Origin of the sequence: Massilia sp. IC2-477 (assembly GCF_020707265.1) — a bacterium.
Classification (GTDB): domain Bacteria; phylum Pseudomonadota; class Gammaproteobacteria; order Burkholderiales; family Burkholderiaceae_D; genus Telluria.
In genome coordinates, this window is the sequence record NZ_JAJFEQ010000006.1 from 338,387 (window position 1) to 395,036 (window position 56,650).

Below are 56,650 nucleotides of genomic sequence, written 5' to 3' on the forward strand. Positions count from 1 at the left end.
ATCGTGGTCGAGCCGGTCAAGAACCTGGTGGCCACCGTCGACTTCTGGAAGATCGACATGACCGGCACCATTGCCCAGGTCTCGGAAGACACGATCTTCAACAACATCCAGAAGTACGCCGACCTGTTCGTGCGTAATCCGGACGGCAGCCTGCAGTACATCACCAAGACCCGCCTGAACATGGGCGGCCTGCGTACCCAGGGCGTCGACATCGGCCTGAACTACGTGTATCCGACCTCGAACTGGGGCCGCTTCGGCGTCTCGCTGGACGGCACCTACACCGACAAGTACGAAGGCCAGAACGAGTCGGGCGGCGAATGGTTCGACAGCGTCGGCAAGAACGGCGCCCTGTCCACCGGCGCGACCGCATCGAACACCTACGTGTTCAAGTGGAAGCACCAGGCGCGCGTGAACTGGTCGTATGGTCCGTTCTTCGCCCAGCTCACCCAGCAGTACGCGTCGAGCTACGAAGACACCAACGCCCTGCCGACCCAGAAACCGGGCCAGCCCTTCTTCAACCGCATCGCGCCGTACAGCGTGTACAACCTGTCGACCAGCTGGAAGGTCAACCCGCAGCTGAAGATCGGCGCCGGCGTGAACAACCTGTTCGACGAAGATCCGCCGCTGTCGAACCAGCGTCTGAGCTCGCGCGTGGTGTTCGCACGTAACGTCGCCAAGCCGATCGGCCGTACCTTCACGGTGCGTGCGGACTACACGTTCTAAGCGGCGTTGAAGCTCCCTGCCGCCCTGGTCCTGTGTGCCGCGCTGGGTGGCTGCGTTTCCGCAGCCACCCAGCCGGTCCAGCTCCCGGCGCGCCAGGAAGCGCCGCCTGACGGCTGGGCCGCCCTCGAGGGCGGCACCCGCGGCGGCAGCGATGCGCCAGCCGCCAATGTCTTCACCGTCACCGATGCCGCGCAACTGCGCAGCGCCCTCGGCAAGTCCGTCCAGGGCAGCCGCATCGTCATGGTCGATGGCATCATCGACATGAGCGAAGGACATCCGTTTACCAGCAGCGCCGACCAGGCCCGACGCGGCAAGGTGCTACTCCCCGCCAATACCACCCTGATCGGCGCCGGCAATGAATCCGGCTTCGTCAACGCCCACCTGGTGGTGGCAAACGTCTCCCAGGTCATCATCCGCAACCTCAGGCTGCGCAATCCTTGCGACGTCGCCCCGCGCTGGGATCCGGCGGACGGCGAGGACGGCAACTGGAACGCGGAGTTCGACAGCATCGCCATCGCCGGCTCGCAGCATGTGTGGGTCGACCACAACAGCTTTACCGATGCTCCCGTCACCGACGACCTGCTCCCCGTCGAAAACGGCAAGCACAAGCAGTGTCACGACGGTGCGCTCGACATCCGCGACGCCAGCGACTTCGTGACCGTCTCCTATAACCACTTCGCGCTGCACGCGAAGAACACCCTGATTGGCGCCAGCGACAAGGCCGTGACTGACGCCGGCCACCTGCGCGTCACCCTCAGCAACAACCTGTTCGAATACATCGCCGGCCGCGCACCGCGCGTGCGCTTCGGCCAGGTCCACCTGTTCAACAATTACCACGTGGGCGACCGCCGCCATCCGGCCTACCGCCACGGCTACAGCGTCGGCGTAGCCAGGGGTGCGCGCATCGTCTCGCACGCCAACGCCTACGACATCGCCGGCGCGCGCAGCTGCCTGGATGCGGTCCGCCCGTTCGCAAACGGCCTAGACGCTGGTACATTTGCCGACACGGGTTCGCTGCTGAACGGTGCGCCGCTCGCGCCCTGCGGCAGCGACGCCGCGTCCTGGACCGTGCCCTACCCGTTCACGCCGCTGCCGGCGAGCGCCGTACCCGCCCACGTCCGCCTGCATGCGGGCGCCGGCAAGATGTAGAACAACACGCTTAGCACCGCCCGACCCACGACAAGGAAAACGACATGACAACGAGACACATCAATCCTTACCGCCGTTCCCTGCTGCGCGCCGCCTCGGTATCGGCGGCGGCCCTGGGCGTGGGCGGCCCGGCGCTGGCCGCCAAGGCCCCTGGCAAGAACGACCCGTGGGCGCGCGCCCAGGGCATCATCGACCAGTTCAAGAAGCCGCTCAGCTTCCCCAAGCGCGACTTCCTCATCACCGCCTACGGCGCCGAGCCCTGCGAAGCCATCAAGGTGAACGGCTACGTCGGCCACCACCAGGAAGGCAAGGTCAGCACCCCGGCGCCGGGCGCGAAGGACTGCTACGCGGCGATCGCGGCGGCCATCGCCGCCTGCAGCGCCGCCGGCGGCGGGCGCGTCGTGATCCCGGCCGGTAACTGGCTGGTGAAGGGCCCGATCGTGCTCAAGTCGAACGTCAACGTGCACCTGTCTAAGGGCGCCCACGTCTACTTCAGCAACGATCCCGAAGACTTCGCGAAATACGGCGACTACGACTGCGGCGCGAACGGCAAGCTGGTGCTCTCGCGCTGGCAGAGCAACGACTGCCTGAACTACTCGCCGCTGGTGTATGCCTACGGCCAGACCAACATCGCGCTGACCGGCGAAGACTGGACCAGCATCCTTGACGGCCAGGGCGGCGTCCCGCGTGCCGACGGCGAGACCTGGTGGGACTGGAAGGGCAAGGCCAAGGGACGCGACCCCAAGCGTTCGCAAATCGCCGTCAACCCGCTCAACCCAAGCTCGATCCGGGCAGTCGCGCCGACGCTGAGCGACGCCCAGGTCGCGCTCATGGAAGGCAAGGACGACAAGTGGCGCACCGACGAAGCCTACCTGCCGACCCTGTCGGAAGCGGGCGTGCCGGTGGCCAAGCGCATCTTCGGCCGCGGCCACTATCTGCGCCCGTGCATGGTCGAATTCATCGGCTGCACCAACGTGCTGCTGCAGGGTTACCAGCTGAACCAGGCGCCGTTCTGGCAGCACCACCCGGTCAACTGCAGCAAACTGGAGATCCGCGGCGTGCTCATGGACAGCATGGGCCCGAACAGCGACGGCTTCGACCCGGAAGCCTGCAACACCGTGCTGGTGCAGGACTGCACCTTCAAATGCGGCGACGACTGCATCGCGATCAAGGCCGGCAAGAACCTGGACACCCAGTTCGGCCCGACCCAGAACGTGGTGATCCAGAAGTGCGTCATGAACAGCGGCCACGGTGGCGTGACCCTGGGCAGCGAGATGTCGGGCGGGATCCAGCACGTGTACGCGCAGGACATCGAGTTCCGCAACGAGCACTGGGACACCGACCCGCTGAACACCGCGATCCGCCTGAAGACCAACATGAACCGCGGCGGCTTCCTGCGCCATTTCTATGTGCGCAACGTGACCATGCCGAACGGCGTGAACCTGAAGCCGCAGGTCTACAACCCGCTGCCCGGCTCGCCAATCCCGCCGAAGACGGTCGGTTCCTCGGCCGGCGCGGTGGTGACCTTCGATTGCGACTACGCGCCGAATGCCGACAACGTGCGCACCCGTCCGCCGATCGTGGAAGACGTCCACATCTCGGGCGTGAAAGTCGGTCACGTCGCGACAAAGGACGGCCCGCGCTCGTGCTACCAGGCCATCCTGCTGCTGGGTCCAGTCGCTTTCGACTACAACGGCGAGAAGCCGGCCGAGATCCTGCCGATCCGAAACGTCAGCTTCACCGACTGCGACTTCGGCACCCCGGTGAATGCGGCCCAGCCCTGGTTCATCTACAACGTCCGCAACGTCAAGCTGACGAATGTAAAAATCGGAGGCAAGCTGTACAACACCACGCTGCAGGCGTGATCCACGCGGTGGCGGCCGCCCGGCCGCCACCGGGCGCGACGGTGTGCAATCTTGCTATCGCGTCTATATAAAAGCTCAATTGGCAGTGCCATAATCGCGGCCGTATGCTAGCGCTCATGAGTCCACAACGAGGAGACGAAAGCATGAACGACCGTGATATGGATTTGAAGAACGCCGAATCCGAATTGAAGTGCCCTGTTGCGCATGGCGCCAAGCCCAGGCAGACGCGCACCAATGCCCATTGGTGGCCCGACCAGCTGAACCTGGGCGTGCTGCACCAGCACTCCAGGCTAGGCGACCCGATGCTCGAGGACTACGACTACAAGAGCGAGTTCCGCAAGCTCGACCTCGACGCCGTCATCGCCGACCTGAACGCGCTGATGACCGACTCGCAGGCGTGGTGGCCCGCCGACTACGGCCACTACGGCCCCTTCTTCATCCGCATGGCCTGGCACTCCGCCGGCACCTACCGCATCTTCGACGGCCGCGGCGGCGCGCGCTCGGGCGAGCAGCGCTTCGCGCCGCTCAACAGCTGGCCCGACAACGGCAACCTGGACAAGGCGCGCAGGCTGCTCTGGCCCATCAAGCAGAAGTACGGGAAGAGCCTGTCCTGGGCCGACCTGATGATCCTGGCCGGTAACGTGGCGCTCGAATCGATGGGCTTCAAGACCTTCGGCTTCGGCGGCGGCCGCGAAGACATCTGGGAACCGCTGCCGATCGACTGGGGCCCGGAATCGACCTGGCTGGGCGATGAGCGCTACAGCGGCGAACGCGAGCTGTCCAAGCCGCTCGCGGCAGTGCAGATGGGCCTGATCTACGTGAACCCGGAAGGCCCGAACGGCAATCCCGACCCGGTGGGCTCGGCGCGCGATATCCGCGACACCTTCGGCCGCATGGCCATGGACGACTACGAGACCGTGGCCCTGGTGGCCGGCGGCCACACCTTCGGCAAGTGCCACGGCGCCGGTCCGGCCAACCACCTGAGCGCCGATCCCGAAGGCGCCAACATCGAGGAACTGGGCCTGGGCTGGAAGAGCAGCTATGAAAGCGGTATCGGCGCGCACGCCATCACCAGCGGCCTGGAAGGCGCGTGGACGCCGACGCCCACCACATGGGACATGAGCTACCTCGAGACCCTGTTCGGCTTCGAGTGGGAGCAGACCAGGAGCCCGGCCGGCGCGCACCAGTGGAAGCCGAAAGGCGATGCGGGCCGCAACGTGCCCGATGCCCACATCCCTGGCAAGCTGCACCAGCCGATGATGACCACGGCCGACCTGGCGCTGCGCGCCGATCCGGCCTATGAAAAGATCGCGCGCCACTTCCTGGCCAACCCGGAGGAGTTCGCCGACGCCTTCGCGCGCGCCTGGTTCAAGCTGACCCACCGCGACATGGGCCCGAAAGTGCGCTACCTGGGGCCGCTGGTGCCGCAGGAAGACCTGATCTGGCAGGATCCGCTCCCGGCGGTGGACCACCCGCTGGTCGAGGACGCCGACATCGCTGCGCTCAAGAGCCGCATCCTGCAGTCCGGCTTGTCGATCCCGCAGCTGGTGAAGACGGCCTGGGCCTCGGCCTCGACCTTCCGCGGCAGCGACCTGCGCGGCGGCGCCAACGGCGCCCGCATCCGCCTGGCGCCCCAGAAGGACTGGGAAGCGAACGACCCGGCCGAACTGGCGGAGGTCTTGCGGCAGCTGGAAGCGATCCAGCAGGAGTTCAACGGCGCCAGCACCGCCAACGGCAAGCGGGTGTCGCTGGCCGACCTGATCGTGCTGGGCGGCTGCGCCGCGGTGGAAGAAGCAGCGAAACGGGCCGGGCACGACGTCAAGGTACCGTTCCGCCCCGGGCGCGTCGACGCCACCCTGGAGCAGACCGACGTGAATTCCTTCGAGGTGCTGGAACCGGCGGTGGATGGCTTCCGCAACTATATCCACTCGGGGTCCGTCAGCAACGTGGCCAACGGCATGCTCGACAAGGCCAATCTCCTGATGCTGACCGCGCCCGAGATGACGGCGCTGGTGGGCGGCATGCGCGCCCTGGGCGCGACCAGCGGCGGTGTGCAGCACGGCGTGTTCACTGACAGGGCCGGCACGCTCACGCCCGACTTCTTCACCAATCTGCTGGACATGCGCACCGCCTGGAAGCGTGTCGAAGGCAGCCAGCACCTGTTCGAAGGAACCGACCGTGCAAGCGGCGAGCGGCGCTGGACCGCCACCCTGGCCGACCTGATCTTCGGCAGCAATGCCCAGCTGCGCGCGCTGTCGGAAGTCTATGCCGCCCGCGACGGCGAAGCCCACTTCGTGCAGGACTTCGTCAAGGCCTGGAACAAGGTGATGGAGCTCGACCGCTTCGACCTGCGCCACCGCCAGGCGGCGTGAAGGTCCGGGCTGTGGCGGCCCCTCGGCCGCCACAGCTTTCACAGCCGGCCCGCGGCCAGCAGTTCGCGGGTCCGCTTCAAGGTCGACAGCAGGGCTGCGCGGTAGCCCTTGTCGCTGTCCATCATGGCCTGCTCGGCCTGCTCCTCCGGTCCGCCCGGCGCCTTGTCGCGCAGGCCGAGGTAGCAGTAGAAGCGCAGCTGCAGTTGTCCACTCCCGTCCTCGAACAGCTCGTTGATGATCACGCCTTCGCGGGGGCCCGAGGCCTGGAAGAAGCTCACTTTGCGGCCCGGTTCGAAGCTGATGATTTCGCGCAGGTCGACGCCGCCGATGGTGGCGTCGCGCACGATGTGACCCGCACTTTCTTCAACAACCTCGCAGCGGGTGCACAGGCCGGGCGGCAGGAACTCGCGCGCGTCGCGCGCCTTCAGGACCAGGCCGGCCCAGGCCTGCTCGCGGCTCAAGGGGGTGTCGCCGTCCGGGTTCACGGGAACGGTGGCGGTCGAATAGATCATGATGTTCTCCTTTGTGATTGGCGATCAGGCGGTGGCTTGAGCGGCGAAGTCGCGGTAGCTGCGCAGCGGACGTCCCAGCAGGCTGGCCAGGCGTTCGACGTCGCCGGCTTCCGGCACCATGCCCTTGGCGAGAAAGCCTTCGCTCATCAGGCGCATGTCGTAGGCCATCCAGGCCGGCATGGCCTGGCGCAGGTTCTGCTCGAAGGCGTGGGTGTCGTCGCCGCCGTAGCCGATCGGGCGTCCCAGCAGCTCGGACCAGATCGCGGCGACCTCGCTGCCGCGCAGGGTGTCGGGACCGACCAGGTTCAGGCGCGAGGACGGCAGCGGGCCGGCCGCGCGCTCGCGGCGCAGCAGCTCGATGGCCGCGATTTCCGCGATGTCGCGGGTATCGATCATGGCGATGCCGCGGCTCCCCAGCGGCATCGGATAGACGCCGTAGCCCTGCACCACGTCGCGGATGGTCAGGTCGTTCTGCATGAAGTAGGCGGGACGCAGGATGGTGGCGCCGAAGCCCAGGGCCTCGATCGCGCGCTCGACGCCGTACTTGCCGGCGAAGTGAGGCACGTTCACGTACAGGTCGCTGTGGATGACGGACAGGTAGACCAGGCGTTCGACACCGGCTTCCCTCGCCAGGTTCAGGGCGAGCAGCGCCTGGGTGAATTCGTCGGGGACGACGGCGTTCAGCAGGAACAGCGTGGACACGCCGGCATAGGCGCTGCGCAGCGCATCGGGGTCGAGCAGGTCGCCCTGCACCACGTCGACGCCGGCCGGAAAATCGGCCTTGGCGGGATTGCGCACCAGGGCGCGCACGCTGGCGCCCTGCTCCACGAGATGCTGGACGACCTGGCGGCCGATCTGGCCGGTAGCGCCGGTAACGAGGATAGTCATGGTGTTTCTCCTTCAGGTGTGGTTGACAGTGAATCCATGGTAGCCATCCCACAGGTGGTACGATAGCCGTCAAATTTGGACGGACCGTCTTATGGGTGGAACACATGGATTTGCTGGCACTGGTCGATTTCAACCTTGTCGCGCGCCACGGCGGCTTCGGACGCGCGGCGCGCCTGAGCGGACGGCCAAAGGCGACGCTGTCGCGCCGGGTCGCGGAACTGGAACGCAGCCTCGACCTGCGCCTGTTCGAGCGCGGCGCGCGCACGCTCAAGCTCACGCAGGAGGGGCGCATGCTGCACGAGCGCACCGCCGTGCTGCTCACCGAGATCGACGAGACCGCATCGAGCATCGCCTCGGGCGGCGAACGGCCACGCGGCAGGCTGCGCATCAGCGCGCCGCTGCTGTTCTCGCAAACCGCGATGGGCAGGCTGGCGGCCGGCTTCGCGCTGGCCTATCCGGAGGTGCGGCTCGAAGTCACCACCGACGACCGCAACGTGGACATGGTCGAGGAAGGCTACGACCTGGTCATCCGGGTCAATCCGGCGCCGGACGAGAACCTGGTGGGAAGGATCTTCCTGCGCGACCGGCTGGTGGTGGTGGCGAGCCCCGACCTGCCGCGGCCGCAGGAGGGCCAGGCCGTCCCGGTCGTGGTGCGCGATGCGCGTGACGGGGCGACGGCGTGGGAGCTGCAGGGAGCATCCGGCAGCACGCGCATCGCAGTCGATCCGGTGCTGTCGCTATCGTCGCTGGTGATGGTGCGCGACGCGGTGCGCATCGGCGTCGGGGCGGCGCGGCTGCCGGTATCGCTGGTCAGCCACGACCTGGCCGCAGGCACGCTGGTGCACTGGGGCGATGTGGCGGGGCCGGAGATCGCGCTGTGGGCGCTCTACCCTTCGCGGCGGCTCCTGAGCGCGCGCGTCTCGAGCTTCCTCGACTACCTGAAGGCGGCCTTCCCGAAGGGGACACCCGACGAGCTGGCGGCCTATCTGGCCAGCTAGCCGTGCCTAGGCCCTGGTGCGTGCTTCCGCGCGGCGCCAGCGCAGCAGGCCGGAGGCGCCGACCAGGTAGTAGCCGACGACCACGCCCATGATCCCCATCGTCAGCGGGCTGCTGCCGAAGGACGGCGTCTGCTGCGGACCCAGCGTGACCATCTCGAACACGCGGTACAACACCCGTGCGATGAAGATTGTCGCCACCACCATGCCGATCGGCGCGAACGGGGTATAGAAAAACTCGTCGCCGACCCGTTCGAAGCGGGTGCGGCGCAGGGCCGCGAGGCCGAGCGCGCCGCCGCCCGCGGCGCCGCCGAGCAGGCAGGCCAGCACCAGCGGTTTGGCCAACAGCACCAGCGCCATCGCCAGCAGGGCGACGGGCAGGAACAGCACGCCGAACCAGTGGCGCCACAGCCGCGACTTCTGGCGCACGGTCAGGCGCTGGACACGTTTGTACACGCGCCACATGATGAGTGGCGAGGCTGCGAGCAGGATCATGTGCATCTGGGTCATGGCGGTCTTGTCGTTGGCGAAAACGTACTTGTATTCTAAATGGAGTTGACGAAAGTCAACCAAGCGAGGTATCACTAAGGGCTGCCTGTTGCCAATTCACGACTAAGGAAAGACCTGCTCCCCGTGCTCGACCTCATCAACGCCATACCGCGCAACCTGATTCTCCCGCCGGCCAATCTGTTCCTGCTGATCCTGCTCGGCCTGCTCCTGTGGCGCCGCTGGCCGCGCGCCGGACGCATCCTGGCCGGAGGCTCGCTGGCCCTGCTTGCGCTGCTATCCACGCCCGCGGTGGCCGACCTGTTCGTGCGCCCCCTGGAAGAGCTGACCACGCCGCTGCTGTCGCCCGAACGCGCCGGCGGGCAGGCCATCGTGGTGCTGTCGGCCGGACGGATGCGCAAGGCGCCGGAATACGGCGACCGCGACATTCCGGACTATACGGCGCTGGCGCGCCTGCGCTATGCGGCCCATCTGCAGCGGCGCACCGGCTTGCCGGTGCTGGTCAGCGGCGGCAGCGCCGGCAAGCCGACCGCGCACGAACGCAGCTACTCGCTGGCCGACGGCATGGCGGCCGCGCTGCGCGAGGATTTCGGGGTCCCGGTCCGCTGGGTCGAAGGCAAATCGCGCGACACCGCCGATAATGCGGCCTTCAGCGCGGCCCTGCTGCGCAGGGATGGGATCAAGCGCGTGCTGCTGGTCACCGACGCCATGCACATGGCGCGCGCCCGCAGCGCCTTCCAGCGCGCGGGACTCGAGGTCGTCGAGGCGCCGACCATGTTCTTCGGCGGATGGACCCGCAGCATCTATGCCTGGATACCGAGCGCCGAGGGACTGCGGCGCTCCTGGTACGCCACGTATGAGTTGCTGGGGCTGGTTTGGTACCGGATGCGCTCGGGTGGCGCGCAGGCGACCCAAGGCTGATTGCCGCGCACGGCAGCTCCGGAGCCTCGAGGTAGCGTCCGATGCGCCCGAAGGTAGCGTTGCACGCGCCCTCCTGTTTGCGCACAACGCGGTGCACCGGCGCCACTATCATGCGCTATCACTCTTTGGGGAATAGCCATGAAAATGCGTATCGCCTTGCTGGCGCTGGCATGCGTCTTGATGCAGGCATGCGGCATCGGGGCCAATACGCCCAGGATCGAGCAGAGCATCTATCGTCCGGCGCCACCCTGGATCGGTCTCAAGCAAGGGTTCTATGTGCGCGAGCACGAGCGTCCGCTGCTGCCAAGCATTGCCAGCGCCAGCGATTCCATCGCCACCTTCCTGCTGGACCTCCATCACCCTGACAAAAAAACGCTCGGCAGCATTCGTCAGGTACTGGACGAATCACGCCCACTGCTGCGCCTGCCGCCGCATGCCTCAGGCAGGCGCGAGCGATACATCGCCATGCTGCTCTACTGCTGGCAGAGCGAGGGCGAGAACCAGTTGAGCTTCCTGGTGGAGTGGGCCGATGTCACGATGGCGCACTACACCGACTCGTATGTGTTCGTGCGGCGCGGAACGTCCTGGTATTTCGAACGGCATGGCAACATCGCGCCCTGGCATTGGATACAGGTGCAACGCTATTTCCAGCGAACGTGTCCCGCTTGAGCTAGACCGGCCGGTTCCCGGTCCCCTCGCCGCGCGTCACATGCCGCATGCGGCTCGGCACCCGCACCTTGGCGGTATGCCACACCCCGCGCGGCACCACGACGGCGCCGCTGCCGTTCAGCAGGATCGTTTCCACCTCGTTGCCGCGATCGAGCAGCAGCTCGACCGCGCCCGACAGCAGATAGACGAACTCTTCGCCTTGCGGATGCATTTCCCAGGTCGGCCAGTCTTCCGTGAACAGGAATTCCGACACCAGCCAGCCCTTGCCGAAACTGTCGAACGCTTCAGGGGGCAATTGCCAGAAGCTCTCGCCTGAAACTTGATGTGCCTTGCCGTCATCGGCAAGGTGCACATAGGTGTGCTGCGGATCGATGACCATGGTGGCTCCAGTCGCCGGGAACGAAGGTGCGGCCATACTACCATCGGTGATGGAGATTGCCGCAGGAAGCTCAGGGGCTGATGCGCAGGTAGTCGATATCGGCGTAGGCGCCGGCGGCGCCGGTGGTGAACAGGCCGAGCTGGCCCCCGACCCAGCGTCCCATGGCGGCCTCGAACGGCAACCCCAGCTGGGTATAGCGCACGCCGTCAACGCTGTACGAGAACGACACATAGGCCCCGGCCGTGACATGCATGCGCAGGTGCGCCGCGAAGCCCGGCAGCACCGCGCCCACCTCTTCCGCGCACTTGCCGTCCTGTGCGCAGCTGACCATCACCACGCGCGGCTTGCCCTCGATGCGGCGCAAGCCGAACCACCTGCTGGCCAGGCCCATCGCGCCGAGTCCGACCTGGTCGCCGTCGCGCTGCGCATGCAGTTCCACCCTGGCGGTGACGCCAAAGGCGGGCGCCGGGAATTTCTGGGTCAGCACCGATGGCAGGTCGCGCACCAAACCGTCCGGCTGTGCGAACAGGCGCAGCTGGCCGGGGCGCGCGTCGAGTGCGTACCAGCGCTGCTGCGGATTGGCCGCCCATTGCCATTGCGGCGCCAGGGTCTTGCCGTCGAATTCGTCGCTCGCCGCCGGCACACGCTGCGGGAAGCTGCCCGCCACCGGCTTGGCGTATTCCAGCACCGGCTGGCCGACGCCCGGTTTGCCGGAGGGCTCGCCAATGATGGGCCAGCCGTCTTCCCAGCGCATCGGCTGCAGGTGCACCACGCGGCCGTAGGCGCGGCGGTCCTGGAAGTGGAAGAACCAGTCGGCGCCCTGCGGCGTGCTGACCCAGGCGCCCTGGTGCGGTCCATTGATCGGCGTCGCGCCCTGCTCCATCACGACGCGCGCTTCATAAGGCCCGTCGATGCTGCGCGAGCGGAACACCGATTGCCAGCCATGCTCGACGCCGCCCGCAGGGGCGAACACGTAGTACCAGCCGTTCGCCTTGTACAGCTTCGGTCCTTCCAGCGTGCGGTAGCCGGGTAGCGCGTTGCCGTCGATGACGACCTTGCCTTCGCTGTCGAGCAGGCTGCGGCCGCCTGGGTCCATGCGGCGGAGCGTGAGCACGTTGTTGAAGCCGGCGCGGCTCTTGGCCCAGGCGTGGATCAGGTACGCCTTGCCATCGTCATCCCACAGCGGCGTCGGATCGATGATGCCCTTCCCCGCCAGCAGCAGGTGCGGCGCGCTCCACGGTCCTGCGAAACTGGTGGCGGTGGTGACGTACACGCCCTGGTCCGGGTCCGGATAGAAGATCCAGAATTTGCCGGCGTGGTAGCGCAGGCAGGGCGCCCACACCCCCTTGCCGTGCTGCGGCGCCTGGAACTGCGCGCCCGGCACCAGCTGGGGCAGCGCGTGGCCCTTCAGCTCCCAGTTGACCATGTCTTTTGAAACGAGCAGCGGCAGGCCGGGCGCATTCGCGAAGCTCGAGGACACCATGTAGTAGGTGTCGCCGACGCGGATCGCGTCCGGGTCGGAGTAATCGGCATGCAGGATCGGGTTGCGGTAGCGGCCGTCGCCGAGGTCGGCCGACCAGGGTGCGCGCGCCGGCACTGACCCGAGCGTGCGTTCCAGGAAGGCCGTCATCGCATCGACGGTCGGCGCTACCCAGGGATCAAACAGCCAGAACGAATGCGGGGTGCCCGGCAGCGCCACGGTGTCGCTATGGATGCCGTGCGAGGCGAGCTTGGACGCCATCGCTTCGCGTCCCACCGAGAAGCGCGGCACGCCGCTGACGATGAACAGCACCGGCGGGCTGCCCTTGCCGGCATGGGTGATCGGAGAAGCATCGCGCCACAGCGCCTCTTTCTCGGCATAGCGGCCGCCGAACCAGGCGCCCGCGGCGGACGGGTTCTTGGCCGGGTCGTCCTCGTGCTTGCGCGCTTCCTCGGAGGTGAAGTCGGACAGGCCGTCGATGCTGACCACGGCGCGGACCGCGCGCGGCTCGAGCATGCCGACCAGCGAGGCGATCTGCCCGCCGGCCGAGCCGCCGGCGATGGCGACCCGCGCCGGATCGATGCCGTAGGCGGCCGCGCCCTTGCGCAGCCAGTGCACCGCCTCTTTCACGTCCTCGATCGCGGCCGGATAGCGGGCCTGGCCGGACAGGCGGTAGCTGACGGTGGCCGCTGCATAACCGCGCGCCGCCAGCCGGGCCGCGAGCGGCGCCATGTTGGCGCGTTCGCCGGTACCCCAGCCGCCGCCGTGCACCAGCACCACCAGCGGCGCCGGCTTGTCGCCCGGCCCCGGAGAATAGAGGTCGAGCCCCAGCGCCAGTTCTCCGCGCTGTGCATAGACCAGGTTCTTGCGCACCTGGACGGGGGCCGGCGCTTCGCTGCTGGCGATGCGGATATAGGGGTAGTCGCGTGCCAGCTTGCGGTAGGTGGTCTCGGCGTTGTAGGGCGCCTGGGCGCTTGCCGCCGTCGCGGCGAGCGCCAGCAGCAGGCCTGCCGCCCGCCGCATCACAACGCCGCTCCGCGGAACACGCAGCGGCGGCGCAGCGTGGCGCCAGGGGCCAGCACCGTCAGGCCCGGATGGCCGGGCAGGTTGTGCGCATTGATCGGGTGGTCGACCGGCTCGAAGCAGAAGAAGTCGCGCCCGGGCGGGGCATAGAGAATGAAGTAGTCCATGTCGGCCTGCACTTCCAGGGCCAGGCCGCGTGCCGGCCAGGCGATACGGGCGGCCCCATGCCAGCCCTCGAATACGTTGTCGACGCCGTCCTGCGGCAGCGATGCGGGATTGTCGAAACGCCACTGGGGAGGAATGTCCTGGCGCATCAGCGGCAGCTTGTCCGGGCCGGACATCCAGACGCTGTTGGCGCCTGCTTCCAGCAGGGCGCCTCCCGGATCCGGCATCCAGGGATGCAGTCCGATCCCGAAGGGCAGCGCGGCGCGGCCGGCATTGCGCACGCTGACCTCCAGCACCAGCGCATCGTCGGCCAGGGTGTAGCGTAGTTCCGCCGTGTAGGCGAAGGGTTCGGCGTCCCAGCGGTCCAGGCTCAGGACCAGGGAGGTGTCGTAGTGCGAAGCGACGCGCCAGGGCTGCTGCCAGGCGTCGCCGTGGATCGGGCAAGGCTCCCCTTCCCGGTTCGGTTTCGGTACGTGGCGCGTGCCCGCGAAGGCGAAGCCGGAGGGCGCCATGCGGTTCGACCATGGCAGCAGGGGGAAGCAGGCCAGCTGCCCCGGCAGCGGCGTGCCGGCGCTGTCCGGCGCCAGCCCACGCAGCAGTTCCTGCGGCTGCGCGCCGTCGCTGCCCAGCCAGTCGAGCCGCGCCAGGCCGCCTCCCACCTGCGGAACGATCTCCGCCAGCAGGCGGTCGTTGCGAAGCAGGAGCCGTTCCAGCACGGGCGTCGGCATCTGCTTAGTACTGTGGTCCGTCGAGCAGGAACTTGCCGCCCTGGTAGGTCGTCGTGACGTCGTCCTTGTCCGGGAACTCGGAGGTGTCCGGGAACAGGTGGGCGAACTTCGAGGAGCTGTCCTTCGGCTTGTAGCCCAGGTGCGAGGCCAGGCGGTTGTCCCACCAGACGCTGTCGTTGTCTGACACGCCGTAGATGATGGTGTGGCCCACGCGCGGCGCGAACAGCGAGCAGCGCAGCATCTCGACCAGGTCGTCATACGAGAACCAGGTGCTCATCATGCGCTTGTTGGCCGGCTCCGGGAAGCTCGAGCCGATGCGGATGCAGACGGTCTCGATGCCGAAGCGGTCGTAGTAGTAGCGCCCCATCTGCTCGCCGAAGACCTTCGACAGGCCATAGTAACTGTCCGGGCGGGTCGGCGAATTCGCGTCCAGCACGGTGTTCACGTGGTGGTAGCCGATCGCGTGGTTCGAGCTGGCGAACACCACGCGGCGGGTGCCGGCCTTGTGCAGGGCTTCGTACAGGTTGGCCACGCCCAGGATGTTGGCCTGCATGATCGGTTCGAAGGGCTTCTCGGTGGAGATGCCGCCGAAGTGCAGCACGGCGTCCACGCCTTCCAGCAGTTTCAGGACCGCTTCCTTGTCGGCCAGGTCGCACTGGACGATTTCCTCGCCCTCGCGCGCTTCGCCCATGTCGGCCACGTCGGACAGGCGCACGACCTCGGCCCAGGGCTTGATACGGTCACGCAGCACCTTGCCGAGGCCACCGGCGGCGCCGGTCAGCAGGATGCGTTTGAAGGGTTTGCCCTTTGCTGCTTGGGTCATTGTTAACTCCTTAATCTTTGTGGCGTTACTGCCGCTACCCTTGTTGTCCGTAGGGTGGGCGGGTCTCCCGCCCACGCGTCCAACTCTCAGCCGCGCTGTGGCAGCGCATGCTCTAGTTGAACGCGTGGGGTAACCTGGTCCAGTGGACCAGGTTACGAGCCGCCCACCCTACGGTTCCCGCAGATCACATGCCGCAGTCGTAACGCAATATTCTGTCAGGTCACCGGCGCCGGATTGAACAGCGCCAGCGCATTATGCAGTTTCCAGTGTTCGGCCCAGGTCTTGCGCCCGCTGGCCACGTCGAGGATCAGGCGGAACAGCTCCCAGCCCACATCCTCAATAGTAGCTTCTCCGCTGGCGATGCGCCCGGCATTCACGTCCATCAGGTCGTGCCAGCGCTGGGCCAGCTCGGTGCGGGTGGCCACCTTGATGACCGGGACCGCCGCCAGGCCGTAGGGGGTGCCGCGGCCGGTGGTGAAGATGTGCACGTTCATGCCGGCGGCCATCTGCAGGGTGCCGCAGATGAAATCGCTGGCCGGGGTGGCGGCGTAGATCAGGCCCTTCTGCTGCAGCTTCTCGCCCGGCGACAGCACGCCGGTGATCGCGGTGGTGCCCGACTTGACGATCGAACCCATGGCCTTTTCCACGATGTTCGATAGGCCGCCCTTCTTGTTGCCGGGCGTGGTGTTGGCGCTGCGGTCGACGCCGCCGCGCACCAGGTAATCGTCGTACCACTGCATCTCGCGCACCATCGCCTCGGCGACTTCCGGCGTCGCGGCGCGTGCGGTCAGCTGGTCGATACCGTCGCGCACTTCAGTAATCTCGGAAAACATCACGGCGCCGCCGGCACGCACGATCAGGTCGGTGGCAAAGCCGACCGCCGGGTTGGCGGTCACGCCCGAGAAGGCGTCGCTGCCGCCGCACTGCACGCCGACCACCAGGTCGGATGCCGGGCAGGTGACGCGCTGGCGCGCGTTCAGTTCCTGCAGGTGCTTTTCGGCGGTCTGCATCAGGTTGTCGATCATCGACATGAAGCCGACGTGCTGCTGGTCCTGCAGGGTAACGACCGAGGGCTCGGCGTTACCGATCGGGATCGCCCCGGCCGGGAACAGACGCGCCGGCGGCAGCTTCTCGCAGCCCAGGCTGACCACCATCACGCTGTCGCCGAAGTTCGGGTTGCGCGACAGGTTGCGGATGGTCTTGATCGGAATGTCCGCGCCCGGCGCGTCGATCGCGACGCCGCAGCCGTACACGTGCTCCAGCGCGACCACGTCTTCGACGTTCGGATAGCGCGGCAGCAGTTCTTCCTTGATGCGCTTGACCGCGTAGTCGATCACGCCCGAGACGCACTGCACGGTGCTGGTGATCGCCATGATGTTGCGGGTGCCGACCGAGCCGTCCTTGTTGCGGTAACCCTCGAAGGTGTAACCTTCCAGCGGTTCGCTGACCGCAAGCGCATGGGTGCCGATCGGCAGGTCGTCGAGCGAGCGCGCTGCGGGCATGCGCAGCACGCGCTCGGACACCCAGCTGCCGCGCGGGATCGGCGCGTTCGCATAGCCGATCGTCACGCCGTAGCGGATGACAGGCTCGCCTTCGGCGAAATCGGTAAGCGCCACCTTGTGTCCCTGCGGGACGCCCTCGACGAGGGTCAGCCCGTCGGGGAAAACGGTGCCCGCGGGCAGTCCGCCGTCGTTGACGACGATTGCGACGTTGTCGCTGGCCTGCATGCGGATGGTGCGCGGAACTTGGGTGCTCATGGTGTGGTGCCTTGTCGGTAGGTTCTTTTTCAGTATGCCATACAAGTTCGAACGGTGGCTAGTCCACCTTGTGGTTTTGGTCGGACCAAATTAGAATGGCCTGACCAAATATAAGTAGTCATACAGTAGTAAACACACAACGCCGACTGGAGACACATGAAGACGACCTTGCTGGCAGCCTCCGTTGCCACCCTTTTGGGCTGCGCCCTCGCCTGTGGTCCCGCCCTCGCCCAGGGTGGCCATTACCGCAATACCGACAACAAGAACCTGAAGGACGCGGCCGAAGGCACCTATCCGGTGCCCTACAAGATGCCGGTGGCGGCGGAAGTCACGGCCCAGCTCAAGTCGATCCGCGCCTACATGGACAGTGCGACGCCCACCCGCATCATCAGCAAGAAGACGGGCGACCAGATCACCGACCTGAAGACCCCGAACGCCGATGCGATCTTCGAACCCAGCGCCGGCGACTACGGCATCCAGGTCTATGAGATGGGCGTGGTGCATTCGGGCCTGCTGAAGGCGGCGGAAGCGACCGGCGACCAGAGCTTCACCGCGATGACCCAGCGCCACTTCCAGTTCTTCTCCCAGACCCTGCCCTATTTCCGCGCCCAGGAACAGAAGTTCCGCCTCGAACGGGCCAACAGCTTCTCGCGCTTCCTCGATCCGCGCTCGCTGGACGATTCCGGCTCGATGTGCGCCGCCCTGATCCGTGCGCGCCTGGCCAAGGTCGGACCGGACCTGAAGCCCATGATCGACGCCTGCAGCGACTGGGTCATCAACAAGCAGTTCCGCTTGGAGGACGGCACGATGGCGCGCAAGCGTCCGCAGGAAGTCTCGCTGTGGGCCGACGACATGTACATGAGCATCCCGGCGCTGGCCGAGATGGGCCGCCTGACGGGCGACCGCAAGCACTTCGACGACGCCGTCAACAATGTGATGGGCATGTCGAGCCGCATGTTCAATCCGCAGCTGGGCATCTACACCCACGGCTGGCATGCCAACCACCCGGACGCGCCGCGCTTCTACTGGGCGCGCGCCAACGGCTGGGCGGTGCTGGCCATGTCCGACCTGCTCGACGTGCTGCCAAAGGACCACCCGGGCTACCCGAAGGTGCTGAACCAGCTGCGCGCCGCGATCAAGGGCATCTCGGAGCTGCAGTCGGGCACCGGCCTGTGGCACCAGATGATCGACCGCAACGACTCCTACCTCGAAACCTCGGCCAGCGCCATATTCACCTACGTGATCGCGCACGCCGTCAACCAGGGCTGGGTCAGCCCGACCACCTACGGCTCGATCGCGCAGGCCGGCTGGACGGGCCTGTCGACCCGCATCACGGCGAAGGGCGAAGTGGAAGGCACCTGCGTCGGCACCACCCTGGCCGGCGACATGGTCTATTACTACAACCGTCCGACCAGCGTGCATGCACTGCACGGCTATGGCCCGATGCTGCTAGCCGGCGCCGAGATCCTCAAGCTGATGAAGAATCCGGCTTTCGAGGTCCAGTACAAGGTTCGCACGTATCATTACATGCCCAAAGGGGGCAAGACCGACTACCGCGAACACCATTGAGAAGAGGCGCCTGAACGATGAAACGACTGATCCTTGCAGCTGTACTGACTTCCGCTCTGAACGCTTACGCCGCCGAGCGCCTGGCCGTCACCGTCCAGCATGACCTGTCCATCGCCCGTCCGTCCGAAACCATCACGATCCCCTGGAGCGACGTGAACGCCGCGCTGCCGGGCGCGTTGATCCAGAAGATCGCGGTCAAGGATGCGAAGGGCAATGTACTGCCCCACCAGGTGACCAATGTCGCGCCCCTGGCCAAGGACCCGAAGGGCGTCGGCGCCGCCTATGGCGAGCTGATTTTCCAGCACAGCTTCGTACCTGGCGAGAAGAGCGCCAGCTTCACGGTCGAGAAGATCGACACGGTCGCCCCGGTGTTCGCACAAAAGGCCTTTGCCCGCTACGTGCCGGAGCGCCTCGACGACTTCGGCTGGGAAAACGACAAGATCGCGCACCGCACCTACGGCCCGGCTCTGGCCGCGCCCGCCCCCGCCGGCGTCACCAAGGAGGTGCTGGTCACCAGTGGCCTGGACCTGTGGTTCAAGCGCGTGCCATATCCGATCGTCGACCGCTGGTACAACAAGGGCCATGACCACTACCACAAGGACGAAGGTGAGGGCATGGACATGTACAACGTCGGCAAGTCGCGCGGCGCCGGCGGCACCGGCATCTGGGACGGCAAGCAGCTGTACACGAGCGTGAACTACGCCAGTTGGCGCGTGCTGGCCAACGGCCCGGTGCGCGCGGTCTTCGAGCTGCACTATGCAAGCTGGGACGCGGCCGGCAAGCAGGTCAGCGAGATCAAGCGCTTCACCGTCGACGCCGGCCAGCAGCTGGACCGCATCGACAGCACCTTCATTTACGAAGGCGCTGATCCGCTCACCGTCGCTGTGGGTCTCAACAAGAATCCGAGCGACAAGAACCAGGATCCGTCGATCACGGTCAAGCGCGAGGGTCCGGTGCTGCTGCAGTGGGTCGAGCAGAAGAGCAACGACGCCTTCGGCACCGCGGTGGTGGTGCCTGGGGCGGAAGGCTTCACCCAGGACCAGCTGAACGAACTGATCCTGGCCAAGGCCAGCTCCGGCAAGCCGCTGCGCTACTACGCCGGCGGCGCCTGGAGCCGCGCCGGCGAGATCACCTCGCTCGCGCAGTGGCAGAAGTACACGCAGGACGTGGCCGCCCGCGCTGGCAACCCGGTGCGCGTGACGCTCTCGCGCCAGCAGTAAGCTTTTCCTCCCCGATGCGGCGCCCTCGCGCAGGGCGCCGCATGTCTTTTCAAGGCCTTACAACAAGGGCCATCTCCACGCAATATCCCCTTTGGCAGAGGTTGGACCAATTCACGTATTTATTTGAATTGGATGGACCAGAATTGGTATTTCTGCATTAGAATCGCGGAACCGGCCTGACCAGATAAATACGCCGATGCGGCGTGCGCCCAGCTGCGCACCGCCAGGATAAAACGCATGGAGACAGCATGAAACAACACCCGCAACGTGCCGCTTTACGTCAACTCACCTTGTGCCTGCTCGGCACCGCCTCGGTGTCCGCCCTCTCGATCGGCGCCGCCTTTGCCCAGGATGCCCCCGCCAATGCATCCCAGCAGATCCAGACGGTGCAGGTGACGGGCTTGCGCGCCTCGCTCGAGAGTGCCCTGAACGCCAAGCGCCAGGACAACGGCATCGTCGACGTCATCAAGGCCGAAGACATGGGCAAGTTCCCGGACACGAACCTGGCCGAGTCGCTGCAGCGCGTGCCGGGCGTGGTGATCGACCGCGACGCCGGCGAAGGCCGCAACATCACGGTGCGCGGCCTGGGCCAGGACTTTACCCGCGTGCGCATCAACGGCATCGAGGGCCTGGCCACCACCGGCGGCACCGACAGCTCGGGCGGCACCAACCGCGGCCGCGGCTTCGACTTCAACGTGTTCGCGTCCGAGCTGTTCAGCTCCCTCACCGTGCGCAAGAGTTCCTCGGCCGACGTCGACGAAGGCTCGCTGGGCGCCACCGTCGACCTGCAGACCCTGCGTCCCTTCGACCTGCGCGGCTTCAACGCCACCATCGCGGCCAAGGGCAAGTACAACGACGGCTCGGAAAAGGTCGACCCGCGTGTCGCCTTCATGGTGTCGAACACCTTCCTGGACCGCACGGTGGGCGTGCTGGTCTCGGGCGCGTTTTCCAAGCGCCGCGTGCTGGAAGAAGGCTTCAGCACCGTCCGCTGGGACAACGGCCCCTCGTCGGGCGGCTGGTGCGCACCGCAGGGCGTGACCGCGAATCCATCGAACTCCACTGCCACCACCTGCGGCCCGGCGGCCCAGGGCGTGCCGCGCCTGCCGGCCTCGCAAGCGGCGACCGAGGCCTATAACGCGGCCAGCAGCGCCACCAACTTCCATCCGCGCCTGCCGCGCTATGGCCGCCTGACCCACGACCAGGACCGCCTGGGCCTGACCGCGTCGGTGCAATGGCGCCCGCAGCGCGGCACGCTGCTCACCTTCGACATGCTGTATTCGAAGCTGGACGCGACGCGCCAGGAAGACTTCCTGCAGGCGATCTCGTTCAGCCGCAGCGCCGCCCAGGGCGGCAAGCCGCAGATGAGCGTCGTGGAAGCCCAGTATGCACCGAACGGCGCCCTCCTGTACGGCAAGTACAACGGCGTCGACATCCGCTCCGAGTCGCGCTTCGACGAACTGAACACCACCTTCTCGCAGCCCACCCTGACGCTGGAGCACCAGTTCAACGACAGCTGGAGCATGAGCGCCAAGGTCGGCCGCGCTAACTCGAAGTTCCGCAACCCGGTCCAGACCACCGTCACGCTCGACGCCCTGAACGTCAATGGCTACACCATCGACTTCCGCGGCAACGACCGCATGCCGGCGATCGGCTATCCGTTCGACCCGACCTCCACCAGCGGGCCGCTGGCCATCATCGGCGTGCCGCAGGTCGCCAGCGGGACCCAGCCGACCACGGTGCCCAACACCACCACCAGCGAGATCCGCATCCGTCCGCAAGGCGCGACCAACATCAACGACGTCGGCCAGTTCGACCTGGCCTGGGAAGCCAGCGACAACCTGAGCTTCAAGGGCGGCATCAACAAGAAGAAGTACGAGTCGGATACCTATGAATTCCGGCGCGTGAACCAGAACGACACGATCTTCGCGCCGCCGGGCGGAGCGAGCGGTCTCACGACCAGCCTCACCGGCTTCGGCAAGGGCCTCGACATGCCGGCCGGGACGGCGACCGGCTGGGTGATCCCGAACCTGAGCGCCATCGCCGCCGCCTACGACATCTACTGCAACTGCATCAAGGCCGGTCCCGCCGGCGGCCCGGGCGACTTCACCCTGTCCTCGATCACCAACGGCAACGCGCGCGGCAACAACCGCACCGTCACCGAACGCGACGACGGCTTCTACCTGATGGGCGAGTTCAAGTACGACCTGTGGGACATCCCGGTGCGCGGCAACTTCGGCGTGCGCCACGTGAAGACCGAGCTGGAAGCGATCGGCTACCAGGCCGCCGGCGGCGGCACCGCGGTCGTGGTGAACCACGACTACAAGGACACCCTGCCCTCGTTTAACATCGCGGCCAACCTGACGCGCGACTTCATCGTCCGCTTCGGCGCAGCCAAGGTGATGACCCGTCCGCAGCTGGGCTTCCTGTCGCCGGGCGGCACCATCTCGACCACCGGCACGCTGACCATCAACACCGGCAACCCGCTGCTCAAGCCTTTCCGTGCCAAGACCTTCGACAGCAGCTTCGAGTACTACTTCGGCAAGAATGCCTTCGTGGGCCTGGGCCTGTTCCAGAAGAACATCGACACCTACATCCAGTCGCTGCGCACCAATGTGCCCTTCCGCGAGACCGGCCTGCCGCTGTCGCTGCTGCCGGCGAACTTCACTGGCGACGAACAGTTCCAGGTGACGGCGCCGATCAACACCGACGGCGGCAAGCTGAAGGGCTTCGAGATCAACTACCAGCAGCCCTTCACCTTCCTGCCGGGCTGGGGCAAGAACTTCGGCACGGTGCTGAACTACACCAAGGTCAGCTCGAAGATCGAATACGCCGTCTCGCCGACCAGCAACGAGCGCATCGTCGACGACCTGCTGAACCTGTCGCCGAAGTCCTGGAACGCGACCTTCTACTATGACGACGGCAAGTTCAGCGCGCGCGTCTCGGGCGCCAAGCGTTCGTCCTTCCTGACCCGGGTGCCGGGCCAGAACAACAACGACGTCGAAGGCAAGAACGAAACCTTCAACGTGGACGTGTCGCTGTCGTACAAGTGGAACGACAAGCTCGAGTTCACGCTCGAAGGCGTGAACCTCACCAACGAGCCGAACGACCAGTTCATCAGCCGCGCACGCAACAGCGTGGTGGTGAACAACGTCACCGGCCGCGAGTTCCTGGCCGGCCTGCGCTACAAATTCTGATTCTCTTCTCCTGCTGTACTTTTCAAGCCCGCCTCGTGCGGGCTTTTTTCATGGCACGCCGAGGTGCCGCGCCAGGAAGGCGCCGACCCGCCGTTCGTACTCGGCAGGCGCGAACGCATACAGGTCCACGTGCGCGGCGCCGGGCACTTCCCACAAGGCCTTGTCCCTGCCTGCCGCTGCGAAGATGCGGCGGGTTTCGGCGATCGTCGTGTGCTGGTCCGCGTCGCCCGCAGCGATGAGGACCGGTGCGTCCAGCGCAGGCATGCGTTCGATCGGCCGCAGCTGTTCCGGCTCGATATCGAGCCGCAGCGGCAGCTGCACCAGCAGCAGCTGCGACAGCGGCGCCGCGAGTGGACCGACACGCATGCGCAGGCGGTCCTGCACGGCCTCCTCGATGGTCGGATACATCGACTCCAGCACCACCGCATCCGCGCGCGGACAGTCCGCGCACAGCACGTACGACGCCGCGCCGAGCGACACGCCGATCACGCCCACGCGCTGGCCCGGGTAAGTGCCGCGCAGGTAGTCCAGCGCCGCCTTCACCGCCGCCCCTTCGTGCAATCCGAAGGTGATTGCCGGCGCCGGACTGGCGCCGTGGCCGGGCAGGTCGATCAGCAGCACCGCATAGCCTGCGGCCTGCAGGAAGCGGGCGCGCGCCAGCATCTGGGTACGGTCGGCGCGGATGCCGTGCAGGAGCAGCAGCGCACCCTTGCCCTCCCCCGGCAGCAGCCAGCCTTCGACCGGCCTGCCCGCAGGCGTTGCCAGCCTCACCGTGCGCAGGCCGGCGTCCGGCGCCGCCATCGCGTACTGCTTGCCGGCGATGAGCGTGGAGCCGGCCACCCAGGTGGACAGCATCGCTGCGGCGACGGCGGTGGCGCAAGCCCATGTCAGTCGTTTCATGCGGCCATCTTGTCACAGCCCGGGTCCTGTGGAAAGATGGCTTGATCGCTTCCCGCAAGGACTCCATGGACCGCTTCGCCGAACTCAAGACCTTCTGCACCGTCGCCGCAGCCGGCGGTTTCTCCGCCGCGGCGCGCCAGCTCGGCGTCGCCACCTCCTCGGTCACGCGGGTGATCGACGCGCTCGAGGAACGCCTTGGCGTGGCGCTGCTGAACCGCTCGACCCGCAGCGTCACCCTCACCGAGGCGGGGCGCGGCTACCAGGAAGACGCGCTGCGCATCCTGGAGCAGCTCGAGGCCGCCGACGACGCGGTGACCGAGCGCGCAGGCGAGGTCAAAGGGGTGCTGCGCGTCGCTGCCCCGCCGACCTTCGCCGCGCTGTACATCGCACCGATGCTGCCCGACCTGCGGGTGCGCCATCCGCAGCTGACGCTGGACCTCTGCCTGAGCAATACGGTGATCAACCTGGCCGACGAATCGATCGATGTCGCGATCCGCATGGGCAGCGTCGATCCGGAAGCGCGGCTGGTGGCGCGCCGCCTGGCCGCGCACCAGCGGGTGCTGTGCGCCAGCCCCGCCTACCTCAAGCGCCATGGCACGCCGCGCACGCCGCAGGAGCTGGCGAATCACGACTGCCTGCAGTTCAGCTTTACCGAGAACCGCCGCAGTTGGCGCCTGCGCCGCAAGGACGATCCGGATGCGGCGGTGGAAGAAGTCCCGATCCGCGGCGTGGTCCAGGCCGACAATGCCGACGTGCTGCGCCAGGCGGCCGTCGCCGGCCTGGGCGTGGCGATGCTGGCGCACTGGCTGGTACACGCCGACCTGCGCGCGGGCCGGCTGCTGCGGGTGATGGAAGACTATGCGGTCAATCCGGGGCCGATGGACGTGGCCATGCATGCGGTGTACCAGGAAAACCGGCGCGGATCGCAGAAGATCCGCGCCTTCGTCGACCTGCTCGCGGAGCACCTGGGACGCGCCGGCATCCCGGAGGCTTGATTCAGACCGCCTTGCCGAAAGGCGCCGGGCGGCCCGAGACTTCGCTGAACCACCAGGCCAGGGCCGCTGCCGGGAAGGCCATGCCGGCCAGCAGGGCGCCGTGCCAGCCATGGTGGGCGTAGACCCAGGCGCCCAGCGCGGAGCCCAGTGCGCCGCCGCTGAAGATCAGCGCGAAGTAGATGCCGTTCAGGCGGCTGCGCACTTCGGCGCCGAGGGCGAAGATGGCGCGCTGGCCGAGCACCAGGTTGGCCGCCACCGCCATGTCCAGCACGATCGACGCCAGCACCAGGATGCCGATGGCGAGTGCACGCGATGCCGGCTGGTACAAGGGCAGCGCGAAACCGATCACGCCGAGCACCAGGGCGCAGGCGGTCGCCACCAGGGTATGGCCCCGGTCCGCCAGGCGTCCCGCCACCGGCGAGGCCACCGCGCCGGCCATGCCGACCAGGGCATAGACCGCGATGCCGGTCTGCGACAGCCCGAACTGCGGGCTGGCCAGCACCAGCGGGGTGACGGTCCAGAACAGGCTGAACGATCCGAACAGGCCGGCCTGGTAGGCGGCGCGGCGCCGCAATACCGGGGTGGTCGCGAACAGCGTCCACAGCGAGCCGATCAGCCGGCCATAGCCCAGCTGGTGCGCCGGCACGCGCTGCGGCAGCTTGCGGCGCAGGACAAAGGCGAGCGCCAGGATCGCCACCGAGGCGCCGCCGAAGACCAGGTGCCAGCCGCCGTGGTCGGCGATCAGGCTGGCCGCGGGACGCGCCACCATGATCCCCAGTAGCAGGCCGCTGACCACCCGGCCCACGTTGTAGCCGCGCGTTTCCTCGCGTGACAGGTGGGCGGCGAAGGGCACCAGCACCTGCGCCGCCACCGAGCCGAGGCCGATGCCGAGCGATGCGGCGAGGAACATCCACGCGCTGTTGCTGAATGCCGCCAGGGCCAGGGCCACGCTGGTGGCCAGCAGGGCGACGAAGACCAGGCGGCGGTTTTCCAGCAGGTCGCCAAGTGGGACGACGAAGATCAGGCCGAGGGCGTAACCGATCTGGGTCAGGGTGACGATCAGGCCGGCGGCTTCGGCGGACAGGCCGGTCGCCGCGCTGATCGGGCCGACCAGGGTCTGGGAATAATAGAGGCTGGCGACGATCAGGCCGGCGGAGAAGGCCAGCAGGCGTACCATGCCGGGCGCGATGTCGGGGGTGTCGGGGTGGTTCATGTCGTGATCCTTGTGGGCTAGGGCTTGGAAGGATTGTAGGTCTGCTCCACCCTCCGATTCACAGCGCGCCACGCAAGACTGTTTTCGAACCCGACAATAAAAAAAGCCCGCACGCGGCGGGCTTTCGGGCAAGCGAAACGCTGCTTAGAACTTGTAGCCGACAGCCAGGATCACGGCGACCGGATCCAGCTTCATGTGCTGGGTCTGGCCGGTCGAGAAGTGCACGTCGGTGCGCAGGCGGGCCTTGTTGACGGTCACGTCGGCGAACCACTTCTCGGTGATGTTCACGGCCACGCCAGCCTGGACGGTGTAGGTGAACTTGTTGTCGATGCTGAAGGTGGTCGGCACGCCGCGGCCCGGGTTGGTGACGGCGGTCATCTTGGCCGAACCGCGTTCCTTCATGAAGTAGGCGTAGGTCGCGCCCACGCCCACGAACGGACGGAAGGTCGCGGTCGGGGCGCCGAAGCGGTATTGCGCGAACAGGGTCGCCGGCAGCGCTTCCACGGTGCCCAGCTGGCCGGTACCGGCAATGGCGCCCGCGCCGTAGATCTTGTGCTTGTACGGAGTGCCGAGGGCGGTTTCGAGCGAGATGTTGTCGGTCAGGCCGTAGGCCAGGACCAGCACTGGCTGGGTGTCGCGGTCGACGTCGGCCTTGGTGCCCGGCAGCGCCGGCGCGCTGATGTCGCCGCTTTCGACCTTCGGGGTCAGCTGGTTGAGGCCGACCTTGGCGGTGAACTGGCCGGCCGACTGGGCCGATGCGGTCGAGGCGCATGCCAGCGCAGCGGCCACACCCAGCACTTTGACGACGCTATTAATTACTTTCATTTTTTCTCCTGTTTTTTTTGAAGGCCTGCCCTATTCAGGACAGGCCCGCGTCAGTCTTACAGCCAGCCCTTGACGGCCATTTCCTTGAGGACGTAGCGCGCCACCAGGTTGTTCTCGAACGGGGTCGGGTGGATCTCGTCGGCGAACATGTAGTGGCTGACGTCACCGGCGACCGTGTTGTTGTTGGTGCAGATCAGCGACGTGGTGCCCAGTGGGTTCGGGCCGCAAGCAGGGGTGCTGGTGTTGGTCAGGCCGTACGGCGCCGGGTTCTTCACCTGGTCGTTGCTGACGGTGTAGAGGTCGACGTACAGGATGCGGTCGTCGCTGCCCAGGCCGTTCTTCAGCTGGGTGTTGAAGGCGTTGACCATGGCGGCGGTCAGCTGCTGGACTTCAGCGGTCTTCGACTTGGCGGCCGGGGTGCTGGCCACGTCCGGCAGGTTGGCGACCACGACGTACTTGGCGCCCTTGCCGACGATCTCGTTCTTCACCAGGGTCGCCATCTGCGCACCGGCCAGGCCCAGGTCCTGGACCAGCTTCGGACCGTTGGCGGTCAGGTAGTCGGCGCCAGCCTTGTTGCCGGCAGCGGTGGCGTCGGCCTGGGCCTTGGCGACCATCGGGCCGTACACGCTTGCCTGGGCAACGGCGGCGTTGCCCGGCTGGCGCGCAGCGGCGCCGACTGCGGCGGCGACGATGGTTTGCGAGGTATTGCCCGGACGTGCGCTCTCGGCCGCGATGGCCGCGCCGATCGCCTGTGCGGCGGTCTGCGGATTGGTGGCGCCGGCGGCCAGCTGCATGGTCAGCGAGGTGCCGAAGGCCTGGGCGCCGGCGGCGCTGCCGGCGGCGGTTGCCGAATTCTGCAGGACAGTCAGCGACATCAGCACGTCGTTACCGCCCGACAGGATGGTGACCAGTTCGGTACCGCTGAACTTGTTACCGGTGCGCGACAGGTGGTTGGCGACCTGGGTCACCAGCGGCACCGTCATTTCGCCGATCGGCGAGCCGGTGGCGGCATTGCCCGGGCCGACCGGATTGGTCACGCGCGAGCCGCCCTGGGCGTAGTTGAAGCAGTTCAGGTTGTTGACGATCGGGACCGAGAAGCCTTGGGCGGCATTGCCCTGCAGGCCGGTCTGCGCAGCGCACGGCGCCGGCAGTTTCAGTTCGGCGGCCAGGAATTCGACCCAGATCTTGCCGTTCAGCTCAGGATTCTTGTTGGTGGCGTCACCGTTGATGGTGAACTTGCCGCCGCCGGCCTGCTTGACCGCGCCAACGGCGTAGGTGCCGACGTCGGAGAGACTGTCGCCAAAGGAGACCTGCTGGGTGAACGTGAGTTTTTGCGTTTGATCGCCGCCGGCCGGGCTGGTGCCGCCGCATGCCGTCAGCACCGCTGCCGTCAGCAGGGCAAGCGCGAGTTTGGTTTGACGCATTGTGTCTCCTAAGATGGTTTTTATGAAACGAACGGGCGTGCTATTCGCTTCACAATAATATGCCAGTGTTCAACTTGCTTGTATAGGGAAATGCTTGCCGATACGTCAGTTTTTAGTGACAACTAGCAAGCAGAACGGGAGGGCGATTATAGCCCTGCCTGTGGGCAAGAATGAAATGCTTTTTGAAACGTGTGGTGTAAAGAACGCCCGTACGTACGGGCGTTCTGGCCGATGGCTTGCGCAAGAGCGCTGACAAAATACGAATTGTCAGGCGCTCGGATTGGCTGGAGTAGTGCTGTTGAGCAGGCCGTGGACGATGCCGGTCGAGCCGTGGGCAGCGCGGCGCAAGCGGTCGTTGACGCCGAGCCAGTCCCCGCCCTGCGGCGGCGCCTCGACCAGGATCACGTCGGCGCCATGGCCGTCCATTGCGCGCAGGGCCGCGTACAGGGCGTGGGCGAAGCCGTCCGGGGTGGCCGGCAGGCGCAGCGCCGCATGAGTGGATGGCATGTCCGAGTAATGGATCAGCGCGACCTTGCGTCCCGCCCCGGCCAGTTCCGCGAGGGTCTGGCGCAGCTGGCCGCTTTCCTGCATGGCCACCGGGGTGTGCGGGGCGTAGTGCGATTCGAGCGTGCCGGAGGCGCGCGGCGCCGCCGCATCCGGTGCGCTCGGGAGCTGATCGATCACGGCGGCGATGGCTTGCGCGCTGATGTGGCCGGGCCGCAGCAGCACCGGGCCGTGGGTGGCCAGGCGCGACAGGTCGACGATGGTCGATTCGATGCCGACCTGGGAGGCCCCGCCGTCGAGCACCATGGCCACGCTGCCATCTGCACCGAATTCGTCGCGCACGTGCTCGGCCAGGGTCGGGCTGACGGCGCCGAACTTGTTGGCCGACGGCGCCGCGACGCCCCCTTTGCCACCCTTGAAGGCGCGCAGCAGCGCGATCGCCACCGGGTGCGAAGGGCAGCGCAGGCCGACCGTGTCCTGGCCGCCGCTAACGGCGTCTGGAATGTTCGGTGCGCGCCTGAGGATCACGGTCAGCGGACCGGGCCAGAAGGCCTCGGACAGCGCATGGGCTTCTGGCGGAATATCGGTGGCCCAGTAGTCGAGCGGCGCATCCGGCGCCAGGTGCACGATCACCGGATGGTCCTGCGGGCGGCCCTTGGCAGCGTAGATCGCGGCCACCGCTTGCGGGTTCTCGGCGTCCGCGCCGAGGCCGTACACGGTCTCGGTCGGGAAGGCGACCAGCGCGCCGGCTTCCAGCGCGCGAGCGGCCGCATCGATGGCGGCCTGGTCGAACTGTTCCATCGTCACACCCCTACGCCCAGAATAAGGCAAGCCTGGATCAGGCTGTCCTGCGCCTCTTTCAGCGTCGGGGCAACGAAGGTGATGTGGCCCATCTTGCGTGCGCGGCGCGGGTCATCCTTGCCGTACAGGTGCAGGTTGGCGCCAGGCAGCGCCAGCACGCGGTCCCAGGCCGGCTCGCGCGGCGTGTCGCTATCGCCCTCGAACCAGACATCGCCCAGGATGTTGAGCATGACGGCAGGCGAATGCTGGCGCACGTCGCCCAGCGGCAGGCGCGCCATCGCGCGCACCTGCTGCGCGAACTGGCTGGTGACGCAGGCGTCGATGGTGTAGTGGCCGCTGTTGTGCGGACGCGGCGCCATCTCGTTGACGACGAGCGTCCCGTCCTGCAGGACAAAGAACTCGATGCACAGCACGCCCACGTAGCCCAGCTGGGCGACGATGGCGCGCGCCGCATCCTGGGCCTGTTTGGCGCAGGCCTCCGACACGTTCGGTCCCGGCACGGTGGTCGTGAACAGGATGCCGTCGCGGTGCACGTTCTCGGCGATCGGGTACACCACCGACGCGCCGTCGTGACCGCGCGCGGTCAGTACCGAGACCTCGTAGGCCAGCGGCAGCATCTTCTCCAGCAGGCAGGTCACGCCGTTCATGGCGTCGAAGGCGGCGCGCACGTCCTCGCGCGTGCGCACGCGTACCTGGCCCTTGCCGTCGTAACCCATGCGCACGGTCTTGAGGATCCCGGGCAGCAGCTCGTCGCCGATAGCGTCGATGTCGGCGTGCGAAGCGATGGTCTTGTGCGGCGCCGGCATCACGCCCGACGTGGGGGCGCATTCCACGAAAAAGCGCTTTTCCGCGATGCGGTCCTGGGCGATCGACACGCAGGACGCGGCAGGCGCAACGAAGGTGCGCTCGCCCAGCCAGGCCATGCTGTCGGCAGGGACGTTCTCGAATTCGGTGGTGACGGCGACGCATTGCTGCGCCAGTTCGGCCAGGCCTTCGGGATCGGTGTAGGCCTTTGAAATCAGGCGTTCGGCCACCTGCCCTGCCGGGCTGACCTGGCTCGGCTCTAATACGGCCACCTGGTAGCCCATGGCCTGGGCGGCATGCGCGAACATGCGGCCAAGCTGGCCGCCGCCCATCACGCCAAGTACGGCAGCAGGAGTGGCGGTCGGGAGAAATACTTTAGTCATGCTTCAGACAGGAAGAGTCATGGCCTGGGCGGCCGCGGTCTGCTCGAGGCGGAAGGCCTGCAGCTTCTCGGCCAAGGCGTCATCCGTAGCAGCCAGCATGGCCACCGCGGTGAGGGCCGCGTTGGCGGCGCCGGCTTCGCCGATGGCGAAGGTCGACACCGGCACGCCCTTTGGCATCTGCACGATCGACAGCAGCGAATCTTCGCCGCGCAGGTATTTCGAGGGCACCGGCACGCCCAGCACCGGCACGATGGTCTTGGCGGCAACCATGCCCGGCAAGTGGGCGGCGCCCCCTGCCCCGGCGATGATGGCGCGCAGGCCGCGGCTACGCGCGGTCTCGGCATAGGTGAACATCTCGTCCGGCATGCGGTGTGCCGAGATCACCTGGGCTTCAAACGGCACGCCGAACTGCTTCAGGACGTCCACTGCATTCTTCATCACGTCCCAGTCCGACGAGGAACCCATGATGACGCCGACCAACGGCTTGTTCTGCTCACTCATCGTTCAGGCCTTCAGCTTTTCGCCGGTGAGGCGTTCGATGGCTTCGAAATACTTGGCCTGGGTCTTCTCGATGACGTCCGGCGGCAGGGCCGGGGCCGGCGCGGTCTTGCCCCAGTCCTTCAGGGTCTCGAGGTAGTCGCGCACGAACTGCTTGTCGAAGGAAGGCGGCGACATGCCAGGCGCGTAGGAATCGGCCGGCCAGAAGCGCGAGGAGTCGGCGGTCAGCACTTCGTCCATCAGGTGCAGGACGCCATTGTCGTCCAGGCCGAACTCGAACTTGGTGTCGGCGATGATGATGCCGCGGGTCGCTGCGTATTCGGCGGCGGTGGTGTACAGCTGGATGCTGATGTCGCGCATCTTGGCGGCGAGTTCCTTGCCGATGCGCTGCTCCATGTCTTCGAACGAGATGTTTTCGTCGTGTTCGCCGATGTCGGCCTTGGCGGCCGGGGTGAACAGCGGCTGCGGCAGCTTGTCGGCCTGGCGCAGGCCTTCCGGCAGCTTGATGCCGCAGATCGCGCCGCTTTCCTGATAATCCTTCCAGCCCGAACCGATGATGTAGCCGCGCACGACGGCTTCCACCAGGATCGGCTTCAGGCGCTTGGCCACGACGGCGCGGCCGCGCACCTGCTCTACTTCATCCGGTGCAACGACCGATTCCGGCGCCACGCCGGTCAGGTGGTTCGGCACGATGTGGCCGAGCTTCTCGAACCAGAAGTCGCTCATCTGGTTCAGCACCATGCCCTTGCCAGGGATCGGCTCGTTCATGACCACGTCGAAGGCCGACAGGCGGTCGGTGGTGACGATCAGGATCTTGTCGTCGCCGACAGCGTAGTTGTCGCGCACCTTGCCGTGACCGAGCAATGGCAGGGACTTGATGGTGGATTTGTAGAGGCTGTTCATAGATGGGATATCAGGGAAACGGGACCGGATTTCGGGGCCGGTCGAGTGGGTCAGGTCTTGGGGTGGCCTGGGCCAGTGCGTAATTTTACGTCAATTTGCTTTTGACCACCGGCCTTCGTTCCGTAAAACCCACCACTGGTGGGTTTTACTTCCCGCGAAGGGTGAACAATGCCACTGGCATTGTTCACTCCAATTTTGTATGAAGACCACATCTGATGCATTCGCCACTACTCGTCGAACCGTCGCACCGGCGAAGGCCGGTGCCCAAGTTTGCTCGCGTTGTGGTGAAATCAAACAGGTCGGTTTGCTGAAAAAATTGGAGTGAACAATGCCAGTGGCATTGTTCACGCCTGCGACGGGATGACGTTGGTAGAAGCTGGAGGTAAGACAGCTGCGCGAATCCTGCTGCGCAGCCTTACTTCATTACTGCACGATCTGCGCCAGCTCACCAGCCTTGTAACGCTCGGCCATCTTCTCCAGCGGCACCGGCTTGATCTTGCCCGCCATGCCTTCGCAGCCGAAGGACAGGAAGCGCGCCTTGCAGACTTCCATCGCGGCTTCGCGGGCCGGCTTCAGGTAGTCGCGCGGGTCGAACTTAGACGGGTTCTGGAACATGTACTTGCGGATCGCAGCGGTCATGGCCAGGCGGATGTCGGTGTCGATGTTGATCTTGCGGACGCCGTGCTTGATGCCTTCCTGGATCTCTTCGACCGGCACGCCGTAGGTCTCTTTCATGTCGCCGCCGAATTCGCGGATGATCGCCAGCAGTTCCTGCGGCACCGACGAGGAGCCGTGCATCACCAGGTGGGTGTTCGGGATGCGGGCGTGGATTTCCTTGATGCGGTCGATCGCCAGGATGTCGCCGGTCGGCTTGCGGGTGAACTTGTAGGCGCCGTGCGAGGTGCCGATCGCGATCGCCAGGGCGTCGCATTGCGTTTTGGCGACGAAGTCGGCGGCCTGGTCGACGTCGGTCAGCAGCTGCTCGCGGGTCATGGTGCCGTCGGCGCCGTGGCCGTCTTCCTTGTCGCCCTTCATGGTTTCGAGCGAACCGAGCACGCCCAGTTCGGCTTCCACCGTCACGCCGATCGAGTGCGCGAATTTCACGACTTCGCGCGAGACTTCGACGTTGTATTCATACGAAGCCACGCTCTTGCCGTCGGCTTCCAGTGAACCGTCCATCATCACCGAGCTGAAGCCCGAACGGATCGCGGCCATGCAGACCGCCGGCGACTGGCCGTGGTCCTGGTGCATGACGACCGGGATGTGCGGGTAGGCTTCGACGGCGGCGTCGATCAGGTGGCGCAGGAAAGCTTCGCCTGCGTACTTGCGGGCGCCGGCCGAGGCTTGCATGATCACTGGCGCGTTGACCGCGTCGGCGGCGGCCATGATGGCCGTCACCTGTTCAAGGTTGTTGACGTTAAATGCCGGCAAGCCGTAGCCGTTTTCGGCGGCATGGTCCAGCAGTTGGCGCAGCGATACGAGTGCCATGGTTGATTACTCCAAACAATTAAGAAACTATTTCGTCCAGCTCGCCCACGCGCACGATCTTGAGCGCATTGGTGCCGCCGGCCTGGCCCATCGGCGAGCCCCAGGTCACGACGATCAGGTCGCCCTTGCGCACCATGCCTTCGTTGATCAGGACTTCTTCGGCCTTGCGCAGCACCGCGTGGCTGCCACCTTCCTGCAGAAGATGGAATGCTCGCACGTTCCGGTACAGCGACGCCTTGCGCTGCGTCGTCTGCAGCGGGGTCAGGGCGAAGATTGGGGTGTCGATCGAGTGGCGGCTCATCCACAGCGCGGTCGAGCCCGATTCGGTCAGCGCCACGATCGCCTTCACCTTCAGGTGGTGCGCTGTGAACAGGGTGCCGTAGGCGATCGACTGGTCGATGCGGGTGAACTGGACATTCAGGAAATCTGCGTCCTGCTTGTTGTATTCGGATTGCTCTGCCTCGAGGCAGATGGCGGCCATCATCTCGACGGTTTCGACCGGGTACTTGCCCGATGCGGTTTCGGCCGAGGTCATCACGGCGTCGGTGCCGTCCAGCACGGCGTTCGCCACGTCCGACACTTCGGCGCGGGTCGGTACGGCGTTGACGATCATCGACTCCATCATCTGGGTCGCGGTAATCGCCAGCTTGTTGGAGGCGCGCGCCATCTTGATCATGCGCTTCTGCAGCGCCGGCACGGCCGCGTTGCCCACTTCCACCGCCAGGTCGCCGCGGGCGACCATGATGCCATCCGACGCATCGAGGATTTCCTGCAGCACCGGGATCGCTTCGGCGCGTTCGATCTTGGCGATCATCATCGGCTTGTGGCCATAGGGCTCGCCGGCGATATTGGCCAGCTGGCGCGCCATTTCCATGTCGGTGGCGTTCTTCGGGAAGGAAATCGCCAGGTAGTCGGCCTGGAAGCTCATCGCGGTCTTGATGTCTTCCATGTCCTTCGAGGTCAGGGCCGGCGCGGTCAGGCCGCCGCCCTGGCGGTTGATGCCCTTGTTGTTCGACAGTTCGCCGCCGACCTTCACGGTGGTGAAGATCTCGTGGCCGAAGACGCGGTCGACGATCAGCACAATCAGGCCGTCATTCAGCAGCAGCCTGTCGCCCGGCTTGACGTCGCGCGGTAGCGCCTTGTAGTCGAGGCCGACGCGTTCCTGGTTGCCCAGCTCGCCGTTCTCGCCCCAGCGCGCGTCCAGGATGAACTTGTCGCCATTGTTCAGGAAGATCTTGCCTTCTTCAAACTTGCCGACGCGGATCTTCGGGCCCTGCATGTCGGCCATGATCGCCACTTCGACGCCGCATTCGGCGGCGGCGCGGCGCACCAAGGCGGCGCGGTCGATGTGGTCCTGTGCCTTACCGTGCGAGAAATTCAGGCGCACGACGTCGACGCCGGCCTTGATCATTTTGACGAGGATGTCGAAATCAGTCGACGCGGGGCCGATGGTGGCAACGATCTTGGTGGCGTTGTACAGGGGGCGCGCAGCTTGCATGTGATGGCTTTCCTTGGTTCTGAAAAGAGAAGCGCAGCCTCGAGGCTGCGCTGGTACTTATTGATCTTTACGCTGGAGCAGGATCTCGACTGCCGGCAGGGTTTTGCCTTCGAGGAACTCGAGGAAGGCGCCGCCGCCGGTCGAGATATAGCCGATCTGCTCGCCGATGTCGTACTTGGCGATCGCGGCCAGGGTGTCGCCGCCGCCGGCGATCGAGAAGCCCTGCGACCTGGCGATGGCCATGGCGAGGGTCTTGGTGCCTTCGGCGAACTGGTCGAACTCGAACACGCCGACCGGGCCATTCCAGACGATGGTGCCGGCCTTGGCCACCTGCTCGGCCAGCATGGCGGCGGTCTTCGGGCCGATGTCGAGGATCATGTCGTCGTCCGCCACGTCCTTCACATCTTTTACCGTGGCGCTTGCCGTCGGGCTGAATTCCTTGGCGCACACCACGTCCACCGGAATCGGCACCTGGGCGCCGCGTGCTGCCATCATGTCGATGATCTGTTTCGCTTCGCCGACCAGGTCGTTCTCGACCAGCGACTTGCCGATGTTCAGGCCGACGGCCTTCATGAAGGTATTGGCGATGCCGCCACCAACGATCAGGTTATCGACCTTGCCCGCCAGGCTCTGCAGGATGGTCAGCTTGCTCGAGACCTTCGAGCCGGCCACGATGGCCAGCAGCGGACGGGTCGGCTGGCCCAGGGCCTTGCCCAGGGCGTCGAGTTCGGCTGCCAGCAGCGGACCGGCCACGGCGACCGGCGCGAATTTCGCGATGCCGTGGGTGGTGGCTTCGGCGCGGTGCGCGGTGCCGAAGGCGTCGTTGACGTAGACATCGCACAGCTTGGCCATCTTCTGGGCCAGCTCGTCGGCATTCTTCTTTTCACCCTTGTTGACGCGGCAGTTTTCCAGCAGCACGACCTGGCCCGGTGCGACATCGACGCCGCCAACCCAATCCTGCTTCAGTTCGACCGCTTGGCCGAGCAGCTCGGACAGGCGCTTGGCGACCGGCGCCAGGCTGTCTTCCGGCTTGAATTCGCCTTCGGTCGGACGGCCCAGGTGCGAGGTGACCATCACGGCGGCGCCTGCCTTCAGGGCTGCCTGGATCGCCGGCACGGAGGCGCGGATACGGGTGTCTTCGGTGATATTGCCAGCGTCATCCTGCGGTACGTTCAGGTCGGCGCGGATGAACACGCGCTTGTTCGCAAGCAGCGAACGATCGATCAGGTCTTGCAGGCGGGTGAAACTGAGAACGTCGTCCATTGGCTAGTCAACAATGAAATAGTGAAAAAACGTCATTGTACATTAGAGCGCTTATGGAAAAACGTGTAACACACGCAACAGTGTGAAGACCAGCATGCCAAAAATGATGGTCATCAGCATGCTGCGACGCCACAGGTAAAAGGCCAGTGCAGCGAGGCCGGCCAGCAGCTTGGGATTGGCCAGCGTCAGCTGCACCTGCCCCTGCGGATCGATCAACAGGTCCGGTCCGATGATGGCTGCCAGCGCGCAGGCCGGCGCATAGCGCAGCATCTCCTGCACCCGCGGCGGGATGCTGACGCGGTGGCCGATCAGCCAGAAGGAGCTGCGGGTGGCGGCAGTGGCGATGCAGAGCACGCCGATGGTGAGCCAGATTTCCCAGTCAGACATTGCTCGCCTTTCGCTTGGCCAGGGACTCTTCGACAAACATGGAAGTCACCATGCCAACGACGACGGCCAGCAGCAGGCCGAGCTTGTACGGCAAGCCGTAGGCCAGCACCGAAATCACGCCCGCGACCACCACCCCGCACAGGGCGGCATTGTTGATGATCAGGGGGACCGTGATGCACAGGATCGCCAGGGTGCCGGCAAAGCCCAGTCCCCATTCGGTCGGAATGGCGCTGCCGAGGAAGATGCCGATGAGCGAGCCAATCTGCCAGGCGAACCAGTTCGGGTACATCAGGCCCTTCAAATAGGACAGTTTGCCGGCGACCCACTCGGCGCTCGGGTAACGCTGCAGGAACATGGCCACCGTCAGGTCGCCAGAAATATAGCCGAGCAGGAAACGCTGTTTCCACGGCAGGTGGGCGAAGTGCGGCCCCAGCAGCGCGGAGAAGATCACGAAGCGCAGGTTGACGACCAGGGCGGTGGCGAAGATGACCCAGACCGGCGCCGCGGCCGCGATCAGGGGCAAGGAAGCGAGTTGGGCGGATCCGGCGAAGACCAGTAGGGTCATGCCGGTTGCCTGCCAGACGGTCAAGCCGGTCTTGACCATCGCGATGCCAACCACCAGACCCCAGGCGCCGATGCCGAACAGGGTCGGCAGGCCAGTCTTGAAGCCTTCGCGCCAGGCAGCAGGGTCGTGGGCTTCGACGGGTTCCATTGCAGTAGCGTATTCCTGGCCCGGCGGCGCTGCCGGGTTCATGTGGTTATCCTGCAACGGCCATGCTGGGCGAGTGCGGCGGCGGGCTTGAAACGGTCGGGCATCAAATGCATCTACAATGCGGCATCTAAAGGTGCGGCGCCGGGCTGGCGGCGCATCTGCTCTGCGGCGTCCCGGGCTCGATTATGGTCAATTTATTACTCAGCATGCATTCTACCGATCATTTCGGTATGCCGGGTGAATCCGGTAGAATCGTGTTTTTGCCCAACTTGTCCTTGACGGAGAAAACCAGATGACTCAAAACACGATGCCCGTGGTGGAACTCGAGGCCAAAGACCTGCCGGCACACTGCCCGAATCCGGCAATGCCGCTGTGGTCCTCGCACCCGCGCGTCTTCCTCGATTTCGATCACCACGGCGATGCCAAGTGCCCCTACTGCGGCACTCAGTACCGCCTGGCTCCGGGCGTCGAGTTCAAGCACCACTGATCGTCCCAGGGTGCGGCGCCCTGCCGCACCTGCACAAGCATGCACTACCGTGCGCCCGCGTGGCTGCCTGGCGGCCACCTCCAGACCATCTACCCGGCGATCTGCATCGCCAAACCGCCTGTCGCCTTCCGGCGCGAACGCTGGCCAAGTCCCGACGGCGATTTCATCGATGTCGATTTCGTCGACGGCCAGCCGGGCAAGCCGCTGGTCGTGCTGTTCCACGGCCTGGAAGGCTCTTCCAACAGTCATTACGCACGCTCGCTGATGGCGGCCCTGCGCGAGCGCGGCTGGTCGGGCGCGGTGCCGCATTTCCGCGGCTGCTCGGGCGAAGCCAACCTGATGCCGCGCTTCTACCACTCGGGCGACGCCGGGGAAGTCGACTGGATCGTGCGCAAGCTGCACGCCCGCGCGCCCGGTCCGCTGCTGGCGGCAGGCGTCTCGCTGGGCGGGAATGCGCTGCTGCGCTGGCTGGGCGAATCCGGTCATGGCGCGGAGATCGTGCAAGCGGCCTGCGCGATTTCCGCTCCGCTCGACCTGGCGCGCGGCGGCGAAGCCCTGTCGTCCGGCCTCAACCTGCTCTACACCCGCATGTTCCTGCAGACCCTGAAGCCCAAGGCGCTCGCCAAGCTGGAGCGCTATCCCGGCCTGTTCGACCGCGCCGCCCTGGCCAGGGCGCGTGACCTGTACGCGTTCGATAACGTGGTGACGGCGCCGCTGCACGGCTACAAGGACACCGACGACTACTGGCACCGCGCCAGCGCCCGCCACGTGCTGCACGAGATCACCGTGCCGACGCTGGTGCTCAACGCCCGCAACGATCCCTTCCTGCCGGGCCGCCATTTGCCCGCGTCCGCATCGCAGGCAGTGACGCTGGAGTATCCTGACGAAGGTGGGCACGTCGGCTTCGCCGTGGGGCCTTTCCCCGGGCGGATCGACTGGCTGCCGCGCCGCATCCTGCACTTCTTCGACAGCACCCTGGGAGCGAGCCGCGCGCCCGAGGCGCACCAACCATGCGAAGCTTGAGACTATGGACGACATCGTAAAACAGGCAATGGCCAAGTGGCCGAACGTACCGCACTGCTACGGCTGGCTGGCCCTGGACGCGCGCGGCAACTGGCGCATGCGCGACGAGGCCGCCCAGCGCGCCAATGCGCCGGGCGACAAGCTGACCAATGCGGCGCTGGTCGGTTTCATCAACCGCAATTACGCCCACGACGACAAGGGCCGCTGGTTCTTCCAGAACGGACCGCAGCGCGTGTACGTGAACCTGGAAGCGACGCCCTATATCGCACGCACCGACCCAAGCCAGGGCTTCGTGCTGCAGACCGGGCAGGCGCTGGGCGCGCCGGAGGCGGTGTTCATGACGGACGCGGGTGCAGTGATCCTGCAGGCGGGCGACGTCGTGGCCCAGCTCGACGACCGCGACGTGGCGCAGGTGCTGGCGCGCATGGAGCTCGCCGGAAGGCCGGCCTCGGTCGAGGCCATCATGGCATGGCTGGAAGACGATACCGAGGAGCTGATGCTGGTAAATGGCGACAGCCGCGTGAAGGTGGAACGCCTGTCGGCGGAGGCGCTGACGCGCCGCTTCGGTTACGTGCAGTCTCCGGGAACGTAGGGTGGTCGGCTTCGCCGACCGCGCGTTCAGATCTAGCGAGAGCCGCCGTAGCAGGTCTACATACGACAGTTGAACGCGCGTTCGGCATAGCCGAACACCCTACCGGTCCCTGTCCTTGTCCTTGTCGTCGCCCTTCTCGCCGCGCTCTTCCCTTTCCGCCTTCTGACGCGCCCTCAGCTCGCGTTCGCGCGCATCGATGACGGCCTGGTCGTAGAAGGACACATCGCCCGCCTTGCGCGCCAGGTCCAGCTGGGCCACCGCGGCCGGCAGCGCACCCGCCACCACGTAGGATTCGGCCAGCGCCATGTGCTGCAGCGCGATCTTGCCCTGCTTCGAATAGGCCCGCGCCAGCATGTCGTGCAGCTTCCCATCCTCGCGGTAGAGCTGCGCCTGGTCGCGCAGGTAGCGCGTCGCCTCGTCATACCTGGCGGCGCCGATCAGCGCCTCGCCATACTGGTGCGCGATCGCACGCGACAGCGGATAGCGCTGGCGCGCCGCATCCGCTTCCTGCACCGCCTCTTGCGCGACCGCCGCTGGCTGGCCGGGGGCCAGCTTGATCTCCAGCGCCAGGCCGGCGAACATCGTCGCGCCGTCGCCGGCACGCGACTCCGCCGACAGCACGCCTTCCTTCGGTTTCACGGTCGCGCGCGCCTTGTCGAGCCAGGCCTGCGCCTCGGTCAGCTGCCCCTGGCGCAACGCCAGCACGGCCAGGCCGTACTGGGCAGCCGCCTGCAGCTGGCGGTGCGGTTCCTTCAGCTGGGTCTCCAGCAGGTTCTTCGTCTCGCGCCGGCCATTGACGCTCTCGTCCTGCAGCACGCGGGCGCGGGCGCGCACCAGCTGGAAGTCGAGAGGATCGATACGCGCCTTCTTCGGGATCTCGCGGATGCGCGCCTGCATGTCGACCAGGCGCTCGGCCGTCAGCGGGTGGCTGCTCAGGTGCGCCAGCTGGGCCGGGATCTCGCCGGACAGCTTGCTCGCGCTCTGCAGGCGCTTGAAGAAGCCGGCCATGCCGGTCACGTCATACCCGCCGGCGGCCATGATCTGGAAACCGACGCGGTCGGCCTCGCGCTCGGCGTCGCGGCTGAAATCGAGCTGGCGCTGCGCGGCCAGGCCCTGGCCTCCCATCAGCACGCCCATCGCGGCGTCCGAGCTCGCCTTGGACGCGAGCGCCGCCAGGATCATCGCCGCCAGCGGCAGCAGCACGTCCTGCTTCTGCTGCCCGATCGCGCGGGCGATGTGGCGCTGCGACACGTGGCCGATCTCGTGCGCCATCACGCCGGCCAGTTCGGATTCGTTCTGCGCCGCCACGATCAGGCCCGTGTGCGCCGCGATGAAGCCGCCCGGCAGCGCGAACGCGTTCAGGTTCACGTCGCGCATCGCAAAGAAGGTGAAGTCGGCATTGGTCTCGCCGCGCAGGCCGGGCACCGAAGTCACCAGGGCGTTGCCGAGGTTGTTCAGGTACTCGAGGATCGGCTCGTCGTCGAGGTAGGCCGGATCGCGCCGGACGTCGCGCATGATCTCTTCGCCGAGCTTGCGCTCGACGACGGGCGACAGGTCCTGGCGCGCCGTGTCGCCGAGGGTCGGCAGGCGCGTGCTGTCGACCTTTTGCGAGACGGGCTTCTGGAATGGATCGGCGGGAGCGGCAATGGCGAAAGCGGCCGCCGTGCACAGGGCAATGGCGGTCAACGCAGGGCGCCAGCGGCGCGCCGGTGCTGGGCGGTGAGCATGTTTCACAATGCTATGATAACCCTATCCGCAGCCGCGTTGCTGCACAGCGAAACACTTTGTTCCCCAACCTTGTTGACCTTGCAATGAGCACTCCTATCCCGACCGCAGACCAGCTGACCCACTTCGACGCCACCGGCCAGGCCCACATGGTCGACGTCGGCGCCAAGCAGGACACCCACCGCATCGCCGTCGCGGCCGGCACCATTCGCATGAAGCCGGAAACGCTGGCGCTGATCCAGTCGGGCACGGCGAAAAAGGGGGACGTGATCGGGATTGCCCGGATTGCAGCCATCATGGCGTCGAAGCGCACCAGCGACCTGGTGCCGCTGTGCCACCCGCTGCCGATCACGCGTGTGGCGGTGGATTTCGAGGTGGATGAGAAGGCCAGCAGCGTGCATTGCCGGGCCCAGGTCGAGACCATCGGCAAGACCGGGGTGGAGATGGAAGCGCTTACTTCGGTGCAGGTCGGCCTGCTGACGATCTATGACATGTGCAAGGCGGTCGATCGCGGGATGGTGATGACCAATGTACGGGTGCTGGAGAAGCACGGGGGCAAAAGCGGGGACTGGAAGGCAGAGATCTAGCTTGATGATACAGGCTAGATCAGTTTTTACGTGTGATTGCGTTTTTTACGGCTGCGATGTCTAGGGCAGGCGTGGTTCGATGAATAATCGCGTGGCAATTTGCGCAAACTGGCCGAAGGTCGTTGATAGGATCGACTACGTAGCTTGCCTTTACTTCCGATAGAGGAATCACGTGATGCACGTGAATGAATGATTTACCTAATTCTCCGTACACTTCCTCAAAATTAAAATTACAGATTACACACTTCGCTCCATAGTGTGAAATGCATGCGGCACGCGCTACTGGGCTTCTTTCGTAGTAGTTCACCTTGATTGTTTTAGTTGCGCCTTCGACAAACTCATGACCGGCTCCCAGCTCTTCAGTCGTTGGAAATTCCTTTCCGCTATAGCTTAATGCAAGGCGGTACATCCCATGACCGATGCGCACGAACTTTCCTTCCTTCTTCCTTTCGTCAAATCCTTTCGCTTGAGGACAATAATCCTCAATTTTTCGTTGAATTGTCTGGCGGAACGACTTATCGTGCTCGTAGTTTGGTGGGATTTGGTTAGCGCAGTGCTTTGATAAGACGTAGTCTTGTATATGTTTCGCACGCGCCTCCCCCCCAAGCTCAACCAGGGCTTGTTGAATATCCTCGATATTGACTTTATACGTCATGACTCAACCTCTTTAAGAACTTGAGAATATACGTGTTCAATATTCTTTATGCAATCTCCCTCCAAGGAATAACATGTTGTAGGGTATGCGGCGGAAGCAGCATCTCAACTTGCCGCAGCAAATGAAATCGCCCTAATATTCACGCGATTAATGTGGAGAAGCCGAGCAGGTCGTAAGCTGATATGATGCCGCCTCCCATGTCGTCGACAGCGCGCCAGGCCCGGCACCACATCACATGACCACTGATCCCGCCCGCGAACTCAAGCCCCAGGAATTCGAGTTCGAGACCATGAACCTGCAGGTCGGCGTTCGCCTGCAGGTGATGACCCATCGTCACCTGAAACCCGTCCAGTACTTCTCGACCCTGATCGGCTACGTCAAGGACGAGTACCTGATCATCAAGATCCCGACCGAGAATGGCGCACCGATCGCGATGACGGAAGGCGAGCCGCTGACGATCCGGGTGTTCTCGGGGGTGAATGTGTGCTCGTTCGCGTGTTCGGTCGAGCGCGTGTTCGCGCGGCCGCTGAACTATGTGCACCTGTCGTTCCCGACCGCGATCCAGGGCACCAGCCTGCGTGGGGCGATGCGGGTCAAGGCCGAGATTGCGGCGCACGCGACGCGGGAAGGCAGCGGCGCCGCGCCAGTGGCCTGCACACTGACCAACGTCTCGGTGACCGGGGCGCGGATCGAATCCGGCTATCCGCTGCCGGGCGACAGCGACAGCGTCAAACTGGCGTTCACGCTCGTGATACCGCCGACGAACGAGGAAAGGCCGGTTGAAACCGTAGCCGCCATCCGCAACATGACAGTCGCGCGTCCGGCGCCCGACAAGCCGGACGTGTATAGCTACGGGGTCCAGTTCGTTGACCTGGATCCCGTGCACTACACGCTGCTGCAGAACATGACCTACGAGGCGCTGCTGGCCGATCGGCTCAAGATCGTCTAGTCACCTGCCCTTGCGGCAGCGCGGTCGGCAACGCGACCGTGTCTGTACAATCTGTCCTGACAACCCAAGCGTGAGGACATGATGATCGCCCGGATGACGCTGCTCGCTTCGCTCGTACTCGCGGCAGGGGCAACATTGGCCCAGAAGCCGCAGTTTGCTCCGCGCGAAACGCTTCGCGTCCACAGCACCTTCGGATTTTCCCTGCTTCCGCCTCCAGGCCAGGACTGGACCGAAAAATTCGATGATTCGGCCATCGACTATACGAAGAAGACCGATCCGCACCAGGTCTCCTTCTATACCCAAGCGCTCCTGGCGAATTGCACACTGCCGCTTCCCGGCAAGGACGGCTTGCTTGCTTTTGTGCGCGGAAAGGACGAATGGGGTTCCGACGGTCGCTTCAAGCCTGTCTCTTCCAGCTTCCTGCCCGACCCCGGCCAGTCGACATGCGTACGCTACCGCATGTCAGTGAATGACTACGGTGCAAACAATCGGGGCGAGCATCCCTTCCTCGTCCTGCACGTCGTCGGACGTTTTTGCACCCACCCGCAGGACGCGCAAGCCGCGGTCGACATCGCCTATTCGGTCCGGCACGTCCCCGGCTACGACGCCCGTGCCCTCGAGGCTGAAGGCGAAGCCTTCCTCGACAGCCTGGGGTTCGATCCACTCCCGGCCGGGCAGAGGAAGACTGCGGCTTTCGTCAAGCCCTGCGCGCATTACTGAACATACGCATTGCAGCACCTCCAGCGCAGTAACGCCAGGCCTTTCCCTGTCGACGACGTCCCGCCTCCCTGTTGAGCACGTGGTAAATTGCTGGCCTGCATGCGCGGCGCCCTGCCGCGCACCGTGATTGAGAACAAGGATGAGCATGAATTTTCGTTTGCCGAGTCTGGTCCGCCTGTTACCGGTAGCGGCGGCTACCCTCGCCGCCACCAGCGCCATGGCCGCGCCGCGCGGCTTTACCGTGGAAGACTTGGTCAACATGGAGCGGGTGGGCAGCCCGGCCGTGTCGCCCGACGCCAGCCGCGTGGTGTACACCGTGCGCAGCACGGACATGAGCAAGAATCGCGGCCACACCGAGCTATGGATGGTCGACCTGCGCGCCGGCAAACCGGCGCCGCAGCGCCTGACCGAACATGCGTCGAGCAGCACCGAACCGGAATGGTCGGCATCCGGCGACGCCGTGTACTTCCTGTCGACCCGCTCCGGCTCGTCCCAGGTATGGCGCCTGCCCCTTGGCGGTGGCAAGCCGGGCGAGCCCGTGAAAGTCACCGACCTGCCGCTCGATGTCGAGAGTTTCCGCGTGTCGCCGCTGGGTGACCGCGTGGCGATGAGCCTGTCGGTGTTCCGCGACTGCGCCGACCTTGCCTGCACCAGGCAGCGGGCCGAGGCAAAGGAAAAGGACAAGGCGACGGGCAAGCTGTACGACCGCCTGTTCGTGCGCCACTGGGATACCTGGAACGACGGCCGCAACAACGTGCTGTTCTCGGCCCCGCTCGACGCCGCCGGCAAAGTCAGCGGACAACCGGTTAGCCTGTCGGGCACGCTGGACGGCGACGTGCCCTCGAAGCCTTTCGGCGACCGCGAGGAATTCCGCTTCAGCCCGGACGGCAAGAGCATCGTGTTCGCGGCCCGCATCGCCGGCAAGACCGAAGCCTGGTCGACCAACTTCGACCTGTACACCGTGCCGGCCGCGGGCGGTGCTCCGCGCAACCTGACGCTTGAGAATCCGGCCTGGGACACCAAGGGCGTGTATTCGCCGGACGGCCGTACCCTCGCCTACCTGGCGATGGCGCGTCCGGGCTTCGAAGCGGACCGTTACCAGATCATGCTGCTAGACATTGCCACTGGCCAGAAGCGCAAGCTGGCCGCCGACTGGGACCGCTCGCCAGGCAGCCTGCAATGGCGCGCCGACGGCAAGGCCCTGATCGTCGATGCCGAGGACGTGGGCCAGCATCGCCTGTTCTCGATCGACGCCGTCAATGGGAAAGTCACCGCGCTGACCGACAAGGGCGCAATCGGCGCCTTCGACGTGCGCGGTGATACCGTCGCCTATACCCAGGCCAACCTGGCATCGGGCGCGCAGCTGTACGCAATGAAGCTGGGCGGCCAGTCTGCGCAGCTCACCAAGCTGAATGCCGAGCGCCTGGCCGACGTGCGCTGGGGCGACTATGAACAGTTCAGCTTCAAGGGCGCCAACGGCGATACCGTCTACGGCCACGTGATGAAGCCCTGGAATGCCGAGCCGGGCAAGAAGTACCCCGTCGCCTTCCTGGTGCACGGCGGACCGCAGGGCAGCTTCGGCAACGGCTGGAGCTACCGCTGGAATCCACAGGTGTACGCGGGCGCCGGCTATGCCACCGTGTTCATCGACTTCCACGGTTCGACGAGATATGGCCAGAAGTTCACCGATTCAATCAGCGGCGACTGGGGCGGCAAGCCGCTCGAGGACCTGAAAAAGGGGCTGGACGCGGCGGTGAAGAAGTTTCCATGGCTGGACCGCGAACGCAGCTGCGCATTGGGCGCGTCCTACGGCGGCTACATGATGAACTGGATCGCGGGGAGCTGGAACGATGGCTTCCGCTGCCTGGTGAACCATGACGGCGTGTTCGACTCGCGCGGCATGGCCTATTCGACCGAGGAGCAGTGGTTCACCGACTGGGAAAACGGCGGCGCCTACTTCGCCGTGCCGAACAACCACGAGCGTTTCAATCCGGTGCACCACGTGAACAAGTGGAAGACGCCGATGCTGGTGATCCAGGGCGACCTCGATTTCCGCATTCCGACGGCGCAGGCCCTGTCGACCTTCACCGCACTACAGCGCAAGGGCATCGACAGCCAGCTGCTGGTATTCCCGGACGAGAACCACTGGGTGCTCAAGCCGGCGAACTCGGTGCAGTGGCATCACACGGTGATGAAGTGGCTGGATCGCCACCTGAAACAACAGGAATGAAAAAGAGCCGCCCGTGGGCAGCTCTTCTTATTTACGCACTACTTATTCCGGTGCGTTGTTCTTTTCGATCAGCTCTTTAGCAGTGACGTTCTCGGTGCTGGCGGTATTTTTCCATGCCACGGTGCCGCCGGTGACGACTGGCTCCATCTCGATGGTGGTGTCTTTCACATCTTCCGAGATGCCGTCGGCCAGAGTCATGGTGATTTTGCCGTCAACAACGTCGACTTCCGAAATTTCTTTGGTCGCAGCGAAGCCGTTAGTTTCGCCGGTTTTTGCAGGAATGCCATTCGAGCCAGCATCGCAGGCGTCGACCGAGCCACCGCTTTCTTGGATGCAGACGCCGACAGCAGTCTTGACCGATGCCACAGAGCCGAGGGCCGCGCCGATCTTGGCCTTCACGGTGTAGTTCTGGTAAGCCGGGATTGCGACTGCTGCCAGGATACCGATGATCGCAACAACGATCATCAATTCGATCAGGGTGAAGCCGCCTTCAGCTTTTTTGGTTTGCATTTGTTTGAAGTTCATTTCTATCTCTCCAGGGTGGTGATTCAGGGGTTGTTGGGTTACTGCTTGTTGCCACGCTTTCTTATATGCAAGCGGTGTGCCAGCCCGAAAAATGCTGATTTTATTAGTGCCGAGCTAACAAAACAGCGTGCCAGCACAAGTTTGCGCTTGATGAGTGACAAAATTTGTCATCGAAGCTGGCCAAATTTTGTCAGCTGGACAGTTTTCGTAACGCAATTTGGCATGTTCTGGAGAAATACTTCTGTGCCAACCCTGGCGGTACGGGCGAAAAAAAACGGGGAGCCTGCGCTCCCCGTCTTCGTCGACCTTACAGTCCGTGAATTACAGCATCGCTTTCAGCAGGCGAGCCATTTCCGACGGGTTCTTGGTGACCTTGATACCGCAGGCTTCCATGATTTCCAGCTTGGCTTGCGCGGTATCGGCGCCGCCCGAGATCAGCGCGCCGGCGTGGCCCATGCGCTTGCCCGGAGGCGCGGTGACGCCAGCGATGAAGCCGACGACCGGCTTCTTCATGTTGTCCTTGATCCACTGAGCAGCGTTCGCCTCGTCCGGGCCGCCGATCTCGCCGATCATGATGACTGCGTCGGTGTCAGGATCGTCGTTGAACATGCGCATCACGTCGATGTGCTTCAGACCGTTGATCGGGTCGCCGCCGATACCGACTGCCGACGACTGGCCCAGGCCCAGGGCGGTCAGCTGGCCGACTGCTTCATAGGTCAGGGTGCCCGAACGCGACACGACGCCGATACGGCCCTTGCGGTGGATGTGACCCGGCATGATGCCGATCTTGATCTCGTCCGGGGTGATCAGGCCTGGGCAATTCGGGCCCAGCAGCAGGGTCTTCGAACCGGCCTTGGCCATGCGGTCCTTGACTTCCATCATGTCACGGACAGGGATGCCTTCGGTGATGCAGATTGCCAGGTCGAGCTCGGCTTCGACGGCTTCCCAGATCGCGGCGGCAGCGCCTGCCGGCGGGACGTAGATCACCGACACGGTTGCGCCGGTTTCCGATGCGGCTTCCTTGACGGTTGCGTAGATCGGGATGCCTTCGAAGTCTTCGCCGGCTTTCTTCGGGTTCACGCCTGCCACGAAGGCTTCACGGCCGTTCGCGTAGTCGCGGCACATGCGGGTGTGGAACTGGCCGGTCTTGCCGGTGATACCTTGGGTGATGACTTTGGTGTCTTTGTTAATCAGAATCGACATTTTGTATTCCTTCGCGAATTAGGCTTGGCCAGCGGCAGCGGCAACGACCTGCTTCGCTGCGTCTTCCATGGTGTCTGCGGAGATGATCGGCAGGCCGGAGTCAGCCAGCATCTTCTTGCCCAGGTCTTCGTTGGTGCCCTTCATGCGGACGACCAGCGGCACTTGCAGCGACACAGCCTTCGATGCGGTGATCACGCCTTCGGCGATCACGTCGCAGCGCATGATGCCGCCGAAGATGTTGACCAGGATGGCCTTCAGGCCCGGGTTCTTCAGCATGATCTTGAATGCTTCGGTCACTTTCTCTGCAGTCGCGCCACCGCCGACGTCGAGGAAGTTGGCCGGCTCGCCGCCGAACAGCTTGATGGTGTCCATGGTCGCCATGGCCAGGCCAGCGCCGTTCACCAGGCAGCCGATGTTGCCGTCGAGCGAGATGTAAGCCAGGTCGAACTTCGATGCTTCGACTTCAGCCGGATCTTCTTCGTCCAGGTCGCGGTAGGCGACGATTTCCGGATGACGGAACAGGGCGTTCGAGTCGAAGTTGAACTTGGCGTCCAGGGCGATGACCTTGCCCGAGCCGGTCAGGATCAGCGGGTTGATTTCGGCCAGCGAGGCATCGGTTTCCCAGTAGGCTTTGTACAGGCCTTGCAGGTTGGTGCGGGCGTCGACCACCGACGCTTCCGGCACGCCGATCTTGCGGGCGATGTCGTCTGCCTGCTCATTGGTCAGGCCGATCGACGGTTCGATCACGACGTTGTGGATTTTTTCCGGGTTGCTGTGCGCGACTTCTTCGATGTCCATGCCGCCTTCCGACGAGGCCATCAGGACGACCTTCTGGGTGACGCGGTCGGTCACCAGGGAAACGTACAGTTCCTTCTTGATGTCAGCGCCTTCTTCGATCAGCAGGCGGCGGACTTTCTGGCCTTCCGGGCTGGTCTGGTGCGTGATCAGCTGCATGCCCATGATCTGGTCGGCGTATTCCTTGACCTGTTCCAGCGACTTGGCAACCTTGACGCCGCCGCCCTTGCCGCGGCCGCCTGCGTGGATCTGCGCCTTGACGACCCAGACCGGGCCGCCCAGCTCTTCAGCAGCCTTGACCGCCTCGTCCACCGTCATGCACGGAATGCCGCGCGGAACGGTCACTCCGAACTTTCGGAGGATCTCTTTGCCTTGATACTCATGGATCTTCATGCTGGCTTCCCTTCTTCTATTACTGAATTAGAAATACGGTTGAGTTACAAAAAATGACAAACATCGAATCCTAACCCGACACGGCTTTGATGGACCAGCGGGGATAGTAGGTGGCCACGGCCGGTCCGTCGCTGCGCAGCGCATGGCAACGGTCGAGCTCGAAGGGCCGTTCGGCCGAGTTGTCTTCGGCGCCGCCGCGCGTGTCGAACACGTCGTCGGCGTAGGCCTGCAGCGCTGCCGTGGGCAGCACCTGGGCCAATTCGGTCAGGTGGGTGCAGCCGAGCACGCCCGAGAGGCGATCTTTCAGGTGCAGCCGGAAGTGGGGCATCAGCGACAGACCGACCAGCTTTTTGTAAGCAGGGCCAATCGTCTCGCAGAAACCGGGATACGGAACGGCATCGGACGCGGCTTCGGCGTCCACGATGGTCAGATTGCGGTCGATGGTGACACGCAGTTTAAGGTCGTGCACCGGCATACCGCCCGGGCGGGTGCCCGAGCCGAGCTCAATGTCACGGGTTTTGACGTCGCGGATACTGGCGTCCAGATCCCACAGGCCATCGTCGCGCGCATAGGCTTCGACGGTGATGGCGCGCGTATGCCGGAGCGAGCGCGATACGGGAGGAGACAGGGGCATAAAAACCAATGCCGCTTGCGCGGCGGTTAGTGGTGCAGCCAGTGTGCGTCATGCACGTTGACGTAGCTTCTACGACAACAACCGCTCATGCGGCGCTGCTTAAACCGTGAAAGTTTAGCACAGGGCGTTGTCGGTTGCACTGCAACAGAGATGTTTTTGCCATCTGGAAACTACATTCCACGGATTTCTTGTTGAGTGGCCAATGTTGCATGTGGTTGGACATGTTGGCGTAGCTGTCGGACCAATTGATGAGCTTGCGCCATCGTTCACCGCGTGGGCGGCAGGAGCGTCGTGCCTGTTCGGCGTTTACGGTGGAGCCGCCCACCCTACGAGGCAGCGGTAAACGCACAGCGCCAGCGTGCAGCGCCATCGTCCGTTGAGGAATATGCCGGGGCATATCGGAGATGACGCTCCACGCTGGCGCCGGAGCAAGGCTTCTCTACTATATAGAGAGCACGAAAATTGAAGGGTGATACAGCAGGCCTGCGGCCAAGCCTGGCATATCGTCGGAGCAGCCTGGGGCCAGGCCGGCTCGTCTCGGCAGCAGGCGCCAGTGGATCTTCTACAGCGCCTGCTTACAGCTCGTCGTCGTCGGGAGCGCCCTGCATCGCGGTCCGCGCAGCGCGTTGGGAGAACCCACGCTGCAGCAGGAAGCGCATCTGCTTGGCACGCTCGGCCGCATCGACGGCGACGGTACCGAACTTGCGCTGCCAGACTTCCCTGGCACGCGCTGTTTCGCTGTCGGCAAGCGAGGACCTGATTTCTTCCAACGCTTCGCCCTTGAGGCCGTGGCTTTGCAGCTCGGCCATCACGCGGCTGTTGCCGAAACGGCCCGCCTTCCTGTTGACCAGGGATTCGGCGAACCTTTCCTGCGACAGCCAGTTGTTCTTCTCGAGGAAATCCAGGAGGGCTTCCACGTCATCGCCCTCCTCGGCATAACGGGCCAGCTTACGGCCCAGCTCGAGCCGGCTGTGTTCGCGCATCGACAGGTATCGAAGCGCGCGTCCTTTCAGGCTGAGCTGGGGTGCCGGCATGTGCTACAAGGGCCAGCGATTACTCGCCGACTGCTTTCAGGGCCTTGCCGCTGTCTTCGACAGCAGCCAGCACCGGCGGCAGTTCGCGCACGCCCAGGGCGGCACGGACCTTGTTCTCGATTTCGCGTGCCAGTGCCGGACGCTCTTTCAGGAACAGGCGGGCGTTGTCCTTGCCCTGGCCGATGCGTTCGCCGTTATAGCTGTACCACGAACCCGACTTCTCGACGATCTTGTTGTCGGCGCCCAGATCCAGGATTTCGCCTTCGCGCGAGGTGCCTTCTCCGTACAGGATGTCGAAGTGGGCTTCCTTGAACGGCGGCGCGATCTTGTTCTTGACGACCTTGACCTTGGTTTCGTTACCGATCACTTCGTCGCCCGACTTGATCGAGCCGGTACGGCGGATGTCCATGCGCACGGAGGCGTAGAACTTCAGCGCGTTACCGCCGGTGGTGGTTTCCGGGCTGCCGAACATCACGCCGATCTTCATACGGATCTGGTTGATGAAGATGACCAGCGTATTGGTGCGGTTGATCGAGCCGGTCAGCTTGCGCAGCGCCTGCGACATCAGTCGCGCCTGCAGGCCCGGGAGCGAGTCGCCCATGTCGCCTTCGATTTCAGCGCGCGGGGTCAGTGCCGCCACCGAGTCGATGACCACCAGGTCGACCGAGCCCGAACGCACCAGGGCGTCGGTGATTTCGAGAGCCTGTTCGCCGGTGTCCGGCTGCGAGATCAGCAAGTCGCCCAGGTTGATGCCCAGCTTCTGCGCGTAGGTCACGTCGAGCGCGTGCTCGGCGTCGATGAAGGCGCAGGTGCCGCCCAGCTTCTGCATCTGGGCGATGGTCTGCAGCGTCAGGGTGGTTTTACCCGACGATTCCGGACCGTAGATCTCGACGATACGGCCGCGCGGCAGGCCACCGACGCCCAGCGCGATGTCCAGGCCCAGCGAGCCGGTGGAAACAGTCTGCACTTCCTCGACCGGTGCGCTGGTATCCATGCGCATGACCGAGCCCTTGCCGAACTGCTTTTCGATTTGCGCCAGGGCGGCTGCGAGCGCCTTGCCCTTTTCAGCGGCGTTTACTGCGGTTTTTTTGTCGTCCATGGTGTACTTTCAGCTGTGGAGTAGGCAAGGTAGGGTCGCTACCGCGCAAATCAAGGTCTTCGCTGCAAAAATACTGTATGTAAATCCAGTGGTTTAATCAGCGAAATCAAGACACTACTGTATATAACTCCAGTAGTTTATGCAAGCGAAAAAAGTCGCGGTGTTGTTATCTGCAAGACTCGCATTGTTGCGATAAATCAAACACAATAGGGGCTGTTTAAGGTCTAACGAAACACCAAGGTGGTCCCATGCGAATTCTGCTCGCCGAAGATGATAGCGTACTTGCCGACGGGCTAACACGTTCCCTGCGCCAGTCCGGCTACGCCATCGATTGCGTCAAGAACGGCCAGGATGCCGATACGGCCCTGTCCACCCAGGAGTTCGACCTCCTGATCCTCGACCTCGGCCTGCCCAAGCTGTCCGGGCTGGAAGTGCTGCGCCGCCTGCGCGCCCGCTCTTCGCTGCTACCGGTACTGATCCTCACCGCCGCCGATTCGGTCGAACAGCGCGTCGAAGGCCTCGACCTCGGCGCCGACGACTACATGGCCAAGCCCTTTGCCCTGTCCGAGCTGGAGGCGCGGGTGCGCGCCCTCACCCGGCGCGGCGCCGGCGGCGGCCCGGCCGTGGTGCGCCACGGCCCGCTGGTGTACGACCAGGTCGGCCGCAGCGCCTATATCAACGACCAGATGCTCGACCTGTCGGCGCGCGAGCTCGGCCTGCTGGAAGTGCTGCTGGCGCGCACCGGGCGCCTGGTGTCCAAGGAACAGCTGGTCGACCACCTGTGCGAATGGGGCGAGGAAGTCTCGAACAACGCCATCGAGGTCTACGTGCACCGGCTGCGCAAGAAGATCGAGGTCGGCGGCGTGCGCATCGCCACCGTGCGCGGCCTCGGCTACTGCCTCGAGAAATACTCCGACGCCCCGCGCGCGCCGGCTCCAGAACCCAAGTGAACGAGCGCGACGCCGGGCTCACCGACCCGCCCTCCTCCGGGGCGGGACAGGACACGCCCGCGCCCTTCCAGCCGCTACAACCGGCGCCCTACGTACCGCCCAATCCGGAACCCGACGAGAACATCCGGCACTCGCTGTTCGGCGAGATCCTCGACTGGATGCTGGCCCCGCTGCTGCTGCTGTGGCCGATGAGCATCGCGATTACCTACCTGGTGGCGAAGTCGATCGCCAACCAGCCCTTCGACGACGCGCTGGAAGACCGCGTCACCGTGCTGTCGCAGCAGATCCGCACGGTGGCCGGCCGGCCCACGGTGCAGCTGCCCGGTAGCGCGCGCGACGTGCTACGCGCCGACGACGTCGACAGCGTCTATTTCCAGATCAGCGGCCCGGACGGCGCCCACCTCGACGGCGACCGCGACCTGCCGCGGCCACGCACTGTCAACAGCGGCATGAACGCCGACGAGCGCGCCCGCAATGGGTCGGTGGCCTTCCGTAACGACAGCATCCACGGTACGCCGGTGCGGGTTGCCTATTCCTGGGTCAGCCTCGATCCGCTGGGCGCGCGCGCCAACGGTCTACCGGCCGGCCTGGCCCTGGTCCAGGTCGCGGAAACGCTCGACAAGCGCGCCCACCTGGCCAACGAGATCATCAAGGGCGTGATCCTGCCCCAGTTCATCATCCTGCCGGTGATCCTGGCCCTGGTCTGGTTCGCCCTGTCGCGCGGCCTGTCGCCGCTGGCCGAGCTGCAGGAGCGCATCCGCGCCCGCCCCCAGGACGACCTGTCGCCGATCGACCCGCGCCAGGTGCCGGAAGAGATTTCGCCGCTGGTCGGCTCCTTCAACGACATGCTCGAGCGCCTGGCCCAGACCGTGGAGATGCAGAAGCGCTTCATCGCCGACGCCGCGCACCAGATGAAGACGCCGCTGGCCGGCATGCGCATGCAGTCCGAGCTGGCCCTGCGCCAGGTCGACCCGGACGAGATCCACCGCTCGCTGGAACAGCTGGCCAAGAGCTCGGAGTCGGCCACGCGCCTGGTCAACCAGCTGCTGGCGCTGGCGCGCGCCGAGAACCAGCCGCACACCGGCCTGGCCTTCGAGGAGCTCGACCTGGCCCAGCTGGCGCGCGCCACCGTGCAGGACTGGGTGCAGGCCTCGTTCTCGCACCGGATCGACCTCGGCTTCGAACCTGCGGACGCGCCGCTGCTCATCGCCGGCAATGCGCTGATGCTGCGCGAACTGCTGTCGAACCTGATCGACAACGCGCTGCGCTACACCCCGCAGGGCGGCAGCGTGACGGTGCGCGTGCGGCGCGACGGCGAGCACGCCCTGCTCGAGGTCGAGGACACCGGCCCCGGCATCGCGCCCAGCGAGCGGGCCCACGTGTTCGAGCGCTTCTACCGCATCCTCGGCAGCAACGTGCAGGGCAGTGGCCTGGGGCTGGCGATTGTGCGCGAGATCGCGCAGCAGCACGGCGCCGAGATCGACATCTTCAACAACCCGCGCAGCCACTCGAACAAATATCCGGGCAGCCTGTTCCGCCTGACCTTCCCGCCACCTCTTCGCGAGCCCGACGATGCCGAATGAACCCTTGCCTCCCCGGGCCGGCGCCGAGGCCGCCCGTGCGGCCCACTGGCGTGCCACGCGCCGCCTGACCGCCGTGCTGATGGTGCTGTGGCTGTGCACCGGCTTCGGCACCGTGTACTTCGCGCGCGAGCTGTCGCACTTCTCCCTGTTCGGCTGGCCGCTCTCCTTTTACATGGCAGCCCAGGGCGCCTCGCTGGTGTCGCTCGCCATCATCGCGATCTACGCCTGGCGCATGCACCGCCTCGACCGCCGCTACCAGGCCGGCGCCAGGGAGGACGCATGAGCGCGGCCAAGCGGTCTTACTTTCGCAAGCTGTCGCGCTACTACCTGTGGTACACCGGCTGCTTCGCCCTGTTCCTGGGGTCGCTCGCCCTGCTCGAACAGGAAGGCATGCCGCGCCTGTGGATCGGCTACATCTTCATGTTCGCGACCATCGCGCTGTACGCCACCATCGGCGTGGTGGCGCGCACCTCGAACGTCACCGAGTACTACGTGGCCGGGCGGCGCGTGCCAGCCCTGTTCAACGGCATGGCCACCGCCGCCGACTGGATCTCGGCGGCCAGCTTCATCAGCCTGGCGGGCGGCCTGTACCTCTACGGCTTCGACGGGCTGGCCTACATCATGGGCTGGACCGGCGGCTTCGTGCTGGTGGCGCTGCTGATCGCGCCCTACCTGCGCAAGTTCGGGCAGTACACCATCCCCGACTTCCTGGCTGCGCGCTACGGCGGCGGCGCGGGCGGGCGCGGCGGACCGGTGCGGGCGCTGGCGGTGGCCGCCACCATCCTGGTCTCCTTTACCTACGTGGTAGCACAGATCTACGCGGTCGGCCTGATCGCCTCGCGCTTTACGGGGGTGGACTTCTCGGTCGGCATCTTCCTCGGCCTGGCCTCGATCCTGGTATGTTCCTTCCTGGGCGGCATGCGCGGCATCACCTGGACCCAGGTGGCGCAGTACATCATCCTGCTGGTCGCGTTTCTGATTCCGACCATTTGGCTGGCGGCCAAGCATGCCGACAACCCGGTGCCGCAGGTGGCCTATGGCTCGCTCCTGCCCAAGCTGGCCGCGCGCGAGCAACAGCTCGAGAACGACCCGCGCGAAGAACAGGTGCGGGCCGAGTTCCGCCGCCGTGCCGGCGAATACGCGGTGCGCCTGGCGGCCCTGCCGGCTTCCTGGGAAGCGGGCAAGCTGGAAGCCCAGCGCCAGCTCGCCGCGGTGCGCGCCCGCAACGCCTCGCTGACCGAGGTGCGCCAGGCCGAGCGGGCGCTCGCCACCTATCCCGGCTCGCCCGACGAAGCGCGCGCGCTGTGGCAGGAAAAGCGCGACGCCAACCTGGCGCGCGCCCGCCCGCCGGTGCCGCACACGGTGCCCTTCCCCGGCGCCACCGAGGCGGATTCGGACAAGCGCCGCAACAACTTCCTGGCCGTGGTGTTCTGCCTGATGTTCGGCACCGCCGCCCTGCCCCACATCCTGATGCGCGCCTACACCACGCCCTCGGTCAACGAGACCCGGGTGTCGGTGTTCTGGACCCTGTTCTTCATCCTGCTGATCTACCTGACCATCCCGGCGCTGGCGGTGCTGGCCAAGTACGACATCTACACCGCGCTGGTGGGCAGCGATTTTTCCGCGCTGCCGACCTGGATCTCGTACTGGTCCAACGTCGACAAGGTCAATCCCCTGCTCAGCATCGCCGACATCAACGGCGACGGCGTGGTGCAGCTGGCCGAGATCGCGATCGACGCCGACGTGCTGGTGCTGGCCACCCCGGAAATCGCCGGCCTGCCCTACGTGATCTCGGGCCTGGTGGCGGCCGGCGGCCTGGCGGCGGCGCTGTCCACCGCCGACGGCCTGCTGCTGGCGATCTCCAACGCGCTGTCGCACGACGTGTATTACAAGATGGTCGACCCGGGCGCCTCGACCCAGAAGCGGGTG

At 65.4% G+C, this 56,650-nt stretch carries 51 protein-coding genes (2 of these 51 cut by a window edge); 22 read left to right on the top strand and 29 right to left on the bottom strand.

The window, feature by feature from the left end:
• From LK542_RS14815 to katG, 4 genes are all read left to right on the top strand, one after another.
• Nucleotides 1-723, top strand: partial view of a TonB-dependent receptor domain-containing protein gene (locus tag LK542_RS14815; RefSeq protein WP_227812479.1) — the 3' portion only. The gene continues 2,085 nt to the left of window position 1, outside the view; the window shows 723 of its 2,808 coding nt (coding positions 2,086-2,808); its start codon lies off the left edge, out of view; its stop codon occupies nt 721-723.
• A 6-nt stretch (nt 724-729) separates the two neighbouring features.
• On the top strand, nt 730-1,872 hold the full coding sequence (locus LK542_RS14820; protein WP_227812480.1) for a polysaccharide lyase family 1 protein: 1,143 nt from the start codon (nt 730-732) through the stop codon (nt 1,870-1,872).
• A gap of 44 nt (nt 1,873-1,916) precedes the next feature.
• On the top strand, nt 1,917-3,737 hold the full coding sequence (locus LK542_RS14825; RefSeq protein ID WP_227812481.1) for a glycoside hydrolase family 28 protein: 1,821 nt from the start codon (nt 1,917-1,919) through the stop codon (nt 3,735-3,737).
• Between the two features lie 143 nt (nt 3,738-3,880).
• On the top strand, nt 3,881-6,109 hold the full coding sequence (katG, locus tag LK542_RS14830) for a catalase/peroxidase HPI (RefSeq protein ID WP_227812482.1): 2,229 nt from the start codon (nt 3,881-3,883) through the stop codon (nt 6,107-6,109).
• 38 nt (nt 6,110-6,147) lie between these two features.
• Here the strand turns inward: katG and LK542_RS14835 are convergent, their stop codons facing one another.
• Both LK542_RS14835 and LK542_RS14840 read right to left on the bottom strand, forming a co-directional pair.
• On the bottom strand, nt 6,148-6,621 hold the full coding sequence (locus LK542_RS14835; protein WP_227812483.1) for an AtaL-like protein: 474 nt from the start codon (nt 6,619-6,621) through the stop codon (nt 6,148-6,150).
• Nucleotides 6,622-6,645: 24 nt separating this feature from the next.
• Nucleotides 6,646-7,509, bottom strand: coding sequence for an NmrA/HSCARG family protein (locus LK542_RS14840; RefSeq protein WP_227812484.1), 864 nt, complete (start codon nt 7,507-7,509; stop codon nt 6,646-6,648).
• A 104-nt stretch (nt 7,510-7,613) separates the two neighbouring features.
• On the opposite strand from LK542_RS14840, the gene LK542_RS14845 reads away from it, so the two are divergent.
• Entirely contained in the window at nt 7,614-8,507 is an 894-nt protein-coding gene (locus LK542_RS14845) for a LysR family transcriptional regulator (protein WP_227812485.1), read from the top strand.
• A 6-nt stretch (nt 8,508-8,513) separates the two neighbouring features.
• Here LK542_RS14845 and LK542_RS14850 read toward each other — a convergent pair whose 3' ends face one another.
• Nucleotides 8,514-9,014: a hypothetical protein gene (locus tag LK542_RS14850; RefSeq protein ID WP_227812486.1), complete on the bottom strand. Its 501-nt coding sequence runs from the start codon at nt 9,012-9,014 to the stop codon at nt 8,514-8,516.
• A 123-nt stretch (nt 9,015-9,137) separates the two neighbouring features.
• Between LK542_RS14850 and LK542_RS14855 the strand changes: the two genes are divergently transcribed.
• Nucleotides 9,138-9,932, top strand: a complete 795-nt coding sequence (locus tag LK542_RS14855; protein ID WP_227812487.1) for an ElyC/SanA/YdcF family protein — start codon at nt 9,138-9,140, stop codon at nt 9,930-9,932.
• Nucleotides 9,933-10,070: 138 nt separating this feature from the next.
• Nucleotides 10,071-10,601 (top strand): hypothetical protein, encoded by a 531-nt coding sequence (locus LK542_RS14860; protein WP_227812488.1) that lies wholly within the window; start codon nt 10,071-10,073, stop codon nt 10,599-10,601.
• Nucleotide 10,602: 1 nt separating this feature from the next.
• Here the strand turns inward: LK542_RS14860 and LK542_RS14865 are convergent, their stop codons facing one another.
• The 5 genes from LK542_RS14865 to garD all read right to left on the bottom strand — a co-directional run bounded on the left by LK542_RS14865 (nt 10,603) and on the right by garD (nt 16,956).
• Entirely contained in the window at nt 10,603-10,980 is a 378-nt protein-coding gene (locus LK542_RS14865; RefSeq protein ID WP_227812489.1) for a cupin domain-containing protein, read from the bottom strand.
• Between the two features lie 70 nt (nt 10,981-11,050).
• Complete coding sequence (locus tag LK542_RS14870; protein ID WP_227812490.1) at nt 11,051-13,483, bottom strand: family 43 glycosylhydrolase; 2,433 nt, start codon at nt 13,481-13,483, stop codon at nt 11,051-11,053.
• On the bottom strand, nt 13,483-14,376 hold the full coding sequence (locus LK542_RS14875) for an aldose 1-epimerase (protein ID WP_227812491.1): 894 nt from the start codon (nt 14,374-14,376) through the stop codon (nt 13,483-13,485). Before LK542_RS14875 ends, LK542_RS14870 begins: the two co-directional genes overlap by 1 nt.
• 4 nt (nt 14,377-14,380) lie before the next feature.
• Complete coding sequence (locus LK542_RS14880) at nt 14,381-15,199, bottom strand: NAD(P)-dependent oxidoreductase (protein WP_227801917.1); 819 nt, start codon at nt 15,197-15,199, stop codon at nt 14,381-14,383.
• A gap of 215 nt (nt 15,200-15,414) precedes the next feature.
• Complete coding sequence (gene garD, locus LK542_RS14885) at nt 15,415-16,956, bottom strand: galactarate dehydratase (protein WP_227801918.1); 1,542 nt, start codon at nt 16,954-16,956, stop codon at nt 15,415-15,417.
• A gap of 156 nt (nt 16,957-17,112) precedes the next feature.
• Between garD and LK542_RS14890 the strand changes: the two genes are divergently transcribed.
• The 3 genes from LK542_RS14890 to LK542_RS14900 all read left to right on the top strand — a co-directional run bounded on the left by LK542_RS14890 (nt 17,113) and on the right by LK542_RS14900 (nt 22,939).
• Nucleotides 17,113-18,525 (top strand): glycoside hydrolase family 105 protein, encoded by a 1,413-nt coding sequence (locus LK542_RS14890; RefSeq protein ID WP_227801920.1) that lies wholly within the window; start codon nt 17,113-17,115, stop codon nt 18,523-18,525.
• A gap of 17 nt (nt 18,526-18,542) precedes the next feature.
• Entirely contained in the window at nt 18,543-19,745 is a 1,203-nt protein-coding gene (locus LK542_RS14895) for a DUF4861 family protein (protein ID WP_227812492.1), read from the top strand.
• A gap of 248 nt (nt 19,746-19,993) precedes the next feature.
• The gene (locus tag LK542_RS14900) at nt 19,994-22,939 is read left to right on the top strand and encodes a TonB-dependent receptor (protein ID WP_227812493.1); all 2,946 of its coding nucleotides are present in this window, start codon (nt 19,994-19,996) and stop codon (nt 22,937-22,939) included.
• Nucleotides 22,940-22,987: 48 nt separating this feature from the next.
• Here LK542_RS14900 and LK542_RS14905 read toward each other — a convergent pair whose 3' ends face one another.
• Nucleotides 22,988-23,839 carry an alpha/beta hydrolase gene (locus LK542_RS14905; RefSeq protein WP_227812494.1) on the bottom strand — a complete coding sequence of 284 codons (852 nt, stop codon included), beginning with the start codon at nt 23,837-23,839 and terminating at the stop codon, nt 22,988-22,990.
• A gap of 41 nt (nt 23,840-23,880) precedes the next feature.
• On the opposite strand from LK542_RS14905, the gene LK542_RS14910 reads away from it, so the two are divergent.
• Nucleotides 23,881-24,834, top strand: coding sequence for a LysR substrate-binding domain-containing protein (locus LK542_RS14910; RefSeq protein ID WP_227812495.1), 954 nt, complete (start codon nt 23,881-23,883; stop codon nt 24,832-24,834).
• Nucleotide 24,835: 1 nt separating this feature from the next.
• Here LK542_RS14910 and LK542_RS14915 read toward each other — a convergent pair whose 3' ends face one another.
• From LK542_RS14915 to LK542_RS14970, 12 genes are all read right to left on the bottom strand, one after another.
• Nucleotides 24,836-26,047 carry an MFS transporter gene (locus tag LK542_RS14915; protein ID WP_227812496.1) on the bottom strand — a complete coding sequence of 404 codons (1,212 nt, stop codon included), beginning with the start codon at nt 26,045-26,047 and terminating at the stop codon, nt 24,836-24,838.
• A 144-nt stretch (nt 26,048-26,191) separates the two neighbouring features.
• Nucleotides 26,192-26,872 (bottom strand): OmpW family protein, encoded by a 681-nt coding sequence (locus tag LK542_RS14920; protein ID WP_227812497.1) that lies wholly within the window; start codon nt 26,870-26,872, stop codon nt 26,192-26,194.
• A 56-nt stretch (nt 26,873-26,928) separates the two neighbouring features.
• Nucleotides 26,929-28,296 (bottom strand): SGNH/GDSL hydrolase family protein, encoded by a 1,368-nt coding sequence (locus LK542_RS14925; RefSeq protein ID WP_227801928.1) that lies wholly within the window; start codon nt 28,294-28,296, stop codon nt 26,929-26,931.
• Nucleotides 28,297-28,563: 267 nt separating this feature from the next.
• Nucleotides 28,564-29,601: an L-threonylcarbamoyladenylate synthase gene (locus LK542_RS14930; protein WP_227812498.1), complete on the bottom strand. Its 1,038-nt coding sequence runs from the start codon at nt 29,599-29,601 to the stop codon at nt 28,564-28,566.
• Nucleotides 29,602-29,603: 2 nt separating this feature from the next.
• Entirely contained in the window at nt 29,604-30,788 is a 1,185-nt protein-coding gene (locus tag LK542_RS14935; RefSeq protein ID WP_227812499.1) for a 5-(carboxyamino)imidazole ribonucleotide synthase, read from the bottom strand.
• A gap of 3 nt (nt 30,789-30,791) precedes the next feature.
• The gene (gene purE / locus LK542_RS14940) at nt 30,792-31,289 is read right to left on the bottom strand and encodes a 5-(carboxyamino)imidazole ribonucleotide mutase (protein WP_227801931.1); all 498 of its coding nucleotides are present in this window, start codon (nt 31,287-31,289) and stop codon (nt 30,792-30,794) included.
• Between the two features lie 3 nt (nt 31,290-31,292).
• A complete protein-coding gene (locus LK542_RS14945; protein WP_227801932.1) occupies nt 31,293-32,189 on the bottom strand; it encodes a phosphoribosylaminoimidazolesuccinocarboxamide synthase in 897 nt (298 codons plus the stop codon).
• A 423-nt stretch (nt 32,190-32,612) separates the two neighbouring features.
• On the bottom strand, nt 32,613-33,677 hold the full coding sequence (gene fba, locus LK542_RS14950) for a class II fructose-bisphosphate aldolase (RefSeq protein WP_227812500.1): 1,065 nt from the start codon (nt 33,675-33,677) through the stop codon (nt 32,613-32,615).
• 19 nt (nt 33,678-33,696) lie between these two features.
• Entirely contained in the window at nt 33,697-35,157 is a 1,461-nt protein-coding gene (gene pyk / locus LK542_RS14955; RefSeq protein ID WP_227802096.1) for a pyruvate kinase, read from the bottom strand.
• A 75-nt stretch (nt 35,158-35,232) separates the two neighbouring features.
• Entirely contained in the window at nt 35,233-36,438 is a 1,206-nt protein-coding gene (locus tag LK542_RS14960; protein WP_227812501.1) for a phosphoglycerate kinase, read from the bottom strand.
• 51 nt (nt 36,439-36,489) lie between these two features.
• Nucleotides 36,490-36,825: an AzlD domain-containing protein gene (locus LK542_RS14965; RefSeq protein WP_227801937.1), complete on the bottom strand. Its 336-nt coding sequence runs from the start codon at nt 36,823-36,825 to the stop codon at nt 36,490-36,492.
• Nucleotides 36,818-37,579 (bottom strand): AzlC family ABC transporter permease, encoded by a 762-nt coding sequence (locus tag LK542_RS14970; protein WP_227812502.1) that lies wholly within the window; start codon nt 37,577-37,579, stop codon nt 36,818-36,820. The genes LK542_RS14965 and LK542_RS14970 overlap by 8 nt, the downstream gene beginning before the upstream one ends.
• Nucleotides 37,580-37,829: 250 nt before the next feature.
• Between LK542_RS14970 and LK542_RS14975 the strand changes: the two genes are divergently transcribed.
• From LK542_RS14975 to LK542_RS14985, 3 genes are read left to right on the top strand one after another with little or no spacing between them, the layout of a single operon-like run.
• Complete coding sequence (locus LK542_RS14975) at nt 37,830-38,024, top strand: zinc-finger domain-containing protein (RefSeq protein ID WP_227801940.1); 195 nt, start codon at nt 37,830-37,832, stop codon at nt 38,022-38,024.
• A 39-nt stretch (nt 38,025-38,063) separates the two neighbouring features.
• The gene (locus LK542_RS14980; RefSeq protein ID WP_227801941.1) at nt 38,064-39,047 is read left to right on the top strand and encodes a YheT family hydrolase; all 984 of its coding nucleotides are present in this window, start codon (nt 38,064-38,066) and stop codon (nt 39,045-39,047) included.
• Between the two features lie 4 nt (nt 39,048-39,051).
• Nucleotides 39,052-39,639 carry a DUF2946 family protein gene (locus tag LK542_RS14985; RefSeq protein ID WP_227812503.1) on the top strand — a complete coding sequence of 196 codons (588 nt, stop codon included), beginning with the start codon at nt 39,052-39,054 and terminating at the stop codon, nt 39,637-39,639.
• 99 nt (nt 39,640-39,738) lie between these two features.
• On the opposite strand, the gene LK542_RS14990 is transcribed toward LK542_RS14985, so the two are convergent.
• Nucleotides 39,739-41,325, bottom strand: coding sequence for a M48 family metalloprotease (locus LK542_RS14990; protein WP_227812504.1), 1,587 nt, complete (start codon nt 41,323-41,325; stop codon nt 39,739-39,741).
• Nucleotides 41,326-41,450: 125 nt separating this feature from the next.
• Between LK542_RS14990 and moaC the strand changes: the two genes are divergently transcribed.
• Nucleotides 41,451-41,951, top strand: coding sequence for a cyclic pyranopterin monophosphate synthase MoaC (gene moaC, locus LK542_RS14995; protein WP_227812505.1), 501 nt, complete (start codon nt 41,451-41,453; stop codon nt 41,949-41,951).
• Between the two features lie 19 nt (nt 41,952-41,970).
• On the opposite strand, the gene LK542_RS15000 is transcribed toward moaC, so the two are convergent.
• Complete coding sequence (locus LK542_RS15000) at nt 41,971-42,606, bottom strand: HNH endonuclease (RefSeq protein WP_227812506.1); 636 nt, start codon at nt 42,604-42,606, stop codon at nt 41,971-41,973.
• 235 nt (nt 42,607-42,841) lie between these two features.
• On the opposite strand from LK542_RS15000, the gene LK542_RS15005 reads away from it, so the two are divergent.
• The 3 genes from LK542_RS15005 (at nt 42,842) to LK542_RS15015 (ending at nt 46,505) form a co-directional block, all read left to right on the top strand.
• Nucleotides 42,842-43,555: a flagellar brake protein gene (locus LK542_RS15005; RefSeq protein ID WP_227812507.1), complete on the top strand. Its 714-nt coding sequence runs from the start codon at nt 42,842-42,844 to the stop codon at nt 43,553-43,555.
• 78 nt (nt 43,556-43,633) lie between these two features.
• A complete protein-coding gene (locus LK542_RS15010) occupies nt 43,634-44,275 on the top strand; it encodes a hypothetical protein (protein ID WP_227812508.1) in 642 nt (213 codons plus the stop codon).
• Nucleotides 44,276-44,420: 145 nt separating this feature from the next.
• A complete protein-coding gene (locus tag LK542_RS15015) occupies nt 44,421-46,505 on the top strand; it encodes a S9 family peptidase (RefSeq protein WP_227812509.1) in 2,085 nt (694 codons plus the stop codon).
• Between the two features lie 42 nt (nt 46,506-46,547).
• Here the strand turns inward: LK542_RS15015 and LK542_RS15020 are convergent, their stop codons facing one another.
• The 6 genes from LK542_RS15020 to recA form a co-directional block, all read right to left on the bottom strand.
• The gene (locus tag LK542_RS15020; protein WP_307728972.1) at nt 46,548-47,030 is read right to left on the bottom strand and encodes a prepilin-type N-terminal cleavage/methylation domain-containing protein; all 483 of its coding nucleotides are present in this window, start codon (nt 47,028-47,030) and stop codon (nt 46,548-46,550) included.
• Nucleotides 47,031-47,351: 321 nt separating this feature from the next.
• Nucleotides 47,352-48,233: a succinate--CoA ligase subunit alpha gene (gene sucD, locus LK542_RS15030; protein WP_227801952.1), complete on the bottom strand. Its 882-nt coding sequence runs from the start codon at nt 48,231-48,233 to the stop codon at nt 47,352-47,354.
• Nucleotides 48,234-48,251: 18 nt separating this feature from the next.
• Nucleotides 48,252-49,421, bottom strand: coding sequence for an ADP-forming succinate--CoA ligase subunit beta (sucC, locus tag LK542_RS15035; RefSeq protein WP_227801953.1), 1,170 nt, complete (start codon nt 49,419-49,421; stop codon nt 48,252-48,254).
• Nucleotides 49,422-49,491: 70 nt separating this feature from the next.
• Nucleotides 49,492-50,055, bottom strand: coding sequence for a DUF2889 domain-containing protein (locus LK542_RS15040; RefSeq protein WP_227812510.1), 564 nt, complete (start codon nt 50,053-50,055; stop codon nt 49,492-49,494).
• 575 nt (nt 50,056-50,630) lie between these two features.
• Nucleotides 50,631-51,089: a recombination regulator RecX gene (gene recX / locus LK542_RS15045; protein WP_227801956.1), complete on the bottom strand. Its 459-nt coding sequence runs from the start codon at nt 51,087-51,089 to the stop codon at nt 50,631-50,633.
• Between the two features lie 19 nt (nt 51,090-51,108).
• The gene (recA, locus tag LK542_RS15050; RefSeq protein ID WP_227801958.1) at nt 51,109-52,188 is read right to left on the bottom strand and encodes a recombinase RecA; all 1,080 of its coding nucleotides are present in this window, start codon (nt 52,186-52,188) and stop codon (nt 51,109-51,111) included.
• A 248-nt stretch (nt 52,189-52,436) separates the two neighbouring features.
• Between recA and LK542_RS15055 the strand changes: the two genes are divergently transcribed.
• The 4 genes in view from LK542_RS15055 to LK542_RS15070 are tightly spaced (each overlapping or abutting the next) and all read left to right on the top strand, a layout consistent with a single transcriptional unit that may run on beyond the window.
• Entirely contained in the window at nt 52,437-53,138 is a 702-nt protein-coding gene (locus LK542_RS15055; RefSeq protein WP_227812511.1) for a response regulator transcription factor, read from the top strand.
• Nucleotides 53,135-54,721: a sensor histidine kinase N-terminal domain-containing protein gene (locus LK542_RS15060; RefSeq protein WP_227812512.1), complete on the top strand. Its 1,587-nt coding sequence runs from the start codon at nt 53,135-53,137 to the stop codon at nt 54,719-54,721. The genes LK542_RS15055 and LK542_RS15060 overlap by 4 nt, the downstream gene beginning before the upstream one ends.
• Nucleotides 54,711-55,004, top strand: coding sequence for a DUF4212 domain-containing protein (locus LK542_RS15065; protein ID WP_227812513.1), 294 nt, complete (start codon nt 54,711-54,713; stop codon nt 55,002-55,004). The genes LK542_RS15060 and LK542_RS15065 overlap by 11 nt, the downstream gene beginning before the upstream one ends.
• Nucleotides 55,001-56,650: the 5' portion of a sodium:solute symporter family protein gene (locus LK542_RS15070; protein WP_227812514.1), read on the top strand. 411 nt of this gene lie beyond the right edge of the window; 1,650 of the gene's 2,061 nt are visible here — the first part of the coding sequence; it begins with the start codon at nt 55,001-55,003; its stop codon lies off the right edge, out of view. Before LK542_RS15065 ends, LK542_RS15070 begins: the two co-directional genes overlap by 4 nt.

What these genes read in the sequence shown, in the direction of transcription:
- LK542_RS14825 (WP_227812481.1), top strand. Translation starts at nt 1,917, where the DNA reads ATGACAACGAGACACATCAATCCTTACCGCCGTTCCCTGCTGCGCGCC.
- katG (WP_227812482.1), top strand. Translation starts at nt 3,881, where the DNA reads ATGAACGACCGTGATATGGATTTGAAGAACGCCGAATCCGAATTGAAG.
- LK542_RS14835 (WP_227812483.1), bottom strand. Translation starts at nt 6,621, where the DNA reads ATGATCTATTCGACCGCCACCGTTCCCGTGAACCCGGACGGCGACACC.
- LK542_RS14840 (WP_227812484.1), bottom strand. Translation starts at nt 7,509, where the DNA reads ATGACTATCCTCGTTACCGGCGCTACCGGCCAGATCGGCCGCCAGGTC.
- LK542_RS14845 (WP_227812485.1), top strand. Translation starts at nt 7,614, where the DNA reads ATGGATTTGCTGGCACTGGTCGATTTCAACCTTGTCGCGCGCCACGGC.
- LK542_RS14850 (WP_227812486.1), bottom strand. Translation starts at nt 9,014, where the DNA reads ATGACCCAGATGCACATGATCCTGCTCGCAGCCTCGCCACTCATCATG.
- LK542_RS14860 (WP_227812488.1), top strand. Translation starts at nt 10,071, where the DNA reads ATGAAAATGCGTATCGCCTTGCTGGCGCTGGCATGCGTCTTGATGCAG.
- LK542_RS14865 (WP_227812489.1), bottom strand. Translation starts at nt 10,980, where the DNA reads ATGGTCATCGATCCGCAGCACACCTATGTGCACCTTGCCGATGACGGC.
- LK542_RS14870 (WP_227812490.1), bottom strand. Translation starts at nt 13,483, where the DNA reads ATGCGGCGGGCGGCAGGCCTGCTGCTGGCGCTCGCCGCGACGGCGGCA.
- LK542_RS14875 (WP_227812491.1), bottom strand. Translation starts at nt 14,376, where the DNA reads ATGCCGACGCCCGTGCTGGAACGGCTCCTGCTTCGCAACGACCGCCTG.
- LK542_RS14880 (WP_227801917.1), bottom strand. Translation starts at nt 15,199, where the DNA reads ATGACCCAAGCAGCAAAGGGCAAACCCTTCAAACGCATCCTGCTGACC.
- garD (WP_227801918.1), bottom strand. Translation starts at nt 16,956, where the DNA reads ATGAGCACCCAAGTTCCGCGCACCATCCGCATGCAGGCCAGCGACAAC.
- LK542_RS14890 (WP_227801920.1), top strand. Translation starts at nt 17,113, where the DNA reads ATGAAGACGACCTTGCTGGCAGCCTCCGTTGCCACCCTTTTGGGCTGC.
- LK542_RS14895 (WP_227812492.1), top strand. Translation starts at nt 18,543, where the DNA reads ATGAAACGACTGATCCTTGCAGCTGTACTGACTTCCGCTCTGAACGCT.
- LK542_RS14900 (WP_227812493.1), top strand. Translation starts at nt 19,994, where the DNA reads ATGAAACAACACCCGCAACGTGCCGCTTTACGTCAACTCACCTTGTGC.
- LK542_RS14905 (WP_227812494.1), bottom strand. Translation starts at nt 23,839, where the DNA reads ATGAAACGACTGACATGGGCTTGCGCCACCGCCGTCGCCGCAGCGATG.
- LK542_RS14915 (WP_227812496.1), bottom strand. Translation starts at nt 26,047, where the DNA reads ATGAACCACCCCGACACCCCCGACATCGCGCCCGGCATGGTACGCCTG.
- LK542_RS14920 (WP_227812497.1), bottom strand. Translation starts at nt 26,872, where the DNA reads ATGAAAGTAATTAATAGCGTCGTCAAAGTGCTGGGTGTGGCCGCTGCG.
- LK542_RS14925 (WP_227801928.1), bottom strand. Translation starts at nt 28,296, where the DNA reads ATGCGTCAAACCAAACTCGCGCTTGCCCTGCTGACGGCAGCGGTGCTG.
- LK542_RS14930 (WP_227812498.1), bottom strand. Translation starts at nt 29,601, where the DNA reads ATGGAACAGTTCGACCAGGCCGCCATCGATGCGGCCGCTCGCGCGCTG.
- LK542_RS14935 (WP_227812499.1), bottom strand. Translation starts at nt 30,788, where the DNA reads ATGACTAAAGTATTTCTCCCGACCGCCACTCCTGCTGCCGTACTTGGC.
- purE (WP_227801931.1), bottom strand. Translation starts at nt 31,289, where the DNA reads ATGAGTGAGCAGAACAAGCCGTTGGTCGGCGTCATCATGGGTTCCTCG.
- LK542_RS14945 (WP_227801932.1), bottom strand. Translation starts at nt 32,189, where the DNA reads ATGAACAGCCTCTACAAATCCACCATCAAGTCCCTGCCATTGCTCGGT.
- fba (WP_227812500.1), bottom strand. Translation starts at nt 33,677, where the DNA reads ATGGCACTCGTATCGCTGCGCCAACTGCTGGACCATGCCGCCGAAAAC.
- LK542_RS14960 (WP_227812501.1), bottom strand. Translation starts at nt 36,438, where the DNA reads ATGGACGACGTTCTCAGTTTCACCCGCCTGCAAGACCTGATCGATCGT.
- LK542_RS14965 (WP_227801937.1), bottom strand. Translation starts at nt 36,825, where the DNA reads ATGTCTGACTGGGAAATCTGGCTCACCATCGGCGTGCTCTGCATCGCC.
- LK542_RS14970 (WP_227812502.1), bottom strand. Translation starts at nt 37,579, where the DNA reads ATGAACCCGGCAGCGCCGCCGGGCCAGGAATACGCTACTGCAATGGAA.
- LK542_RS14975 (WP_227801940.1), top strand. Translation starts at nt 37,830, where the DNA reads ATGACTCAAAACACGATGCCCGTGGTGGAACTCGAGGCCAAAGACCTG.
- LK542_RS14980 (WP_227801941.1), top strand. Translation starts at nt 38,064, where the DNA reads ATGCACTACCGTGCGCCCGCGTGGCTGCCTGGCGGCCACCTCCAGACC.
- LK542_RS14985 (WP_227812503.1), top strand. Translation starts at nt 39,052, where the DNA reads ATGGACGACATCGTAAAACAGGCAATGGCCAAGTGGCCGAACGTACCG.
- moaC (WP_227812505.1), top strand. Translation starts at nt 41,451, where the DNA reads ATGAGCACTCCTATCCCGACCGCAGACCAGCTGACCCACTTCGACGCC.
- LK542_RS15000 (WP_227812506.1), bottom strand. Translation starts at nt 42,606, where the DNA reads ATGACGTATAAAGTCAATATCGAGGATATTCAACAAGCCCTGGTTGAG.
- LK542_RS15005 (WP_227812507.1), top strand. Translation starts at nt 42,842, where the DNA reads ATGACCACTGATCCCGCCCGCGAACTCAAGCCCCAGGAATTCGAGTTC.
- LK542_RS15010 (WP_227812508.1), top strand. Translation starts at nt 43,634, where the DNA reads ATGATGATCGCCCGGATGACGCTGCTCGCTTCGCTCGTACTCGCGGCA.
- LK542_RS15015 (WP_227812509.1), top strand. Translation starts at nt 44,421, where the DNA reads ATGAATTTTCGTTTGCCGAGTCTGGTCCGCCTGTTACCGGTAGCGGCG.
- LK542_RS15020 (WP_307728972.1), bottom strand. Translation starts at nt 47,030, where the DNA reads ATGAACTTCAAACAAATGCAAACCAAAAAAGCTGAAGGCGGCTTCACC.
- sucD (WP_227801952.1), bottom strand. Translation starts at nt 48,233, where the DNA reads ATGTCGATTCTGATTAACAAAGACACCAAAGTCATCACCCAAGGTATC.
- sucC (WP_227801953.1), bottom strand. Translation starts at nt 49,421, where the DNA reads ATGAAGATCCATGAGTATCAAGGCAAAGAGATCCTCCGAAAGTTCGGA.
- LK542_RS15040 (WP_227812510.1), bottom strand. Translation starts at nt 50,055, where the DNA reads ATGCCCCTGTCTCCTCCCGTATCGCGCTCGCTCCGGCATACGCGCGCC.
- recX (WP_227801956.1), bottom strand. Translation starts at nt 51,089, where the DNA reads ATGCCGGCACCCCAGCTCAGCCTGAAAGGACGCGCGCTTCGATACCTG.
- recA (WP_227801958.1), bottom strand. Translation starts at nt 52,188, where the DNA reads ATGGACGACAAAAAAACCGCAGTAAACGCCGCTGAAAAGGGCAAGGCG.
- LK542_RS15055 (WP_227812511.1), top strand. Translation starts at nt 52,437, where the DNA reads ATGCGAATTCTGCTCGCCGAAGATGATAGCGTACTTGCCGACGGGCTA.
- LK542_RS15065 (WP_227812513.1), top strand. Translation starts at nt 54,711, where the DNA reads ATGCCGAATGAACCCTTGCCTCCCCGGGCCGGCGCCGAGGCCGCCCGT.